The organism is Colwellia sp. C1TZA3, assembly GCF_007954265.1.
Taxonomy (GTDB): Bacteria; Pseudomonadota; Gammaproteobacteria; order Enterobacterales; family Alteromonadaceae; genus Cognaticolwellia.
Genome location: NZ_VOLS01000014.1, coordinates 1 through 57,671, shown reverse-complemented (window position 1 = coordinate 57,671; position 57,671 = coordinate 1). Strand labels below are relative to the sequence as shown.

39 protein-coding genes (1 of these 39 running past the window's edge) are annotated in these 57,671 nt (G+C 38.9%); 12 read left to right on the top strand and 27 right to left on the bottom strand.

Translation table 11 applies throughout. The features are described from left to right. The 4 genes from ESZ39_RS06400 to ESZ39_RS06385 all read right to left on the bottom strand — a co-directional run. A protein-coding gene (locus ESZ39_RS06400) for a polysaccharide export protein (RefSeq protein WP_146879081.1) crosses the window boundary here: on the bottom strand, positions 1 to 28 show its 5' portion. Its footprint begins 1,100 nt before the window's first position; the window shows 28 of its 1,128 coding nt (coding positions 1-28); its start codon is at positions 26 to 28; the stop codon falls past the left edge of the window. A 773-nt stretch (positions 29 to 801) separates the two neighbouring features. Beyond that, positions 802 to 1,233 carry a low molecular weight protein-tyrosine-phosphatase gene (locus tag ESZ39_RS06395; protein ID WP_146879080.1) on the bottom strand — a complete coding sequence of 144 codons (432 nt, stop codon included), beginning with the start codon at positions 1,231 to 1,233 and terminating at the stop codon, positions 802 to 804. A gap of 649 nt (positions 1,234 to 1,882) precedes the next feature. After that, complete coding sequence (gene rfaH / locus ESZ39_RS06390; RefSeq protein WP_146879079.1) at positions 1,883 to 2,401, bottom strand: transcription/translation regulatory transformer protein RfaH; 519 nt, start codon at positions 2,399 to 2,401, stop codon at positions 1,883 to 1,885. Between the two features lie 209 nt (positions 2,402 to 2,610). Next, a complete protein-coding gene (locus ESZ39_RS06385) occupies positions 2,611 to 4,524 on the bottom strand; it encodes a polysaccharide biosynthesis protein (RefSeq protein WP_146879078.1) in 1,914 nt (637 codons plus the stop codon). A gap of 1,413 nt (positions 4,525 to 5,937) precedes the next feature. Here ESZ39_RS06385 and moaC point away from each other — a divergent pair. The 4 genes from moaC to ESZ39_RS06365 are packed head-to-tail and all read left to right on the top strand — an operon-like array spanning position 5,938 to position 7,373. Continuing rightward, the gene (gene moaC, locus ESZ39_RS06380; protein WP_146879077.1) at positions 5,938 to 6,429 is read left to right on the top strand and encodes a cyclic pyranopterin monophosphate synthase MoaC; all 492 of its coding nucleotides are present in this window, start codon (positions 5,938 to 5,940) and stop codon (positions 6,427 to 6,429) included. Positions 6,430 to 6,440: 11 nt separating this feature from the next. Further along, positions 6,441 to 6,689 carry a molybdopterin converting factor subunit 1 gene (moaD, locus tag ESZ39_RS06375; RefSeq protein ID WP_146879076.1) on the top strand — a complete coding sequence of 83 codons (249 nt, stop codon included), beginning with the start codon at positions 6,441 to 6,443 and terminating at the stop codon, positions 6,687 to 6,689. A gap of 1 nt (position 6,690) precedes the next feature. After that, the gene (gene moaE / locus ESZ39_RS06370) at positions 6,691 to 7,149 is read left to right on the top strand and encodes a molybdopterin synthase catalytic subunit MoaE (RefSeq protein ID WP_146879075.1); all 459 of its coding nucleotides are present in this window, start codon (positions 6,691 to 6,693) and stop codon (positions 7,147 to 7,149) included. Between the two features lie 17 nt (positions 7,150 to 7,166). After that, the gene (locus tag ESZ39_RS06365; protein WP_146879074.1) at positions 7,167 to 7,373 is read left to right on the top strand and encodes a DUF1653 domain-containing protein; all 207 of its coding nucleotides are present in this window, start codon (positions 7,167 to 7,169) and stop codon (positions 7,371 to 7,373) included. Positions 7,374 to 8,059: 686 nt separating this feature from the next. Here ESZ39_RS06365 and ESZ39_RS06360 read toward each other — a convergent pair. Beyond that, on the bottom strand, positions 8,060 to 9,028 hold the full coding sequence (locus ESZ39_RS06360) for an NAD(P)H-quinone oxidoreductase (protein WP_191321715.1): 969 nt from the start codon (positions 9,026 to 9,028) through the stop codon (positions 8,060 to 8,062). Positions 9,029 to 9,172: 144 nt separating this feature from the next. Beyond that, positions 9,173 to 9,442 carry an acylphosphatase gene (locus tag ESZ39_RS06355; protein WP_146879072.1) on the bottom strand — a complete coding sequence of 90 codons (270 nt, stop codon included), beginning with the start codon at positions 9,440 to 9,442 and terminating at the stop codon, positions 9,173 to 9,175. Positions 9,443 to 9,765: 323 nt separating this feature from the next. Between ESZ39_RS06355 and ESZ39_RS06350 the strand changes: the two genes are divergently transcribed. After that, positions 9,766 to 10,956 carry a class I SAM-dependent methyltransferase gene (locus tag ESZ39_RS06350; protein WP_146879071.1) on the top strand — a complete coding sequence of 397 codons (1,191 nt, stop codon included), beginning with the start codon at positions 9,766 to 9,768 and terminating at the stop codon, positions 10,954 to 10,956. A gap of 196 nt (positions 10,957 to 11,152) precedes the next feature. Here the strand turns inward: ESZ39_RS06350 and ESZ39_RS06345 are convergent, their stop codons facing one another. The 5 genes from ESZ39_RS06345 to ESZ39_RS06325 all read right to left on the bottom strand — a co-directional run bounded on the left by ESZ39_RS06345 (position 11,153) and on the right by ESZ39_RS06325 (position 20,007). After that, a complete protein-coding gene (locus ESZ39_RS06345; protein ID WP_146879070.1) occupies positions 11,153 to 11,452 on the bottom strand; it encodes a PilZ domain-containing protein in 300 nt (99 codons plus the stop codon). A gap of 82 nt (positions 11,453 to 11,534) precedes the next feature. Beyond that, positions 11,535 to 15,521 carry an ATP-dependent RNA helicase HrpA gene (hrpA, locus tag ESZ39_RS06340; protein WP_146879069.1) on the bottom strand — a complete coding sequence of 1,329 codons (3,987 nt, stop codon included), beginning with the start codon at positions 15,519 to 15,521 and terminating at the stop codon, positions 11,535 to 11,537. A 1,891-nt stretch (positions 15,522 to 17,412) separates the two neighbouring features. After that, positions 17,413 to 18,198: a hypothetical protein gene (locus ESZ39_RS06335; RefSeq protein WP_146879068.1), complete on the bottom strand. Its 786-nt coding sequence runs from the start codon at positions 18,196 to 18,198 to the stop codon at positions 17,413 to 17,415. Between the two features lie 134 nt (positions 18,199 to 18,332). Further along, complete coding sequence (locus ESZ39_RS06330; RefSeq protein ID WP_146879067.1) at positions 18,333 to 18,782, bottom strand: CreA family protein; 450 nt, start codon at positions 18,780 to 18,782, stop codon at positions 18,333 to 18,335. A gap of 178 nt (positions 18,783 to 18,960) precedes the next feature. Further along, entirely contained in the window at positions 18,961 to 20,007 is a 1,047-nt protein-coding gene (locus ESZ39_RS06325; RefSeq protein ID WP_146879066.1) for an isoaspartyl peptidase/L-asparaginase family protein, read from the bottom strand. A gap of 248 nt (positions 20,008 to 20,255) precedes the next feature. On the opposite strand from ESZ39_RS06325, the gene ESZ39_RS06320 reads away from it, so the two are divergent. Further along, positions 20,256 to 21,065 (top strand): crotonase/enoyl-CoA hydratase family protein, encoded by an 810-nt coding sequence (locus tag ESZ39_RS06320; protein WP_146879065.1) that lies wholly within the window; start codon positions 20,256 to 20,258, stop codon positions 21,063 to 21,065. An 891-nt stretch (positions 21,066 to 21,956) separates the two neighbouring features. Here the strand turns inward: ESZ39_RS06320 and ESZ39_RS06315 are convergent. From ESZ39_RS06315 to ESZ39_RS06265, 11 genes are all read right to left on the bottom strand, one after another. Next, entirely contained in the window at positions 21,957 to 22,172 is a 216-nt protein-coding gene (locus ESZ39_RS06315; RefSeq protein WP_146879064.1) for a DUF2986 domain-containing protein, read from the bottom strand. 343 nt (positions 22,173 to 22,515) lie between these two features. Further along, positions 22,516 to 22,776: a DUF5062 family protein gene (locus tag ESZ39_RS06310; protein WP_146879063.1), complete on the bottom strand. Its 261-nt coding sequence runs from the start codon at positions 22,774 to 22,776 to the stop codon at positions 22,516 to 22,518. Between the two features lie 400 nt (positions 22,777 to 23,176). Further along, positions 23,177 to 23,746, bottom strand: coding sequence for a DUF3087 family protein (locus tag ESZ39_RS06305; RefSeq protein WP_146879062.1), 570 nt, complete (start codon positions 23,744 to 23,746; stop codon positions 23,177 to 23,179). Positions 23,747 to 23,800: 54 nt separating this feature from the next. Continuing rightward, positions 23,801 to 26,059: an exodeoxyribonuclease V subunit alpha gene (gene recD, locus ESZ39_RS06300; protein ID WP_223270269.1), complete on the bottom strand. Its 2,259-nt coding sequence runs from the start codon at positions 26,057 to 26,059 to the stop codon at positions 23,801 to 23,803. Further along, positions 26,052 to 29,813, bottom strand: a complete 3,762-nt coding sequence (gene recB, locus ESZ39_RS06295) for an exodeoxyribonuclease V subunit beta (RefSeq protein WP_146879061.1) — start codon at positions 29,811 to 29,813, stop codon at positions 26,052 to 26,054. The genes recD and recB overlap by 8 nt, the downstream gene beginning before the upstream one ends. After that, entirely contained in the window at positions 29,810 to 33,655 is a 3,846-nt protein-coding gene (locus ESZ39_RS06290; RefSeq protein WP_146879060.1) for an exodeoxyribonuclease V subunit gamma, read from the bottom strand. The genes recB and ESZ39_RS06290 overlap by 4 nt, the downstream gene beginning before the upstream one ends. 2,182 nt (positions 33,656 to 35,837) lie before the next feature. Continuing rightward, positions 35,838 to 36,176, bottom strand: coding sequence for a hypothetical protein (locus ESZ39_RS06285; RefSeq protein WP_146879059.1), 339 nt, complete (start codon positions 36,174 to 36,176; stop codon positions 35,838 to 35,840). A gap of 74 nt (positions 36,177 to 36,250) precedes the next feature. Next, a complete protein-coding gene (locus ESZ39_RS06280) occupies positions 36,251 to 37,312 on the bottom strand; it encodes an oxidoreductase (protein ID WP_146879058.1) in 1,062 nt (353 codons plus the stop codon). 414 nt (positions 37,313 to 37,726) lie between these two features. Then, on the bottom strand, positions 37,727 to 38,674 hold the full coding sequence (locus tag ESZ39_RS06275; protein WP_146879057.1) for a class I SAM-dependent methyltransferase: 948 nt from the start codon (positions 38,672 to 38,674) through the stop codon (positions 37,727 to 37,729). A gap of 2,124 nt (positions 38,675 to 40,798) precedes the next feature. Then, a complete protein-coding gene (locus ESZ39_RS06270; RefSeq protein WP_146879056.1) occupies positions 40,799 to 41,962 on the bottom strand; it encodes a murein transglycosylase domain-containing protein in 1,164 nt (387 codons plus the stop codon). 481 nt (positions 41,963 to 42,443) lie between these two features. Then, positions 42,444 to 42,749, bottom strand: coding sequence for a DUF2007 domain-containing protein (locus tag ESZ39_RS06265; protein WP_146879055.1), 306 nt, complete (start codon positions 42,747 to 42,749; stop codon positions 42,444 to 42,446). A 682-nt stretch (positions 42,750 to 43,431) separates the two neighbouring features. Here ESZ39_RS06265 and ESZ39_RS06260 point away from each other — a divergent pair. Genes ESZ39_RS06260 through ESZ39_RS06250 form a run of 3 tightly spaced genes read left to right on the top strand, consistent with a single transcriptional unit; the run spans position 43,432 to position 46,718 of the window. After that, positions 43,432 to 44,274, top strand: coding sequence for an ABC transporter ATP-binding protein (locus ESZ39_RS06260; RefSeq protein WP_223270268.1), 843 nt, complete (start codon positions 43,432 to 43,434; stop codon positions 44,272 to 44,274). Then, entirely contained in the window at positions 44,274 to 44,984 is a 711-nt protein-coding gene (locus ESZ39_RS06255; RefSeq protein WP_146879054.1) for an ABC transporter permease, read from the top strand. The genes ESZ39_RS06260 and ESZ39_RS06255 overlap by 1 nt, the downstream gene beginning before the upstream one ends. Beyond that, positions 44,985 to 46,718 carry a GldG family protein gene (locus tag ESZ39_RS06250; protein WP_146879053.1) on the top strand — a complete coding sequence of 578 codons (1,734 nt, stop codon included), beginning with the start codon at positions 44,985 to 44,987 and terminating at the stop codon, positions 46,716 to 46,718. A gap of 62 nt (positions 46,719 to 46,780) precedes the next feature. Here the strand turns inward: ESZ39_RS06250 and ESZ39_RS06245 are convergent, their stop codons facing one another. From ESZ39_RS06245 to ESZ39_RS06235, 3 genes are all read right to left on the bottom strand, one after another. Beyond that, positions 46,781 to 49,012 carry a transglutaminaseTgpA domain-containing protein gene (locus ESZ39_RS06245; protein ID WP_146879052.1) on the bottom strand — a complete coding sequence of 744 codons (2,232 nt, stop codon included), beginning with the start codon at positions 49,010 to 49,012 and terminating at the stop codon, positions 46,781 to 46,783. 4 nt (positions 49,013 to 49,016) lie between these two features. Continuing rightward, on the bottom strand, positions 49,017 to 50,105 hold the full coding sequence (locus tag ESZ39_RS06240; protein ID WP_146879051.1) for a DUF58 domain-containing protein: 1,089 nt from the start codon (positions 50,103 to 50,105) through the stop codon (positions 49,017 to 49,019). Between the two features lie 124 nt (positions 50,106 to 50,229). Beyond that, positions 50,230 to 51,159, bottom strand: coding sequence for an AAA family ATPase (locus ESZ39_RS06235; RefSeq protein ID WP_146879050.1), 930 nt, complete (start codon positions 51,157 to 51,159; stop codon positions 50,230 to 50,232). Positions 51,160 to 51,343: 184 nt separating this feature from the next. Here ESZ39_RS06235 and ESZ39_RS06230 point away from each other — a divergent pair, with 184 nt between their 5' ends. Continuing rightward, positions 51,344 to 51,700, top strand: coding sequence for a hypothetical protein (locus ESZ39_RS06230; RefSeq protein WP_146879049.1), 357 nt, complete (start codon positions 51,344 to 51,346; stop codon positions 51,698 to 51,700). 331 nt (positions 51,701 to 52,031) lie between these two features. Here ESZ39_RS06230 and ESZ39_RS06225 read toward each other — a convergent pair whose 3' ends face one another. Further along, entirely contained in the window at positions 52,032 to 53,300 is a 1,269-nt protein-coding gene (locus ESZ39_RS06225; RefSeq protein WP_146879048.1) for a hypothetical protein, read from the bottom strand. A gap of 169 nt (positions 53,301 to 53,469) precedes the next feature. Beyond that, positions 53,470 to 54,042, bottom strand: coding sequence for a tRNA-(ms[2]io[6]A)-hydroxylase (locus tag ESZ39_RS06220; RefSeq protein ID WP_146879047.1), 573 nt, complete (start codon positions 54,040 to 54,042; stop codon positions 53,470 to 53,472). A 995-nt stretch (positions 54,043 to 55,037) separates the two neighbouring features. On the opposite strand from ESZ39_RS06220, the gene ESZ39_RS06215 reads away from it, so the two are divergent. Both ESZ39_RS06215 and ESZ39_RS06210 read left to right on the top strand, forming a co-directional pair. Then, positions 55,038 to 56,144: an HDOD domain-containing protein gene (locus ESZ39_RS06215; RefSeq protein WP_146879046.1), complete on the top strand. Its 1,107-nt coding sequence runs from the start codon at positions 55,038 to 55,040 to the stop codon at positions 56,142 to 56,144. Between the two features lie 762 nt (positions 56,145 to 56,906). Beyond that, a complete protein-coding gene (locus ESZ39_RS06210) occupies positions 56,907 to 57,419 on the top strand; it encodes a YgjV family protein (protein ID WP_146879045.1) in 513 nt (170 codons plus the stop codon). The last annotated feature ends 252 nt before the right edge of the window (positions 57,420 to 57,671 follow it).

Sequence of the window (57,671 nt, the reverse complement as noted above, 5' to 3'; positions counted from 1 at the left end):
TAAGTAATTTAGTATTGATTTTATTCATAATTTTTTATTTATAGTTTTATTTTATTGCTGTGGGGATTATAAGTTAGAAACTTGATCACTGTGTAGGTGAGAGTTACTTGGTTTATATATGACGATTCTGATTATACTGTTTTTTGTGGTTTGTTACAGCTAGTTGTTTGTTTTGTGTTGGTTCTGTGTTGGTTCTGTGTATGTTTTGTGTTGGTTTTGTGTATGTTCGATGTAGGTTGGACTTTAGTCCATCAGGTTAAATGTAATTTAACTGTTTTTGTTATAAATCATGTTCTACAAAAATAATACTTACTACAGGTGTTTGTTAACCTATTGCGTAATAGCTCGCTGAGCGGTTGACGGACTGAAGTCCGACCTACAAAAAATGCCCTGCTGCAGGTGTTTTTTCACCTATTGCGTAATAGTTCGCTGGGCGGTTGACGGACTGAAGTCCGACCTACAAAAAATGCCCATCGCGTTGGTAGCTCGCTGGGTGGTTGATGGACTAAAGTCCGACCTACAAAAGAATGCCCTGCTGCAGGTGTTTTTCACCTATTGCGTAATAGTTCGCTGGGCGGTTGACGGACTAAAGTCCGACCTACAAAAGAATGCCCATTGCGTTTGGGCGGTTGACGTATGCCCGATGTAAGTTGGACTTTAGTCCATCAGGTTAAATGTAATTTAACTGTTTTTGTTTGTTGCCCATTGCTTTGGTAGCTTGCTGGGCGGTTGACGGACTGAAGTCCGACCTACAAAGGGCCTGCAACCGGCCTGCAAAAACCTGCGTGGTTTGCTGAGACGTTACTTTAATTTTTTGGTCCAGGCTTGGCAGTTTTTTTCTATTTGGGTAAATGCGTGTTCAAAGGCTGTTAGGCTTTTGCGGTATGGGTCTGGTATTTCTTCATCACCATGCCATTTACCTAACAGCATAACTTTGCCCGATGCTGATGGGTATTGTTGCATTAGCACTTGTTGGTGTTTTTTTTCCATCACTAAAATCAGTTCAGCTTGGTTGATTATGTCGGTGCTTACTTGCCTAGCTTTGTGATTATCGCTGTTGTAGTTATGGCTGGCTAACAGCTGTGCAGCATTTTTTTCAATTTCGTGATCAACTAATGCGCCTATACCTGCAGAGGTTATGTCTTTGTCTGGCATCAGTTGTTGTAATATTCTTTCAGCGCTGGGGCTGCGGCATATATTGCCGATGCACACTATCAGTATTTTATCGAACATATTTTAAGTACTTTGTTAGGGGTTACGTTTGTATTGTTTGTACTATTGCTTGTGTTAACGGTTGCACTGCCGACTATTGTGTCATTTTTTTCGCTACTTAGCTTGAAGCTTAAGTTTAACCAGAAAAAAGTCAGTGTCCGTAATTTTATCAGGCTTGTTTAGGCACGCTTCCGCCCTTTGGTTTGGCTCCAATAGGCATTTTAAATCAGTTTTTAGTTGTCGTTATTGTTATTGTTATTGGAATAAATAATTGATCATTGTTAGGTGATCTATACATCCAATATCTGTGATACTTTCAATCACAAAGGCTAGCTATTGCTCGACGCCTTGTTGCGCAACACTTTATTGCGCAACACTTGATTCGGCAACACTTTATTCCGCAAAATATGACACATGCATTACTTTACTGGCTTACATCGACGTACACAGATTTATTTATGCTGTGACAATCAAGTGCCTTTTCTACATCAATCTAGCTACTTACTTTTGCTCTGGAGCAATAAAAACCTGTTCTTGACGCTTTATGTACACTTACTTAATCAAAGTGCTATTAGCTCTATACAGTGCTTTAATAAATAAGCGCTGGCGCTTGAGCCCTTATCTGTGGCCCTTAACTGCGGCTAACGCCTTACTAAATTAGTTAAGCCTGTTAAGCTATTTTTTCTATCGCTTGGTTTTCTATTATCACTTCGTTTTCTTGGCCGAGCATTTTAATTAATAGAATACATCGCTCTAGGCCATCTTTTGTTTTATATATTGCTTCTAGGCCTTTAAATGGCCCTTGGGTTACTTGTACGGTTTCACCCTGCTGGTAACTTAGTAAGTCGTCTAATGATTTATTGTCGTTACCGGCTATATTCTGTTTTATTTGCTGTATTAAACTCTCACTGAGTGTCGCAAGGTTTAAACCAAAGCGCACAAAGTGTCCAACACCCCGAGTAGAGCGAATAGCATTAAAATTTGCTTCGCTTTGATCAAGGTAGATAAATAAGTAATTAGGAAATAAGGGCTCTAACGCTAATGACTTAACTCCTTGTCTTTTTTTTATCTTTGCTACTTTAGGTAAAAAAACATCAAGTCCTTGGTTTGTTAAGTTGTCAAAAGCGCGCTGTTCTTCGCGTGATTTACTGGTTAATAAAAACCAATGACATTTGTTGTTATTTGACATACTTCATCCTTGCCATTACTCACTAAACCCGCGGTGCTGTTAATTATATTTTTAATACCTTAGGTCAAAAAACGCTATGGGTATTAGTTTACTTGTTTTGCATTTAACTGTTTTTTTGTGGCCCATTGCGTTAATCTTGCGCTTAACGGTTAACGGATTGAAATCCGACCTACAAAAAATGTCTATTACATTAATGGGTTGCTTAGCTTTTAACTTACTTGTTTTAGCCTGGCTTTACTCTGTTGCGTTTGATGATAAAGATAATCGCAAATGCCATCACTGGGCGCAAAACCTGTTGGCGCATTTAATAAAATATCTCTGATGCTGTGTTGGTCGAAATTAATACAAGCCAGTTGTAGTTTTTCAAGTACAACATTTAACTCAGACCAAGGTAAAAACACTTCATGCGCGCTCATAATGCGTTCATGCTCAGTTTTACCTACGTCGTCACCAATAAGTAATTCTTCATACAATTTTTCTCCTGGACGGAGCCCCGTTTCTATAATCGCTATATCACCATAAGGGTTCTTTTTGTTGATTAACTGCAGGCCTGATAAGTTGATCAACTTTGTTGCTAGGTCATAAATTTTAACTGACTTACCCATGTCTAAAACAAATACGTCACCGCCTTTACCCATTGCCCCGGCTTGTATAACAAGTTGCGCGGCTTCAGGTATGGTCATAAAATAACGTGTAATGTCTTTATGGGTTAGTGTGATAGGACCACCTTGTTTGATTTGACTTTTAAACAAAGGAATAACTGAACCAGAACTACCCAGTACATTACCAAAGCGCACCATACAAAAACGTGTGTGATGATTGTTATTAGCTAAGGCTTGTAAACATAACTCAGCCATGCGCTTTGTTGCCCCCATAACATTGGTTGGCCGCACGGCTTTGTCAGTAGATATTAAAACAAAAGTGTCAACGTCTGCAGCTATTGCTGCTTGTGCTAAATGCAGGGTGCCAAAAACATTATTGTTAACCCCTTCAACAACGTTACCTTCAACCATAGGCACATGTTTATGCGCGGCTGCATGATAAACGGTTTGCACTTTAAAATTTTTCAAGACTTTTTCGCTGACAAGCTTGTTCTGAACCCTACCTAAAATAGGAAATAGCTCAACGGTCAGGTTATTATTAAAGATGTAATTTTCAAGCTCTTTGTGAATCAAGTATAAATTAGCTTCACTGGCTTCAAACAATATTAATTTGGTCGGTGCTTGCAGTATTATTTGTCGGCATAACTCAGCACCAATAGAGCCACCGGCACCGGTTACCATAACCACTTTGTTTTTAATGTTGGCATTGAGTAAACTGGCCTTTGCCGGCACAGTGTCGCGGCCGAGCAAGTCTTCAATATTCACCTCAACAAAGTCGTCAATCTTAATTTTACCTGACACTAGGTCAGACATAACAGGCATTGCTAATATTTCAACTTTGATGTGGGCAAGTGAATTTAATATCCGAGCACGATTACTTCTGCTGTTACTGGGTAGCGCTAGCAAAATACGCTTAATGTCATATTTAACAATTAAACGCTCAATATCGCTAGGCTGATATACCCGCATATTATTGATAATAAGCCCTTTTAGTTTTTTATTGTCGTCAATAAAAAATTTTGGCAAATACTGAGAGCACTTTATTAACGAATTGACTAATTGAATGCCCTCGGTACCAGCACCGTAAACTAAGACATTGATTTTGTTGTTCTTCGAAAGTCTACTAGCCCAGCTGCGGACCATCAGGCGGCTACCACCAATTAAAATAAGTAAAAAAGAGCCGAAAATAATAGGCGTGGAACGCGGAATGTTGGCTTCAAAAAACAAGGCAGAAAGTGCGAGTACAATAGTTGATGTTACTACGCTTAGGCATACGGCAGTAATGGCCGTTGAGCTTAAATACCGAATAACTGCTCGGTACAAGCCTAAAGAAATGTTTATCATTATTGCAAAAGGTATAACCCAAGCAATTACTGTCCAGTAGCTAGCATTGTATATATCAATGCCGTTTTCAAAACGTAAAAATAATGCAAACCAAAATGACGACACAATAAAAAACGAGTCAATGAAGACACTTATTAAGCGTTTTATTGGTCTAGGCAATTTAAATATCATATTCATTAAAAAATCCGTTTAACAACAACAACAACAACAACAATCGATAAACATTGAAAGAGTCAGTTAAAAAAACAAAAAAATACGCGGATTTGACAAGGAACACATATCGAAACGGATTGTACACAAACCAACATTAACAGCCAAGTAAATCATTAATTTTATTCAATGTATTTTACAACACTTAGACACGAATTGTTACACATATAAACATTCTGTTCTATTTATTAACAATATCCTCAATTTATTAAAATCCAACTTTTAAAAAATTAAACATAAAATCAGTCCTTTAGCCAAAGTAACTTTAATTTTTTTGTAAGCAAAACGCCAGCCCGTCACCAAGCAGCAAACAATTATCACTATAATCCTGTGTAGGTCAAAATTCAGCCCGTCACCAAGCACCAAGCAAATATCACTATAATCTTTTGTAGGTCGGACTTCAGTCCGTCAACCGCTAAACAAACAACAAAAGTAATGATTAAACAAACACCCACAGCAAATACCACTATAATCTTGTGTAGGTCGGACTTCAGTCCGTCAACCACCAAACACGAAAAAACATAATGAGTAAACAAACACCCACAGCAAATATCACTATAATCTTGTGTAGGTCAAACTTCAGCCCGTCAACCACCAAACAAGCAAAAAACATAATGAGCAAACAAACACTGACAGCAAATACCACTATAATCTTGTGTAGGTCAAACCTCAGTCCGTCAACCACCAAGCAAGCAACAAACAAAAAACATAATGAGCAAACAAACACCCACAGCAAATACCACTATAATCTTGTGTAGGCCGGACTTCAGTCCGTCAACCACCAAGCAAGCAACAAACATTATGAGTAAACAAACACCCACAGCAAATACCACTATAATCTTTTGTAGGTCGGACTTCAGTCCGTCAACCACCAAGCAAGCAACAAACATAATGAGCAAACAAACACCCACAGCAAATATCACTATAATCTTGTGTAGGTCGGACTTCAGTCCGTCAACCACCAAGCAAAAACATTATGAGCAAACAAACACCGACAGCAAATATCACTATAATCTTGTGTAGGTCGGACTTCAGTCCGTCAAGCAGCAAGCAACAAAAATAATGAGCAAACAAACACCCACAGCAAATATCACTATAATCTTGTGTAGGTCGGACTTCAGTCCGTCAACCACCAAGCAAGCAACAAACATTATGAGTAAACAAACATCTACAACAAGTATTAAATGGAAAAATGTTGAGCATATACAACCTACTCTTCTGTTAAAGCCTAATATTTCATTGATTGCCACATAATAAAACCCACAGTAACCTTCTCAATAAAAATCATTAAATAATCACTAAAAAAACCTTCAAATAAGGTACTATAAACGGTAAATTTACATAAAGCTGAATAGCTAATAATTAAGAGAATATTTTTTGATGAGCGACGAATTTACTCATATTAATGCTAATGGCGATGCCCATATGGTTGATGTAACTGAAAAAGTTGTTACTGAACGCACGGCCATTGCTCAAGCCTATATTGAAATGTCTGCGCAAACCCTTGCGATGATTGTTGAAGGAAAACATCATAAAGGTGATGTATTTGCGACCGCCAGAATTGCTGGCATTATGGCAGCAAAAAAAACCAGTGAACTTATTCCGCTTTGTCACCCACTTATGCTGACAAAAATAGAAGTCGACATAATCGCTGAGCCAAAGCAAAACCGGGTAAAAATTACTGCACTTTGTAAGCTTTCAGGTAAAACAGGGGTAGAAATGGAAGCATTAACCGCCGCTTCAACCGCCGCTCTAACGATTTACGATATGTGTAAAGCGGTACAAAAAGACATGATTATTACCAATATCCATTTGTGTGAAAAACAAGGTGGGAAATCAGGTAGCTATCTTCATAATCCTGCGACTAAATAAAGGAGCTAATCATGATAAAAGTTTTGTTTTTTGCTCGCCTACGCGAACAATTATCCACCAATAGCTTGCAAATACCAGCAAGCGAGCATATGACAACAGAGTTGATTCGACAACAACTCGCTAGCACCGATGAATTATGGGCTAAGGTTATGTCGGCTGATAGCTTACTTGTTGCCGTTAATCAGCAGATCACCGATTGGTCACATAAGGTCAATACTGGTGATGAAGTCGCTTTTTTCCCTCCTGTGACTGGTGGCTAATATGATTAATGTACAACAAGATGATTTTGTGGTTGCTGATGAGTACCAAAAACTCGCAGATGACAACCAAGACGGCGCTGTAGTTACTTTTGTTGGTAAGGTTAGAGACTTTAACGAAGGGCTTGGAGTGCAAGGCTTATCGTTAGAGCATTACCCTGGCATGACAGAAAAAGTATTGGATCAAATAGAGGCCGAAGCGCGCGAACACTGGCCGCTTAATAAGGTTACAATTATTCATCGCGTTGGCGACTTAGCCCTTGGTGAACAAATTGTTTTTATTGGTGTCACAAGTCCACATAGAAAAGCGGCCTTTGCTGCCTGCGAGTTTCTCATCGATTTTTTAAAAACCAAAGCACCGTTTTGGAAGAAAGAACTCACCAGTGAAGGCAGTAAATGGTTAGAAGCCAAAGCCAGTGACAGTGAAACTTCACAGCAATGGTCGACAAAACTAACAAACTAGAAATAATGAGATTATTCATGCTAAAAATCGGACGTTATCAACATTTTAAAGGTAATTTTTACCAAGTACTACACCTAGCAACACACAGTGAAACAGAAGAAACCATGGTGGTTTATCAACCTGAATACGGTGAAAGAGCGATTTGGGTTAGGCCACTGGCTATGTTTGATGAAACCATAGAAAGAGATGGCAAACAGCTTAAGCGCTTTCAGTATATTGATTAAAGTAGTTAATTAAAACATGTAGGTTAAGGCGGTTAACTAAAAATGTAGGTTGGACTTTAGTCCATCAGGTTAAATGAAATTTAACTGGTTTTGTTATAAATGCGAGTTAAAAACAATACCTGCTGCAGGTGTTTTTTGGCCAATCACTTTAATTACCCGCTGCAGGGTTGACGGACTGAAGTCCGACCTACATAAAACCGCCTAACGCTGCTCCATCCGCCTACAGGCCATATGTGGGTGCAATGTAGGTTGGACTTTAGTCCATCAAGTTAAATGAAATTTAACTTGTTTTGTTATAAATGCGAGTTAAAAACAATACCTGCTGCAGGTGTTGTTTGGCCAATCGCCTTAATTACCCGCTGAACGGTTGACGGACTAAAGTCCGACCTACAAAAACCTACAAAAAACCTAAAAAAACCTAAAAAAACCGCCTAACACTGCGCCATCCACCTACAGACCATGTGTCGGTGTAATGTAGGTTGGACTTTAGTCCATCAGGTTAAATGAAATTTAACTGGTTTTGTTATAAATGCGAGTTAAAAACAATACCTGCTGCGGGTGTTTTTTGGCCAATCACTTTAATTACCCGCTGCAGGGTTGACGGACTGAAGTCCGACCTACATAAAACCTACATAAAACCTACATAAAACCTACATAAAACCTACATAAAAATAATGCTAATGACGCTAATCTATGATTAATATTAGTTTGCCTATGTTTTCATTATTCAACATCACCTGATGGGCATTTTCTGCCTCATGCCAGCTGTATTGCTGATAAATAACTGGGCTGATTGAGCCTACTTTAAGGCATTGATAAAAGTCTTGTGTAAATGCTTTAATTAACTTGGTTTTATATTCATTGCTTCGGCTACGTAACGTGGTGGCATGAATATTTACTCGCTTAGCAAGCATTTTAGCAATATCAATATTTTCCGCAAAACGGCCACCTAGCATTGACAACATAACAATATGACCATCTAGCGCACATACGCTAATGTTTTTATTAACGTACTCGCCGGCAACCACATCAATAATAACGTCATAACTATACTGTTGCTGTTTTGCCCAACTCACAAAATCAGTTTGGTGGTAATTTATCGTTTCATCTGCGCCTAGCGCTTTACAGGCTGCTACTTTATCTTCATTACCTACGGTAACGGTTACCGAGCAGTTAAGCTGTTTAGCTAGTTGAATAGCAGCCGTGCCTACACCACTAGCACCGGCATGAATAAGTACCTTAGCTTTGGGCTGTAAGTTAGCGATAGAAAATAAACATTGATAAGCGGTTAAATAAACTTCAGCTATTGCCGCGCCTTGGGCATAGCTTAAATTTTCAGGCAGCTTTATTAAGTGCTCGGTTTTAACTTTAACGTATTCTGAGTAGGCGCCGCCGGGCACGATAGCAAAAACCTTATCGCCAACATTCCAACTGGCTTGTTGCCCGCCAATAGCAGCAAGTTCACCACAAGCTTCAAGGCCCAGTATGCTTGATTCACCAGGCGGCGGTGGGTACTGGCCTTTTTTTTGCAAAATGTCGGCGCGATTAACACCAATAGCCCTAACTTTAATCAAGCATTCATCGTCAGCTATTGTTGGCTTGTCAATTTCATCAAGACTTAACTGCTGTTGTTCATTAATGGCTATATAACGCAATTTATTTCCTTTTATCTAGTGTTATTTATAATAGCCAGTCTGCCTTATTTAGCCTTAAATACCAACGTGATAAAGTTTATCTTAGAGTAAAATACTCATTTTGCTTTAAAACACAAATTTGCGCACGATGATAAAAATAGCAACTTAACTCACTGCAAAAAAATTATGTTCTTGAAATGCTACTTGCTTAACCTCAACATTCGTCACTTCTGCTTCTGGCGGGCCTTGTGCTAACCACTTGAGCATTTTATCAATATTTTGCTCTTTACCGCACATCAGCACTTCTACATTGCCATTAGTTAAATTGCGCGCGTAACCACTTAAACCATGCTCAATCGCAACTTGTTGACTAGAAACTCGAAAGTAAACGCCTTGAACTTTGCCACTGACATGTGCCATGTAACTTACATCCATTATTTTTCACCTTAAAATAAGCTTATTGCCATTGTTATACCAATCCCATTAAGTTATTACTCACTTGTACTAGTTAAAATAGCTCAAGGCTGTGTTGCTCTCAATCCCAATAGCCAGCTATTGCTCAATCGAGCGCCTTACCTTGAGTTATTTTTCCTGCGCACAACAAGATCACAAACTTAATGGAACTGGTATTATTGTTATTTCTGACTTTCATTCCCATCAAATTTTTGAAATGAAAAATAGTTAAAATAGACCATTGCACCCTTGCCATGCATTGACTACACTCGCGCCATTATTATTGTAATTACAAGTATAGGCCTATGTCAGCAAGAATTTATTTAAAAGTTGCTCGTGAGAAATCATTACGCCGAAAACATCCTTGGATTTTTTCTCAGGCAATTAACAAAATCAAAGGTAACCCTTTACTTGGTGACACGGTTGATGTCTTTGACAACAAAGGCAACTGGCTAGCTAAAGGCGCATATTCTCCAGAATCTCAAATTAGAATTCGAGTTTGGAGTTTTGATATTGATGAAGAAATTGACAGCAGTTTTTTTCGTAATAAATTGTTAAGCGCACAAAAAAGACGTGACTGGTTTATCGAAAGAGACGGTTTAACTGGTTATCGACTTATTGCTGGCGAGTCTGACGGCCTACCCGGTATCACTATAGATAAATACGACAACTTAATTGTTTGCCAACTACTTAGCGCCGGAGCAGACTTGCACCGCTATACCTTAGTTGAATGCCTTAAAGAGCTTTATCCGGGTTGTCATATTTATGAGCGTTCAGATGTTGATGTCCGCAAAAAAGAAGGTTTAGAACCGGTAACGGGTTGGTTAACTGAACCACAAGCGTCAACAGAGTGTATTATTGAAGAGTACGGTATTAAAATTCACGTTGATGTAGCTAAAGGCCATAAAACTGGTTTTTATTTAGATCAACGTGAATCTCGTCTTGCCGCAGGTAAGTATGCCCGTGACAAGAGTGTATTAAACTGTTTTTCTTATACCGGCACCTTTGCCCTGCATTGTGCCGCCGGCGGCGCTAAAGAAGTTATTAATGTTGATGTTTCTGAGTCAGCCTTAGACTTAGCCAAGAAAAACGTTGAGTTGAATGAATTAAGTGATAAAAATATCTCATTTGTTAAAGCGGATGTTTTTAAATTATTGCGTCAATACCGTGAAGAAAAACGTACCTTTGATATGATTATTCTTGACCCACCTAAGTTTGTTGAATCAAAGGCTCAACTGACCGGTGCTTGTCGTGGCTACAAGGATATCAACATGTTGGCTATGCAATTACTTAACCCTAATGGTATTTTATTAACTTTTTCTTGCTCGGGTTTAATGGAATCAAGCTTATTTCAAAAAGTGGTTGCTGATGGCGCATTAGACGCGAAAAGAAATGCTTACTTTGTTGATAGGTTACACCAAGCAGCAGATCACCCAGTGTCGTCAAATTACCCTGAGGGTTACTACCTTAAAGGTTTAGTCTGCCAAGTTGAGTAATGCGAAGTTGAATAATACCAAGGTGAATAATGCGAAGGTGAATAATACGAAGTTGAATAATACCAAGTGAGTTAATTGCCTGTGCAATTTTACTGGGTAGGATAAAACTACGGCGTTATAAAAGCCCTCTTTAACCACTGGGTATTAGTGGTTAAAGAGGGTCGCTAAAATTTTTCTAGCGACCCTCTTCACTCACTTAATCAATCTCAGTAATATTAACGCCAATCAGATAACAGTTTGCACTCTCTTCCGTTACTCTCACTACTTTGCCGGTAGCATTTAAAGGTTGTACCGCATTGTTGACCGACTGAACACTTATACGCACCGCTGTATTCATTGCTAATGGGTGCTCCATCTCAATCGCTATACCTGTTGCACTTAAATCACGACACGTAACTAAAATTTTGCTATTAGCCTCATCGTCAATAATGGTCAAGGTTACTTCACTGTTTAACATCATGCGATAAAAGTTCCGTTTATCATCGTAATTAGCCATCACTACTCCATTGCGTTTTTATCGTTAGTACACTTTTATTTATACTCATGGTAACGATAACTGTCAAATTATTGTACTAAAATTATGCATGTTCTTTGAGGTAGTTTACTATTCTTTTCGCTGAAATTGGAAAAGGTGTTTTTAAATTTTGGGCAAAAAGTGATACCCGCAACTCTTCTATCATCCAATAACCTTGCACTAATTCTTTACTTAAAGGTTGACCTTTAGGCTGTTGAGCAATAACTGTATCTAATGCGTTTTGCACTTTTTCAAGCTCTAACATTTTCAATCGGTCTTGATTAGGATCTATTTGCAACTTTTCTAATCGTCGTAACATTGCGCTTAAATAACGGGCTATATCATCTAAACGTTGATATCCCGCTTTAGTGATAAAGCCTTTAAACACTAAGGTCTCTAATTGGCTTTTAATATCACCATGAGATTGCACAACATTTAACGACATTTTACCTTTCATTTTTTTGCGTACATCATGTGCCAAACTTAATACTCGCTCAACTTTAATCGCCGCACTTAAAACACAATCGGCAATTTCTGCACGCACATGTTCTTTGCAAGCTTCAAACTCTGCTTGTGCACGAGGCAAGTCGCCGTATTCATTAACTAAAAATTGACAGCCGGCAACGATGCAATCATCCAGTAAGTCATTTATCGAGCCAAAGGGATTAAAATACAGTCCTAATTTAGCTTTATTGGGTAACTTTTCCTGCAAATATTTTATTGGCGACGGAATGCTCAGTAAAATAAGTCGACTGACTCCGTCAAGCATCGCTTGTTCAGCTAAACTTTCATGTTCAAATAACTCGATAGCAACCGACTTATTTTTATCCACCAAAGCTGGAAAGGCTTTGATGGTGATATTAGCGACTTTCTTTTCATAGCTTTTTGGCAAGCTTTTAAAGTCCCACTGGTCGATATTACTGCGTTCAATACCTTTGTCGGCGACCTTTTTAATCGACGCTTGCACCTTACCTTGTAAGCCTTCTTTTAATTCGTCAAGCTTGCGCCCTTGTTGGATCAATTTGCCATGTTCATTAACAATTTTAAAATTCATCGATAAATGTGGCACTAGCTCTAAGCCTTGCCAAGCACCATCAGGTAAACGGGCACCGGTCATTCTTAATAGCTGTTTTTCAATGGCGGTAGTTAATGCTTCATCAGCATTAGTTATTGCCGCTAAACAAGCTTCGGCGTAATTAGGCGCAGGCACAAAGTTGCGCCTTAATGCTTTAGGTAGCGCTCGAATCAATGCCGTAATAAGTTCAAGCCGTAACGCGGGGATCAACCAATCAAAACCGGTGTTTTCCACTTGATTTAATATCCCTAGCGGTATCAACACACTAATGCCGTCGTCGATATCACCTGGGTTAAAGTGGTAACTCAGCGGTAAAGTTAAACTACCTTGTTGCCAGGTTTCAGGGTATTCAGTGGCGGATAACTTAACCGCACTTTCTTTTAACAAGAAGGCTTTAGTAAAGTTTAATAGCTTAGCATCCACTTTTTTTTGCTGTTGCCACCAAGCTAAAAAGCTGCGTTGACAAATAGCACTTTCTGGTAATTTCTCAGTATAAAAATCAACTAACTGCTGCTCTTCAATCAAGAAATCTCTGCGTCGAGCTTTTTGCTCTAATGCTTCAATTTCATTAACTAATTGACGATTATCTTTTAAAAATGCCTCTTTAATCGTACTTTCACCGTTAACTAAAGCCTCACGAATAAAAATTTCACGACAGGTATCCGGTTCAATTTGATTAAAGTGCACACTACGCTTGGCAACAATAATTAGGCCGTAGAGTGACACTTGCTCAAACCCCATCACAGCGCCCTGCTTTTTCTCCCAATGCGGTTCACTGTAGCTGCGTTTAACTAAATGCTGAGCCAGGGGTTCAATCCACAAAGGGTCAATTTTTGCGGCCATACGGGCAAATAAACGGCTGGTTTCAACTAGCTCTGCCGCCATTAACCATTTGGGCGATTTTTTAGCTAGGGCAGAGCCTGGGAAAATAAAGAAGGTACTACCGCGTGCGCCGTTATATTCTCGGTTTTCATCTTGTTGACCTAAATGACTGAGCAAACCTGACAATATGGCTTGATGCACAATATCTACATTGGGATTGGTGGCGCTTTTTTCAGCTTCTTCCGATAAGTCTACTTCGATGCGGCTCATCGGAATTTTTAACTCACGTAACGAATGCGTTAGCTGACTGTAGATGTCTTGCCACTCTCGAATACGCACATAGGACAAAAACTCTTTTTGACACATGCGACGAAATTGATTATTGGTTAATTGCTTTTGTTGTTCTTCAACATAGCTCCACAATTTTAATAAACCAACAAAATCAGACTGTTTGTTTTTAAAACGGCTATGTTTTTCATCTGCTGCTTGTTGCTTTTCGTGTGGACGTTCACGTGGGTCTTGAATACTTAAGGCACTGACAATAATAAATATTTGTTCAATACAGCCTAAGTCTGCCGCGGTTAAAATCATTTTAGCTAAACGTGGATCAATAGGAAATTTTGATAAAGCGCGCCCTATTGGCGTTAAAGTGACTTTATTCGCCTTTGCGTCTATCGCGGCCAGCTCTTCTAATAATTTTACCCCGTCAGTAATGTTGCGGTTATCCGGTGGTTGAACAAACGGAAAGTCAGCAATCTCGCCGAGATCTAAGGCCAACATTTGCAATATAACAGTAGCTAAGTTGGTGCGAAGTATTTCAGGGTCGGTAAATTCGGTGCGATTTAAAAAGTCTTCTTCTGAATAAAGACGAATACAAACCCCTGATGATACACGGCCACAACGACCAGCACGCTGATTAGCACTGGCTTGAGAAATAGCCTCTATCGGCAAACGTTGCACTTTGGTGCGGTAACTATAGCGAGAAATTCTGGCGGTGCCTGGGTCAATAACATATTTAATGCCGGGCACAGTTAAACTTGTTTCAGCGACGTTGGTGGCTAACACTATATTACGGCCACTATGAGGTTTAAATATTAAATTTTGTTCAGCAACCGTTAAACGAGAATATAGCGGCAACACATTAGTGTGGCGTAAGTTTGCTTTTTCTAATGACCGTGCGGTATCGCGAATTTCTCGTTCACCGTTGAGAAACACTAATATATCACCACTATCATCAGCGCCTAATTCATCAACCGCATGAAGAATGCCTGAAATAATATCGCCATCATCATTGCTGTCATCACTTGCCTTGTTCAGTGGCCGATAACGCATCTCAACTGGAAAAGTTCGACCCGATACTTCAATAATGGGCGCAGGAACGCCGGCAGCACTGGCAAAATGTTGGGCAAACTTTTCAGGGTCAATGGTGGCTGAAGTAATAATAATTTTTAAATCAGGACGTTTAGGCAGAATTTGGCGTAAATAACCCAGAATAAAATCAATGTTTAAACTACGCTCATGCGCCTCATCAATGATTAGTGTGTCGTATTGGCGTAACAGACGATCTTTTTGCATCTCTGCCAACAAAATACCGTCAGTCATTAACTTGATATAACTTTGCTTGCCCACTTGGTCATTAAAGCGAACTTTATAGCCAACGGCGTCACCTAACTTGGTGTTGAGTTCGTCTGCAATACGGTTTGCTACCGTTCTGGCAGCGATACGCCGGGGTTGAGTGTGACCAATAATACCGTCAATACCACGGCCAAGCTGTAAACATATCTTCGGAATTTGAGTAGTTTTACCTGAGCCAGTTTCGCCAGCAATGATAACCACTTGATTTTCATCAATAGCTTTAGCAATAACATCAACATTTTGTGAAACCGGCAAACCTTCCGGGTAACTAAATTTAGGGACATTAGCGAGACGAAGTTGTTTATTTTCTATCGATTGTTCAATCAATAGCGCTATTTGCTGTAAGCTTTTTTCTTGCTTAACCGGGTCGGTAATATTTTTAACAGCCAATAAGCGTTTTTTAATACGCGCTTTATCAGATAATTTAACCTGCTCTAAAAGGTTGAAAAGTGATTTTACGGTGACGTTTTTATTAACTTTTTTAGTAGCAGTGGAATTTGCGGGGGTTGCAGTAGACAAGACAGACTCAAAACAGATAACAAAAAAGCTATATTAACAGGTAAACAAGGGCAAATGAATAAGTATATAACCACGCTAGTTGAAAATCGCCCGCTTAAACGTTAACAGACTATAGTTGGACCAAAAAAACAATGGCCAACGCTACATAATTGCTCGCTAAACGATTGACGGACTAAAGTCCGACCTACAAAGGATCAAAAAAAATTCAACGCTACGTAATCACTCGCTAAACAATTGACGGACTAAAGTCCGACCTACAAAACAATCGCCCACATGACGTAATCACCCGTAGGCCCGATGTAGGTTGGACTTTAGTCCATCAAGTTAAATGAAATTTAACCGTCTTTGGCGTAAATACTGACCGATAAAGATAAGAGCCGCTGCAAATATCTTTTACCCCATCGCCTTAATTGCTCGCTAAACGATTGACGGACTAAAGTCCGACCTACAAAACAATCACCAAACATGAAATTATCACCCATAGGCCCTATGTAGGTTGGACTTTAGTCCATCAAGTTAAATGAAATTTAACCGTCTTTAGCATAAATGCTGACCGATAAAGATAAGAGCCGCTGCAAATATCTTTTACCCCAGCGCCTTAATTACTCGCTAAACAGTTGACGGACTGAAGTCCGACCTACAAAACAATCACCAAACATGACATTATCACCCGTAGGCCCGATGTAGGTTGGACTTTAGTCCATCAAGTTAAATGAAATTTAACCGTCTTTGGCGTAAAGTCCGATTTACAAAGAACCGACAGATATCTTTTGCCCCATCGCATTAATCACTCGCTAAACGGTTGACGGACTGAAGTCCGATCTACAAAAAAAGCGCCCACATGACATTATCACCCGTAGGCCTTATGTAGGTTGGACTTTAGTCCATCAAGTTAAATGAAATTTAACCGTCTTTGGCGTAAATGCTGACCGATAAAGATAAGAGCCGCTGCAAATCTCTTTTGCCCCATCGCCTTAATCACTCACTAAGCAGTTGACGGACTGAAGTCCGACCTACAAAAAAATCACCCACATTAAATTATCACCCACATGACGTAATCACCCATAAGCCCGATGTAGGTTGGACTTTAGTCCATCAAGTTAAATGAAATTTAACCGCCTTTGGCATAAATGCTAAATGACAAAAATCAGACCTCGCTACAAATGTCTTTTACCCCATCGCCTTAATCACTCGCTAAACAGTTGACAGACTAAAGTCCGACCTACAAAACAATTGCCTAACATGACATTATCACCCGTAGGCCCGATGTAGGTTGGACTTTAGTCCATCAAGTTAAATGAAATTTAACCGTCTTTAGCATAAATGCTGACCGATAAAGATAAAAACTGCTACAAATGTCTTTTGCCCCATCGCCTTAATCACTCGCTAAACAATTGACGGACTAAAGTCCGACCTACAAAACAATCGCCCAACGTTAAATTATCACCAAACATGAAATAATCACCCGTAGGCCCGATGTAGGTTGGACTTTAGTCCATCAAGTTAAATGAAATTTAACCGTCTTTTGCATAAATGCTGACCGATAAAGATAAGAGCCGCTGCAAATCTCTTTTGCCCCATCGCGTTAATTGCTCGCTAAACAGTTGACGGACTGAAGTCCGATTTACAAAGAACCGACGGATCTCTTTTGCCCCATCGCCTTAATCACTCGCTAAACGGTTGACGGACTGAAGTCCGACCTACAAAAAATCACCTAACGCTACATAATCACTCGCTAAACGGTTGACGGACTAAAGTCCGATCTACAAAACAATCGCCTAACGCTACGTAATCACTCGCTAAACGATTGACGGACTAAAGTCCGACCTACAAAACAGTTGCGGTGTGGAGCAAAAACATTACACTTTTTTAGTTTTTTATTTGTGGTGAACTATTCACTTACCAAGGCTAATAATGCTGGCTGTGTCGTGCTTGAAAGCGATTGCTCGATGCTTTTATAAGCGTTAACGAAATCTTTTTTCAAATGTGACTTTAAATGGCCTTTAACATTTTTCATTGGCTCTTTTTTTAACACGCAAAAAAGTGCTAGGGCATATAAAGTTTCAGGTTCGGTTAATGCCGCTTGACGATTTAAACTGGCATTATTACAAGCACCGCAACCGCCTTTAAATTGATAGGCTGTATTGGCAAAAATAACACCAAAGCCCATAAAGCAAGCTACAAGGTCTATCGCTTGTGGTAAATATTCTTCACCGCCTGGCGGCATAACCTTGTTTGAAGTCACTAAAATAGTAGCTAAGGCTTGGCTGATACCGGCAATTAAGTCTTGTGGTTGATTCACTTGGTTTGGCGTATAGCCCAATACTAAGGCTTTATTACCGGTGCTTATAGCAACCTCAGCATGTTCACCACGCACAATCGGCCCTAAATTTAGCTCTTCAATGGCAGTATTTGATGCCGGTGTTGAAGATGAAATTTCTACTGGCCACTTTTGCATACCTGCATAGTTTTTGGTATTGATAAACATCGCTTGAGCCATTTCATCAATACTGTTAACACTACCAGGATAAAACTCATTGGTAGGTAGTATTAAACGGGCTTCATTTTTAAGGACATTAATTTCAAAATTTTCAATGGCCCATGCAAAGGTATCAAATATCCAATTCTGGGTGTTTTGGTCAATAATTTCTTTTGGACTAAACAGTTTTGCTAACATAATTCCTACTACTTTTTAAATCTTTGATTTTATAAGTTATAAAGTTAATAACGCCACAAATAAAACCAAAAGCTAATATCGGTTATAACCCACAGGTTAATGCTTAACTTTCATCAGTTAAATGCTTTAAACACCTAGCTTTTCACATCTTGAGCCAATGCCCATTGCCAAGCTTTGGTCTTGTATAAAGGCACTGTTGATAATGAATGGTGATGACTACCAGACGATTCCTTTGTTGAATAAGACAGGTAAATGAGGGTTTTATTTTCAGCATCATAAATGCGTCTGACTTTTAAGCTTTTAAATAAAATGCTTTTTGACTCTTTAAAGACTACTTCACCATTTTTTGAGCGATCAATTTTTGCTAAAGCTTGCGCAGATATTTCACCGGTTTGTCGACAAGCAATACTCATATCTGATGGATCAGAGAAGTCTAAATCTGCTTCAACATGGCTAATATGACATGTTACCCCGGTTACAATCGGGTCTTGCTTAGCATTAATGACCACATCTTTTGTGGTAAATAGCCCTAGGCTAACTTTACCTACGTCATCTGAACAGCCCACAAGTATCATGGTGAACATTAATCCTAGACAGGTTTTGACATGACCTGTAAGAAGTTGTTTAATAAAAAACTTTGAAGCGACTGAGTCTTTCGAAGTGACTCTATTTTTAAAAGTCACTCTGTTTTTAAAAGTAGCCCTGCTTTTAAAATTAACTTTGCTTTGCAACATGATGCGAGTATTCAAAGTCATCAATTTTTTAATCATCTTTAAATATGCCAATAAATTCTGCACCATTTGACGATTTACTCGCGCGGTACATACCCGTGCTGTTAAATGGCATGGTAATATTACCCGCGGTATCAATCGCGATAATACCGCCTGAGCCACCGGCTTTAACTAAAACATCATTTATCACTACGTCAGCAGCTTTCTCAAGACTAATGCCCTGATACTGCATACGCGCACAGATATCTGCGGCGACATGATAGCGAATAAAGTACTCACCGTGACCAGTCGCTGAAACTGCACAGCTGTCATTATTCGCGTATGTACCGGCACCAATAATGGGTGCGTCACCAATACGGCCAAAACGTTTCGCAGTCATACCGCCGGTGCTAGTGCCTGCGGTTAATGTACCTGACTTATCAAGTGCCACTGCGCCAACGGTGCCAAATTTATATTCATTGCTTAGTGTTTGATGAGCGGCTTGAAAATATTTCAGCGCTTTTTCTTGCTCTGCTAACTGCTTTTTAGCTCTTAATAATGACTGGTATCTTGCATCAGTATCAAAGTAACTATTTTCAACACTTTCTAAGCCTTGTTGTTTCGCAAAAACTTCCGCACCTTCACCACTGAGCATGACATGAACCGACTTTTCCATCACGGCTTCTGCTAACGCTATTGGGCTTTTGATGGTTTTCACTCCTGATATGGCGCCGGCATTTAAGGTTTTACCGTTCATTATCGACGCATCAAGTTCATGCTCGCCATCAAAAGTGTAAACTGCGCCTTTGCCGGCATTGAACAATGGCGAATCTTCTAATATTTGAATAGCGGCAATAACCGCCGCTTGGCTCGATTGTCCATCTGCTAATAGGGCATAACCGGCATCACGCGCTTGTTTTAACTTAGTTTCATAGGTATTACGCTTTTCTGTGGCCATTTTACTTTTATTTATTGTGCCTGCACCGCCGTGTATAGCGATAGCAAAAACGGGCTCTTGATAAGCTTGCGCAGCACCATGCATAAATAGCGGCACGCTTGCCAAGGTTAAAACAGTTGATAACAGTAATTTGTTTTTCATGTGATTTCGCCGTAAGGTTTAATGTAATGCTTTGTATAATATTGCCACAATAATTAGCTGCTAAAAATATATGCTAACAATACCTGCTAACAATGTGCGATAAATTCTCTACTTTTACAAGTTTTCAGCCTAGACAAAGCTAACTCAATGTAGACATTGATAAACGCTTTCGCTATGGTACTGGTCATACCATTAAGTAACTTTAGCATAATATTTATAGCCTAATAGGCTATTGAGCTAGGACAGCCATGACTGAGCAACGCGTAAGTGTAGAGATCACCAATAATATCGCCCACGTTAAACTTAATCGTGTTGATAAGCTTAATGCCTTAGATATGCCAATGTTTATTGCCATTCGTCAGACTATAAAAACACTGCGTAAAAACCGTGACATTCGTGCTGTTATTTTATCAGGTAATGGCGACGACTTTTGTTCTGGCTTAGATGTTAAAGCTATTATGAAATCGCCAATGAGTATGATCAAACTGCTATTTAAGGTCTTACCTTGGCAGGCTAACTTAGCGCAAGTGGTCTCTACCGGTTGGCAAGATATTCCTGTTCCTGTTATTTGCGCTATTCATGGCCGATGTTGGGGCGGCGGTTTACAAATCGCCCTAGGAGCAGATTTTAGGTTTGCTACACCAGACAGCTCATTATCTATCCTAGAAGGTAAATGGGGCTTAATACCGGACATGGGTGGCACAATAGCGCTGCGCGGCCTCTTAGCAATTGATCAAGCGAAAAAACTAGCTATGACAGCAGAAGAGTTTACCGGCCAACAGGCGCTAGGCTTAAATTTAGTGACTGAAATCACAGCAACCCCTCTAGCCGATGCACAAGCCTTCGCCCTTACTTTAATGCAACAATCACCTGACGCTATCGCCGCCAATAAAAAGCTCTATAACAAGAGTTGGCAAGGTAGCAAAAGTTGGGTGTTATTTCGTGAGTCTTATTATCAAATTAGAATTTTAATGGGTAAAAATGTTCATCGAAAAATTTATAATCAAAGCCATAAAGCTGAGCAGCACAAGCCATTTTTAGCACGTAAAAAGTGGTAAAATGAAGGTTTTTGTAGGTCGGACTTCAGTCCGTCAACTGTTAAGCGAGCGATTAATCTGATGAGCCAGCAAAAACCTGTCGCGATGTATTGTTTTATCGCTCTCTAGGTATAAGAACACGGTTAAATTTCATTTAACTTGATGGACTAAAGTCCAACCTACATCGGGCCTACGGGTGATAATGTCATGTTTGATGATAATTTAACGTGGGCGATTTTTTGTAGGTCGGACTTCAGTCCGTCAACTGTTAAGCGAGTGATTAATCTGATGAGCCAGCAAAAATTTGTCGCAATGTATTGTTTTCTCGCTCAGCATCTAAACAAAAATGGTTAAATTTCATTTAACTTGATGGACTAAAGTCCAAACTACATCGGGCCTATGGGTGATTACGCCATGTTTGGTGATAATTTAATGTGGGTGATTTTTTGTAGGTCGGACTTCAGTCCGTCAACTGTTAAGCGAGTGATTAATCTGATGGACCTGCAAAAACCTGCCGCGATGTATTGTTTTATCGCTCTCTAGGTATAAGAACACGGTTAAATTTCATTTAACTTGATGGACTAAAGTCCAACCTACATAAAGCCTATGGGTGATTACGCCATGTTTGGTGATAATTTAACGTGGGTGATTTTTTGTAGGTCGGACTTCAGTCCGTCAACTGTTAAGCCAGCGATTAATGCGATGAGCCAGCAAAAACCTGCCGCGATGTGTTTTTTATCGCTCTGTAGGTATAAGAACACGGTTAAATTTCATTTAACTTGATGGACTAAAGTCCAACCTACATAAGGCCTATGGGCGATAATGCCTAGATAAGGCCTACGTAGAACCTACATAGGGCCTGAATAACTTTTAATTTTGCTGATCGCATGCTGCATGTTAATAATATATAGCTTATTTTAAGCCACTATCAGCACTAGTATTAGCAGCACTATCACTTTCAGTTGAGCTTGCTGTGCTAGCAGCTAAATCAATTTCAGCTGCTTTTTCTGCAACCGTCACACGGTCAGCTTTAGAGACATACTTAGGCTTGCTTGAGTTTTGCAGCTTAGCATTCATTTTTTTAATTTTTGATTTTAAAGTTTGGTTGATTTTCTTTTTACGATTCATATAACTGGTTTGCTTCTCTATGACTATCAAGGATGTACTAAAAAAAAGTACTGTAAAAAAATATACTATAAAAAGTACTGTAAAAATTCTTCGATGAACAAATGCACGAATTTCGAAGCCACCAACACACCGCTAATGTAACTTAAACATTATGTTATATTAGCGCTATAAGCAGGTATGGTCTTATACCAATCCCATTAAGTTATTGCTCACTTGTACTAGTTAAAATAGCTCAAGACTGTGTTGCTCTCAATCCCAATAGCCAGCTATTGCTCAATCGAGCGCCTTACCTTGAGTTATTTTTCCTGCGCACAACAAGATCACAAACTTAATGGAACTGGTATTATTTCAATAACGGATGATCAGCGGGTAACTGTTTGGCAATCCATAACGATAACTTATGTTTCATGCTCGCTAGGTCTTCACCATCTTTTGGTAAAGGCTGAATAAGTTTATCATTGACTAATAAGCGATATAAGCTTTCAATTTTATCCTTGGCAGCGTTAGTGCTTGAAAAGCCTTTATAACCACGATTTTTCGCGTAATTTTCACCAATAACAATGGCTTTTTTCAATAATTCAGCTTCATTTTTTAACTTCTTCATTCGCGGTATATTTTCCTGTGTTTTATTTGATAACAAGTTCAGGTGTTAATTATATGCTCAAAGCTGAGCGTGGTCATATTAAGTAATAATTTAATCAGTGCGAAAATTACCCTACTGATATCATACCAATCCCATTAAGTTATTGCTCACTTGTACTAGTTAAAATAGCTCAAGGCTGTGTTGCTCTCACTCCCAATAGCCAGCTATTGCTTAATCGAGCGCCTTACCTTGAGTTATTTTTCCTGCGCACAACAAGATCACAAGCTTAATGGAACTGGTATTAATACCCTTGCTATAAGTTTTGCTGCGAGCATATCAAGATAAAAGGCTACGGCTTGGTCTAGGTTGTTACTAGCTAAAGTAACCTAACCTCTCGTGGCATATCCTTTACATGGATATTTCAGTAATCCGCCAACAGTGCTTTATCAAATTGATCGGTGGATAATGTTAAATTTTTATTTTCTATCTGCACATTCAATGCACTAATATCTGCATCGAGTTTGGACATAGTTAAGGTGTTGTCATCTAATAAATAAATTTGCTTTAAACTGGCGTAATAAAAATTCAAAATAACCAGTGCATTAACATTGTCATTGGCAGCAGCGGCTTTTATTTTTTTCAGTTTACGATATATCGCATTTTGTTGCTGCTTAACTTGCCAAACATAATAAACTTCACTAAAAAATGCGCTGGCTCGTAGGCGATGTAAAGCAAAAACACAGGTTAATAGTGCAAATAATACACCCAGAAAATTATACCTAAAATTACTTTCTGATGCTGCTCCTTCTTGAGTTAATTCTTCTGCCGCTTTGGATAATGGCTCTAGGGTTATGTTAGTGATATCAGCGAACAGCATGATCATACCTTGCCCAAAAGCTAAGGCTAATACCAGTAAGCTAACAATAAAACTGACAATAATAATATTGAGATGTTTACGGTAAATGGGTTTTTCAATGTCTTTTAATTTCATTTCTTAACTTACTTCTATAATTTCAATAAATAGGAACAATTACGGTGATAAAGGCTAGTTTATTGCCAAGCCAGAATGGCGTTTAACTTGCTGGCTTACGCCACGTTGCCAAACGCTTTGACTACTGGCAATACTTAACTGCTGCTTCGCTCGAGTAATGCCAGTATATAATAATTCACGCGATAATAATCTATTGTCTTTTTGCTCGGGTAACACCATAGCGACATGTTCAAACTCACTGCCTTGGGTTTTATGGATGGTCATCGCATAAACTGTTTCAAATTTAGGCAAGCGTGAGGGCATTATCCAGTCATAACCGCCTTGGGAATTTTCAAATACTGCCATTAAATGCCCTTGGCTATTACGCCACAACAAGCCAATATCGCCATTGTATACACCTAAGCGATAGTCATTTTCATTGATCATTATCGGCTGGCTAGCGTATAAGGTGTTATTTGATTCAAAGCGATTAAAAGGAATGACACCTTTATTACGCAATATATCAATAACTAAGGCATTTAGGCTTTCCACCCCTTGTGGGCCTTTGCGGGTTGAGGATAAAACTCTAAATTTTGCTAATAAAGCAAAGGCATCTTCAACCTTGTCGCATTGACAAAGGCCTTGGTAATATTGTTCAACTAGCGGTGTAAGCCAAGTTTCAATAGGTCCTGATAATAGTGTTAGTTGCTTGTCGTTACTAGGTAGATCGCTTTGCTGCAATAACTGCCAACTCTCTTGATATTGGCCTTTAATAACATGATTGGCGATTCTCCCTATGCCACCTTCGCCATCAAAGCGATGACTTTTTATTAAAAAGGTCACACAATCTCCGGCGCTATATTGCTCATCTGCCACTAGTGCGCTGCTAGCTTTTGTCAGCGTTTGATAACCGGTTACTTGGGCTAAATATTGATGATTTAAAGCGCTGTAGCCTAAGTGAGGGCGCGGTGCAAAATCAGCTAAAACACTGCCAACCGCAACTGAGGGTAATTGATCAGCATCACCCAATAAAATAACTTTAGTGGTTGTTGGTAAAGCGCGAAAAACACGTGTCATCATCGGTAAATCAACCATAGAGACTTCATCAATCAATAAAATATCTATCGCAAGCTTATTGTCTTGGTGATAACGAAAGTTAACTTGGCCGGGAATAACGCCTAATAATCTATGTAGGGTTTGTGCTTGCTCTGGAATAAGGTCTAGTACTTGGTCATCAATAATCCCGCGAAAACCTTTAACCGCATTGGTGATTGATTCTGATAAACGTTGCGCGGCTTTACCTGTTGGCGCTACTAAGGCAATTCGTGGTGCCGTAAAACTTGCCCTATTTACGCTTATTTCGCTTGAGCTTTTATCAGTTAAGCTTTCATCAGTTAAATTTTGGCTACCTTGATTTGAGTTTTCACTATTCGCTATCGCTAGCATTACCAAGGCAGCAAGCAGCTTAGTCACGGTATAAGTTTTGCCGGTACCCGGGCCACCGGCAATAATGGCAAAGTCTTTATTAATCGCATTGGCTACGGCAACGGCTTGCCAATCAATAGCGCTATTTTGTAACTCACTCTGTGCTGCTAAGTCAGGAAACAAGCGGGTGATAATGCTGGTAATTGCATTAACATCACTTGTTGTTTTATCAGTATTAATCGCTGATTCAACTTGCCTCTCGCTGCTGTTACGTCGCTCGCGCACTAGCTGTTTTAGCTCTTGCTCAAATTGATAATAACGCCGTAAATAAAGCCGTTCATGGCTAAGTACTATGGGTTGCTGCTCACTGGCTATTTTTTGCTCCAAATCTGCTAAAGGTAATTCTTCCATTAGCGCCGTTAGGGTTTTAAGGTCTGCAAATGTAAACCCCTTAGTACCTGTTGTAATAGCGACGTTGTTTATAGGCTTTTCGTTGACATTAGCACTTTGGCTCACCGCCCCACTTTCGCTGGTGCTATCGCTAAATAGTTGTTTACCTGCGACTTGCGCCAGGGGTAAACAACTATGACCGTCTCGCAGGCTTGCACTTAAAGCGATTAACAAATGAAACCATTGTTGTTGATTTGATAATGATTGTTCATCATTTGGCAAATTATTCGACATATTATTCGACAAGTCACTCGACTCATCGCTCTGCACGTCATTAGACGTGTCAGTAGTCTGTTTATTCGCTAAGCTATTCGCAATGGAAAAACCCAAACATTGGCTGATTTCTTTGGCAAAAAAATAGTCCACGGCAACCAAACCATCAAGACGATTTGTTGCATGCTGAAACGAGGTATAAATATTTTCGTTTTGTGCTTTGTTATTAATAATGATTTCAGGCATTAGTGGTTTCTCCAGCAAAAATATCATCAAGTTGGTCTAATTCTGCGAGGGTAATTTTACGATAATAAACACCACAATCTTGATGCTGAGTTTGGTTGCTCATACCACGTAAATACAAATAATAAATACCGCCAAAGTGCTGCTTAGGATCGTAGTCAGCCAAGGCATATTTTAGATGACGATGTAATGCCAGGGCGTAAATAAGGTACTGTAAGTCGTAATGATTTTTCTCGATGTTATGGCGCATAGCCGCGTCGTTATAGTCACTATATTGATCGCCTAAATGGCTAGATTTATAATCACAAACGTAATATTTACCCTCTGCTTGAAAAATCAAATCGATAAAACCATGCATCATGCCTTTAAGTTGATGATAAGAAGGCAAATGCACTCGGTGTTTTTTAGCTATTTTACGACTGGTGTTATTATTTCTATGTTCGGTCAGCAATTTTGTTAATTGGCTACTACTTGCCGAGCGCATGGGATAATAAAATTCGGTTTCTCGTAAGGTATCTTGCAACTCAAGCTGGGCTAGCGACAAACTATTATTAGCGCTTAGTGGCGTTTGCAATACCTCTTCTAACCACTTTATTAGCCGTGTTTGGCCATGGTTTTGCTGTGTGCTTTCGCTGCTCGCTGTTGAACTCTTTACTTCGCTCTCTACTTCACTCTTTACTCCACTCTCTACTCCACTCTCTGGAGCATTTTCTATTACGCCATCTATGGCGCCATATTTTACCAGTGGCCAATGACAGCTTTTTTGCCAATCAGGGGCTGAAAAGTCCGTTTGCTCTAAGATGTCATGCAGTAAATTGCCGGTTTGTGCGCCTTTTGTTAAGGTAAAACGTAACTCGTTAATATTATTTGATAAAGTGCTGTAGTTATTATCTTGTTGATCAGTAGGTTCTGTTTCTTGATTATCTCGATCAGGCGACGAAACACCATTATGACGTAGGTTTTTGCTCAAGGCGGAGAATGAACTTAACCACCAATCACGCTCAATTTTGCCGTTAAAACGCGCTACTTCAGCTTGGCTTTCAGCATTAACATTGATTTCATCAGTAGTACTTTGGATATTGGCAGTAACTGAAGTTGGCTTGGCTAACCCTGCTGCTGATAGTGTTTCTTCGGTTAAATAGTTCTCTAACACGTCAAGCGCTATTTCATCAGGATTGTCTTGCGCTAATTGCTGCAAGCTTGTCGCGATATCGGTATCTGCCGACCATTTCAAGGTTTTGCCTAATGGAGAATTTTCATAATGGTCAAATGCCGTACTGAGAATATAACAACGTTTTTCTGCGCGCGTAACTGCTACGTATAACAGTCGAATAGCTTCAGCATAAGCTTCTGCCGCCATGCCGGCTCTCGCCTCGTTGTTACCGTCTAGGCTCTGTTGCAGAACACCGTTTTCATCATGAAATTCAATAAAGCTGACATGACGATTACCGAACTTAAGTGGGTCTTTATGGCGTGTGGCAAACGGCACAAACACCACCGGATATTCCATGCCTTTAGAGCCATGTTGAGTAATAATACGAATGAGATTTTCGTCACTTTCTAAACGCAGCTCAGCTTCAACTTCGGGGTTGTCTATCTGACTTTGTTGTTCAAACCAAAATAGCAGTTCTTGCGGCTGGCGATGTCGTTGGCTTGCCCCTTGTAACAATTCAAACAAATGCAATAAGTTGGTTAATATTCTGTCGGCATTATGCTTATCGTCTAAGCTGTTATCTGCATTGCTAACATCAATTTGAAAATGTTGATGCATTAACTGCAATGCCATACTGATAAAACCTTTAAACTGCCATTCATTACGCAGTTTTTCAAAGCTAATTTTTAATGCTTGCCATTGTTGTTCGTCGTGCTGTAGTTGCAATAATTTTTCACGATTAAAGCCCATTAATGGGCTGGCTAATGCGGCGGTATATAAACGGTCATTCTCTAAAAACAAAATACCTTTTAATAATTGCAGTAAATGTTTGGTTTCGTCACTTTGCAATAAGTTGGCGCGATTACTCATAAACACGCTGCTTAAACCACATTGGTTTAAGGCAAACTTAATATCCGCCGCCTCAGTACCATCACGCACTAATAAGGCAATATCACCACTGGCCATATTGAGTTTTGGGCAAGCTAATAGTCTGACAATTTCATTGGCACACCAAGCCGACATTTGCGCACGATAGCTTTGTTTAACGGCTTTTTCTTTACCATCTTTACTTTTAGCGTCAGCTTCAACATTAAAGTGAATAAACTGTAGCGCGTTAAACTCGCTATCTAAAAACACCTTTTCGTGCGCTTTAGCTGAGGCTTTAACTGGTAAATAAGGAATTTGATAGCCAAAAACATCAACCGCCTCACCAGATAATTTATTGCCATAAAATAGACGGTTATAGCCGGTGATCATGGAGGCACTTGAGCGCCAATTGGTATCCATTAACCATTGATAGTCGCAGTCGTTTCGCGCTGACAGGTAGGCAAAAATGTCGCCACCACGAAAACCATAAATAGCTTGTTTTGGATCGCCTATCATGTAGAGCGCAGCACTGGGCTGATGATAATAAATCGCTTTTAATATTGAGAACTGTTGCGGGTCGGTATCTTGAAACTCGTCAACAAGCGCAACAGGGAATTGTGTAAATATACTATTGGCTAATACCTGATCAGGCTCTTGCCCTGACTGATGGGTAAGGCAGTCGTTTAATGTGCTAATTAAGTCGTCAAAGCCCATAACATTGGCTTGCAGCTTTTTACGAGTGATTTCTGCGCGAATATGATAAATGCCCTTTCTCACCACCAACAAGGCTTGTGCGCGATTAATCTGTTTTGCTAAATCAGGATGTTGCTTTTTAACGCTATTGACTGCAGTAAAAATTTCAATTAATTCGTTTTTCACTTTCGAGCGGGCATAGCGTCGACCATCAATAAAAGCATCGGGTATTTTGCCGTGCTTACCTGCAACATCGGCCGACAGCTCTGCTAACCAGTTGAGTAATAGAGTTAACTCTTGATGGCGTTTTTCTTGTTCAACGCCCTTTTTAACCTCAATTAGTGCGGTGGTTAACATCGCTATATTGGTCTCTAGACTCGCAATGGCTTGTTCAACTAAGCCTTTAAATTCAACACTAATATTTTCTGGGTCTTGCACGTTCAAGACGTTTTGTGTCGCTAACGCTTTGGAAAATTGATTAATAAAACTGCCCGGCTCTGGCCAGAATTCGGTGACTAACTTAAAGGCTTGGCTGTTATTTTCTGACCCTAATGCCAACACCCGATACCAGTCTTGGCAGGCTTCTAAGGTAATATCTTGGGTGTTGGTTTCCATTTGGGCATTAAAGCTAATACCGCTGGCAAAGGCATATTGGTTTAGTACGCGCTTACAAAAACCATGTATGGTAAAAATAGCCGCTTCGTCGATATACAATAAGGCTTGGCTTAAGCGCGCTTTTACCTCACGACTACTGATATTTTTATTAACCAGATTTTGGTTTAAGGCTTTAAAATAATTATCGTGAATAATTAAATTGTCCCAGCTGTGTAAGCTTTCTCGAATAAAATCATCAATACGACCACGAATTTCTTCTGTCGCGTCTTTGGTGAAAGTCATCACTAGGATTTGTTCAATCGGTAATTCTCGCTCTAACAATAAGCGTAAAAATATTCGGGTGATATTATGAGTTTTACCAGTACCGGCACTGGCTTCAATTAAATGTTTACCTTGGAGCTCAATGGTATTGGCATTTAAATTTTTCATTTTTTAGCTCCCTGCGCTTTTCCTGTTACCTTTACTGACTGCAGGGCATCAAACATCGGTTGATACAAAGCAAGTAACTTGGGTGATATTTCTTGATAATCAGGACATTGTGGCCAAAAATATTGTACATAAGCCTCATCACCAAAGACTTGAAAGCTATTGCTGTCAGACCAAAACTGTTCAAATTGTGTTTGTTCAAAGACTTTGCTTTTGCGAATTTTCTCTGCAATATCACCGTTAAGTAATAATGGCTGCTGCTGGCCTAAATAAAACGTCGCAATTAAGCGTAATAATTGCTCTTTAGCATCATCAATATCACTAAAGTAGAATTGGCTTGGCTTCTGGCTTTTGGTGTCAAAATAGTAACCATGTGTAGCGGTTACATTGGCAAATAACAGGGCTTGTGCTGAGTTGCTTTGTAAGGCCTGAACTTGTGCTACTTGAACAATAAGTTGATGTAGATACAAGGTAAATAAGTCTTTGGCTTTCGCACTACTGCTGCGATAAAACACCACTTTGTTATCGACAATCGTCAATTTACTATCAAGGGTTAAGCTTTCAGGTAACACCGTTTTTAAGCTTGCCAGTTCATTGCTTGAATATAAGCTGTTATTAAAAAGTGCTTGATTATTTAAAGCACTCGCTAAATTAAGTGTGACGCTACAATCGATGGGATCAATGCTTAACGCCTCATTTTGTGCTAATTCAGTGCTGATGAATTGGCTAAAATCTTCGCTGTCTTTTTGCCAACCTTGTATGAGCTCGTCAGTACTGGGTAAGTCCGGCAAGTTTCCTGACAGCTTAGCGCTGAGTAATATCTCATCACAGCTTTGTTTGCTTTGCGCCGGTGCTAGGTAATAGTTCAGCAAGTCTTGTCTAAGTAGGTAGCTATCGAGTCGATTAGGCACAAAAGGCTCTACGTCGTTAATTAGTGTGTTGGTGTTGTCTAAATACAAGTAAAGTGCTCGCTGGCCATAATAACGCCCAGGATGCTGATAAAAGCGAATAACATCATTAGCTGATAATGTTTCAGGGTTGTTGGCTGAGCGGGTATCCACGGCTGTTGTGTTGCTGTTTTCTGCACTATTTGTCGATACATTAGCAACGCTGTGTTCTGCGGTGTTGGTCGCAGCACTGCCAAGTTCAGCTTTTGCTTGGCGCAAGTGTAACCAGTTGGCATCAAAGCTGGCAAATTCACCGAGGTAATTTTTCTCGCTAAAGGCCTGCATGGGTAATTGCCTAACTTGGCCCTGGGCATTAGTTATCGCTTCGGCGTTTAAACCCAGTAACTGCCAACCGTAACCGCGGGCAAGGTATTCCATTAGCTCTTTTAATACCAAGGACGGTTGACGGTCTTTATTGTTCTTAATATTTTTACCTTGATAACTTAAATACAAAGCTTGGCGGGCAGAAATTATTGCCTCTAAAAATAAATATCGGTCGTCGCCTCGACGCGATCTGTCACCGAGTTGCGCCGGTGTGGTGGTCATTAAATCAAAACTCAGCGGTTGGCGTTGACGTGGAAACTCGCCATCATTTAGGCCTAATACAGCAATAATTTTAAAGGGAATACTGCGCATAGGCAGCATAGAACAAAAGGTGACTTGCCCAATCATAAACTGTCGACCGGGATCTGGCTGACTAAAGTGATTATTTAAAAAGTCACGAATAACCGCCAAACTAATCGCGCTGTCGTAAGCGCCGTGCTGACAATATTCGACTAACGACTCAATGGCGGTGCGAATAATATTTAGGCCATTATCGCTGTCGTCGTCAAAAAGCTGTTGTAATAACTCAAACAAAAATTGCTGCCATTGTACCGCTGTCCGGGCTTTTGACATGTTAATAGCGGTTAATTGTAACTGCTCGATAATTAACATAAGTTTGCCTAGTAACTCACTGTCGCTACCTTCAATGGTGGGCAATAACAGCTGGTTTTGGTAAATAACACTATGATCTGCAAAAGCAAAACCGCGCATTAAACGGCTTAAACCTTGTTGCCAGGTAAAACTGTTACTGGTACTGTTTAGGTCTGAAGTCGCTTGTTGATCACGTTCTTGCTCGTTTTCCTGTTCTCTCATGTCAGCCGTTTGACTTTGTGCTAACACTTGTTGTTTGTGGGCTTTATTTAAGCCCCAATGCACACAGGAAAGTTCTAGCCAGTGAGTGATTTTTTCGATGTCGTCAAGGTTAATGCCAAAGCGAGATTGCATGGCCGGCAAGCGTAACAAAGCAATTAAACTTGACACTTGAAAGCGGCTATCGGGCAAGGTTAGCAATTGGGCAAACGCTGCTACTAACGGCTCAGCGTCTTTACTAATGCGATCAGCAATCGAACAAGGTAGCGGCGGCACTTCGTCAGCAACATCTTGCCAGCCTCGGGTAAAAACGGCATTAACATAAGGCGCGTATTGCTCAACTTGTGGACACATCACTAATACGTCTTTTGGCGTTAAGCTTTTGTCTTGATTAAATTGATGTAATAACCAGTCGTGCAAACCCTGCACTTCACGCAAGGCGCTGTGGGCACTGGTGATTAAAATTGAACCATCGACTTTAGGTACTTGTTCCGGGCTTTGCTGATCTTGATGGCGAGCATCTGACAAAGATAAAATGTCTTGCTGAACACTCGCTAAAACCTTGGCTTGCGACATAGCTTGCGTGATGGTTTCAGGGCTAGGGCTAGCTTGCTCAGCGCTATTTAAATCTTCAACAGCGGATTCAAAGACCTCAATATTGATGGTGCTGTATTGATATAATAATGCCATAAATTCTCGGCCTTGCTGGCCCAGATTGGCTAATAGTGGATTACCTACTTGCTGGTTTATATCGGCTAAATCGGCATCTATACTTTGCTTATCGACACTTTCATCACTCACCTCACTCACTTGTTCCGCCGAAAAATCGGTGCCTTTAAGCCAAGCTTCAATCGCATTTTTTTCTGTAACCACATCCCCCCAATAAGCATAGCAAGGGTTTAAATGGAAAAAATGCACATCAATTTGCTCACTTAAGGCATTAATAAACTCAAGCCAAAGTGGCGCCATGGCATTAATGCCAAAAAATGATAAGCGATGCGGTAACGCTTGTGCGGTTAATCGTTCAACATTATTTAAGTTTTTTATCGCCCGTGCCACCAGTTCACGCGGATTATAAGGTTGTTCGCGCACCAATAAATGCCAAAGCTTGCCTTGCCAAATAGCATTGCTTTGTTCATCTTGTTCGCTGTTATCAGCTGTAGTATCACTTGAGTTAGCTTGTTGATCAAAAGCGCTAAACTCACCTTGGTGCCATGCGTGGATCCATTCAGGACGAAAGATTAAATATTGCTCATATAAATCAGCTAACTGACAAGCCAACTGATAACGTTTTAACTGCTCCGCGTCGCTGTAACTTTGACCAGCGGCGTTTTTATTAGCCGTACTTTTATTAGAAATAGAGCGATTAACAGTATTGTTAACATTTTCAGGGTTATTAGGTTTAGCCTGCCAATAATCACTGGCTACTTGAAACGAAATGTCATCAATAACTTCATTTGATGCCAATAAAGTATCAATACGCCAAGCCAGTACTTCTCGTGAATAAGGCGATTGCTCAGGCACGTCTTCATCGCTGGCTAAATTTCGAATTAAATTCCACAAAAATTGTGATGGTAAGGCGTAACGCATATTCATGCTAATGCCTCGCTGCTCAGCCAATGACATATTCAGCCAATGTTGCATACCAGCATTTTGCACAATAACGGTGTCTTGAGCGAAGACAGGAAGAGGGGAAAGTTGCTGAATTTTATCAAGCAGCACTAACAAATTCTCCATTTTATTAGCGGGATAAAGATAGAACAAGTGCGCGCCTTTTTAACCATGGTTTTTATAGCTAAATTTAACCACATCAAGCACGATAACACTAGCGGTTGTTGCAACATAGCTGTTGAAAATCATTGGATAAAAAGCGTATTAGGATTAACACGAGAGGTAATTATTTTGTCGGTAGAACTTTAGTCCGTCAACCGTTTAGCAGCCAATTAACCTGACGGATCAGCCAACATTTACAGCGGTGTATTTTGGGTTATTAGCATTTGTTCCAATAACTGTTAAATTTCATTTAACCTGATGGACTAAAGTCCAACCTACATCGGGCCTGCATTGAATCTACACGGGCTAACCGCTAAACAAGCTTTCAACACGATAAGCAATTACTTTGTAGGTCGGACTTCAGTCCGTCAACCGTTTAGCGGCCAATTAACCTGATGGATCAGCCAACATTTACAGCCACGTATTTTTTATCAGTATTTATGTCGATAACTGTTAAATTTCATTTAACCTGATGGACTAAAGTCCAACCTTGGGCCTGCATTGAATCTACACGGGCTAACCGCTAAACAAGTGTTCAACACGATAGGCAATTATTTTGTAGGTCGGACTTTAGTCCGTCAACCGTTTAGCGGCCAATTAACCTGATGGATCAGCCAACATTTACAGTCACGTATTTTTTTATCAGTATTTATGTCGATAACAGTTAAATTTCATTTAACCTGATGGACTAAAGTCCAACCTACATCGGGCCTACGGGTGATTATATAGCGTTGGGCAATTATTTTGTAGGTCGGACTTTAGTCCGACAACCGTTTAACAGGTAATTAACCTGACGGATCAGCCAACATTTACAGCGGTGTATTTTTGGTTATTAGCATTTGTTCCAATAAAAGTTAAATTTCATTTAACCTGATGGACTAAAGTCCAACCTACATCGGGCCTACATTGAATCTACACGGGCTAACCGCTAAACAAGTGTTCAACACGATAGGCAATTACTTTGTAGGTCGGACTTTAGTCCGTCAACCGTTTAGCGGCCAATTAACCTGATGGATCAGCCAACATTTACAGCCACGTATTTTTTTATCAGCATTTATGCCAATAAAAGTTAAATTTCATTTAACCTGATGGACTAAAGTCCAACCTACATCGGGCCTACGGGTTATTATATAGCGATAAGCAATTATTTTGTAGGTCGGACTTTAGTCCGTCAACCGTTTAACGGGTAATTAACCTGACGGATCAGCCAACATTTACAGCCACGTATTTTTTATCAGTATTTATGTCGATAACTGTTAAATTTCATTTAACCTGATGGACTAAAGTCCAACCTACATCTAGCCTGCATTGAATCTACACGGGCTAACCGCTAAACAAGCGTTCAACACGATAAGCAATTGTTTTGTAGGTCGGACTTTAGTCCGTCAACCGTTTAGCGGCCAATTAACCTGACGGATCAGCCAACATTTACAGCCACTTATTTTTTTATCAGCATTTATGCCGATAACTGTTAAATTTCATTTAACCTGATGGACTAAAGTCCAACTTACATCTAGCCTGCATTGAATCTACACGGGCTAACCGCTAAACAAGTGTTCAACACGATAGGCAATTATTTTGTAGGTCAGACTTTAGTCCGTCAACCGTTTAGCGGCCAATTAACCTGATGGATCAGCCAACATTTACAGCCACGTATTTTTTTATCAGTATTTATGTCGATAAAAGTTAAATTTCATTTAACCTGATGGACTAAAGTCCAACATCGGGCCTACGGGTTATTATATAGCGTTAGGCAATTATTTTGTAGGTCGGACTTTAGTCTGTCAACCGTTTAGCGGCCAATCAACGACAACCTAATTAGACAGTAGAATAACGTCTTTATTATAGATCACCTGATAATTAACCTGATAAATTCATTGGCTCTATCGGGTTAATTATCTTTAATGTGACATAGGTTCACAAAGTGTTAGTGGTTTTTTATTAAATAACTAATACCAATTTGATTAATTAAGTGATCTACTTTTTCATGAGGAAAAATGGATAAATACAAGGCATAAAATTTAGTCAGTAGTTATTCACCTTATAAATTTTATAACGCTGTAGTTATTCATTTTAACCCTTAAAAATGAGCAGGTAATTAATCAACTTGGTATAACACCGTAGTGGCTTATTTTAACCAGGTAAAATGATGATGAAGTTAGTGGGATTGGAATTACTCAGTGCCAGTTTTTAACTCTACAGAGATAACTTTTGGCCAAATATAAGAAAACAGCCAATTTACAAAGAAATAAACCACAAGCAATACAATAATGCGAGCGTCTGAGTCATAACCACTCATTTCTACCAGTTGCTTACCCGCCAACATTAATAATATTAATGTTGTTAGAAATACAGCAAACCAAATGCTTTTCGATTTTTGTGATGAAACACAAAGGCTCCCGCAGTTTTTACACTTTACCTCAGAGAGTCCAAACCGTTTAAGTGGCAATAACTTGTTTACGTCACTTGTTGAAATAAGTGCATTTTGACATTTTGGACAAAGAATATTCATTTTAAACCTTACGGCTACTTAAGCAGGAAAATATAGCGGGCTAAAGTAAGCGACGCAGCAGCAAAAAACAATTTTTATTTGTCTTGTTTTAGTGGCTTATAATTTTCAGATGTAGAGATCATCATTTTTTTACCACTCTCACTACTTATTTCCGCCAATTCAAGTATGCTTAAAACCTCTACTACATCAGCTGGGTTAACTGGATTAGCACCTGCTAACTTTATAGCTTGAACAATTTCTAAATAGTATTGGTTGTAACAACCCTGCTGAGTTGCTATCGCTGTACTCGCAAATTCAGTGTATAGACGACCATATTCTTCCTCATTTTCGACACCATACAACGCATTTTTTGGGCTTATACCTTTTTTTAATTGCGCTTCTTGCGGGTCAAAACCATATTTAATGAAACTTCCTTTTGTGCCTTCAATACGAAAGCGCATATTGGGAGCTGCTAAAAATGAACTTGCATGAAGAACAACCTCAAGATTTTCATAATGAAGTAATACGTGAAAATAGTCAGTCGTTTCAGAGCCTATTCTTAATGGCAAGCATCTTGCCGTTAATGCTTCAGGCAAACCAAAAAGATTGATTGCCTGATCAACTAAGTGAGAGCCTAGATCAAACCATATGCCAGAGCCCTTTCCTGCTTGTTCTCTCCACCTTTGCCTAACGGTAGGGCGAAAACGATCATAATGAGATTCAAAGTATCGAACATCGCCAAGTTGATTGTTTTGCAAAAGCTTTTTAACCGTTAAAAAATCACCATCCCAACGCCTATTGTGAAAAACAGACAGCAATAAAGCGTGCTCTTTAGCTAGGTCTACTAGCTCTTGCGCTTCTACACTGGTGGTAACCATAGGTTTTTCGATAACGACATTAATGCCATGTTCTAAACAAAATTTTGCCAATGAATAATGCACGCCATTTGGTGCTGTGATGACAATTAATTCAAGGTTTGCATTAGTGATTAATGCTTGTGCCGTATCAAAAATAAAAATATTAGGATATTGCTCTCTTACTAATTCTTTTTGAGAACTATTTATCGCTACTAACTCCATATATTCTGACGTTTCTATCAGGGGAATATGAAATGTTTTAGCTGAGTATCCATATCCTATTACACCAACTTTTATCATGTATCAACAACCTATTTTATGACCAGATGAATTTGTTGAGAACTAAAACTTTATTAAACAACAATAAAATAAGCGGAAAACCCATCAGACTAATTTTCCTTGTTATATACCCGTTCCACTTCAAGGTGCAGTTATCGATTTAAGCTAAGAAATCAGAGCAAGGCGCGCTACGAAGATAATGATTATTCTCGGCTCTGGTGTCCTGCTTCGCTCTACCTTCACCATCCATGGTGTTGTCTTCAATCCATGCCTGGTACCTAACCCTTTCTCGACTTGCACAAATCTGTACTTTGAAGTGGAGCGGGTATACACATAACTCTATCGACGGTTTTGCTATTTATTTTGGCAGTACGGCAAAAAATCAAAGCGTTTATTTGCCCCTAGTTATTAGGTTTATGCCCAAGTGATGATGTCTTAAATCTTTTCAAATACCGTCACTCTGAGCTTTCGATCGACATTATCGTCAGGAAAGTCACACTCACTGGTAAAGCGATCAACCATTTTTAAGGTATGAGTGGATGCTTCGATAATCTCAGCATCTGATTGGTCCCATGTGGCGTCAAAGCGATGAAACATACAAATTAACCACCCTCCTGGGTTTAAAAGCTTGGAGCATAGACTGACCAATCTCGAAAAGTCTTGCCCTTTAGGTTGATGCTCTGAATGAGGTGACTTATACACTTTTGGCGGCGGATCTAAAATAATACCGTCGAAGGTCTGGCCACGCTTTATTGCTTTAGGTAAATGCTTATAGATATCACCCTGTATAAAGCTACGAGTGCCAAAGTCAAGGCCATTTCTTTCATAGCTTTTTTCGATACGGGGTAGCAAATCTTTCGATTTATCCAAATGAATTGCTGCTTTTGCACCCCCTTTTAAAGCAGCTATACCCAGACTACCCGTGAATGAAAACAAGTTCAGAACACGACGGCCCTCACTATTGTTAGCTAACCATTTACGTACCGGGCGCGCGTCGAGATACAAACCACAATTATGCATCGCATCTGGTAGTAAACTGTAATAAATACCATATTCTTTAACAAATTCTGGAGCGTCGGAAAAATCGCCATGCAGCGCAAACATTCTATGTTTTAACCGTAACCCGAGCGATTGGTCACCTTTGGCTATAATTAACGTGAAGGGAAAAAGCTGTAACAATGCATCTTTGATCGCATCAAGATCCTCACGAATATCATCTTTATATTCAACTAAGGCCATTGTGCCAAACTTCTCAATAACAACACCTTTTGCACCTTCAGCGTAACCATGAAAAACACGCCAACAATCAAATTCATCAGACTCATGTAATACTTTTCGATCATGCCATGCTTTTTCGATTAGATCGTGCCATTTTATTGTCAATTCTGTGCCCTGCCCGTAAGTATTTTTTAGTGTTGGTTCCCAAGAAACATCTTATAACATTATCGAAATAACAGGATGCGGGAACTCGAACTTATTGTACTGGCATTATAGCGAACCATCGCTTGCGTTAACACTGATATCCATCCAGAAATAAAGTTCCCGGTAAAATTTATTCAGTAGTATTGCTTAGATTAATTTGTTGCTTAGCAGGGTAGACAGACAGCACGATGTGTTGACTGATTCGATAAAAAAGCGGAAATTTATCAGTAAAATGTTAACTTTATCATTACTGCGTTAACTAAATTAATGCCACCTAAAACAGATCGTGATAAATATTACCTTACAGAAGTTTCAAACTCACTTTAGGTATTACTTCCAGTGGCACTAAATAATTTTCTATGGCTAAAAAATTAAAGATAAAGCTGAATTAGCTAGGCATATGTAATTTTAGCTAGGGCTGAATTGTGCTTAATATTTTGATGCTGTTAAGGTTTTACTTATTTTAAGCGATTAGCTTTTCACGTTTTATTAAACACTATTACTCATTTATAAGGTTCTGCTGTAGTTAACTGTTGTTGTCTCTGGTGAAATTGACCTGGCTATTCATATTAGGCTAGTCACATTAATCGATCGCTTAACAGTTGACGGACTAATGTTTTTGGCCCATTACCTTAATTGTCTGCTTAATGATTGACGGACTGAAGTCCGACCTACAAAACAATTGCCCAGCGCTATATAATCATCTGTAGGCCCTATGTAGGTTGGACTTTAGTCCATCAGGTTAAATGAAATTTAACCATTTTTGTTTACATGCTGAGCGATAAACAACACATCGCGACAGGTTTTTGCTGGCTCATCAGATTAATCGCTCGCTTAACAGTTGACGGACTGAAGTCCGACCTACAAAAAAATCACCCAAGTTAAATTATCACCAAACATGACGTAATCACCCGTAGGCCCGATTTAGGTTGGACTTTAGTCCATCAGGTTTTATTTTTTTACAGGGAGGAAATAATGAGAAGGGAATGAGGTAGGGCTTTGAACATTTAAAAGCACTTTATGTTTTTATGTTTTACCTCCTGCTGTTCTCATTCACTTCTTCCTGTGAGATATTTTATTTTTTTACAGGGATTGTAGTGGCATGGTTATTATGTTTTGTGGCTGCCTTGCGGTTGACGGACTGAAGTCCGACCTACAAAATAATTGCCCAACGCTACGTAATCACCCGTAGGCCCTATGTAGGTTGGACTTTAGTCCATCAGGTTAAATGAAATTTAACGGTTATCAACACAAATGCCGGGTGACAAAAATAATACACCGCTGCGAATGTTTTTGGCCCATGGCATTAATCACCCGCTTAACAGTTGACGGACTGAAGTCCGACCTACAAAATAATTGCCCAACGCTACGTAATCACCCGTAGGCCCGATGTAGGTTGGATTTTAGTCCATCAGGTTAAATGAAATTTAACGGTTATTGGAACAAATGCCGGGTGACAAAAATAATACGCCGCTGCATATGTTTTTGGCCCATGGCATTAATCGCTCGCTTAACAGTTGACGGACTGAAGTCCGACCTAAAAAACAATTCCCCAACGCTACGTAATCACCCGTAGGCCCTATGTAGGTTGGACTTTAGTCCATCAGGTTAAATGAAATTTAACGGTTATTGGAACAAATGCCGGATGACAAAAATAATACGCCGCTGCCAATGTTTTTGGCCCATTACCTTAATTGTCTGCTTAGTGGTTGACGGACTGAAGTCCGACCTACAAAACAATTGCCCAACGCTATATAATCACCCGTAGGCCCGATGTAGGTTGGACTTTAGTCCATCAGGTTAAATGAAATTTAACGGTTATTGGAACAAATGCTAATAACCAAAAATACACCGCTGTAAATGTTGGCTAATCCGTCAGGTTAATTGCCTGTTAAACGGTTGACGGACTGAAGTCCGACCTACAAAAACGCTTAACGTTATATTATTATCTGTAAAAGCAATGTTGGCTAACATACTCATTTTCTCTCTAAGCCGCTAATTCTCTAGTCATCTAATTCTCTAGTTATCTAATTCTCTAAACAGTGACCTTCATAACCTAGTAACAGTGTTGTACAGCAGAGTCTTTTACAAATAGGTTTTTTCAGCCTTAGTTACTTTCTCTAAATAACGACGAGATTCTAGCTTTGGATGCTTTTTAGTCAGTAAATAATAAACCACTTTAGGCGATTTTGTATTGAGTACTTTCAGCGCGGTTTTACGATTACCATGAAAAGTTTTTAATACATTGCCGCTACCACCATTGTAAGCAGAAATAATGGCGTAATGACGACTGGTGGCATTGCTAACACCTTGCAAATAATTGTTATTGAGAATATGTAAATAGGCTGAGCCAATATCAATATTAAATCCAGGATCAAAGAGTTGTTGTTTGGTTGGCATACCTTTTTTCTTTTTAATACGTTGAAAAACATCGGCTCCAGCGCTACTAGGCACAACTTGCATCAAACCATAGGCATTAGCTGTACTTACAGCAAATGGGTTAAAACTACTTTCGGTTTCAATGATACCATATATCAGTTCTGGTGATATTTGATAACGATTAGCCGCCGCAAGTACATGCTTACTGTATTTTTGTTCACGTAAGTGTTGATGCTGTTCAACCATTTTAATGCTAACAGCATAAATTTTTTTTCGATTTTTGTTGTATTTCTGTAAATTAAATTCCGTTAGATACTTAGAGAATCGATTAGCACGCCATTGATATTGAATAGGCTTATTGTCGCGATCAACCACCTGTTGGTACAAATAAGGTTTGCCGGAGAGTTGTGGTGCTGCGCTTGAAAATATATCTGTTTTTCGAGGATCTGATGTTGCTAATAAAGTAGTCACAATTGCACGCTGTAAATTGTGCAAGGTTTTAGCCTGAGACTGAGCTGCTAAAGTTTCGATTAAAATGCTGCCGTTTTCAAAATCAACAATGGCACGCGCTTGGTAGTCGTTAGTATATTTAACCAGCTTTTTATTGCTCGGTATTTGAGGCTTAGTTTCGCCCCAGGCATCAGCTATATGCTTACTTAACTCTTTAAGCAACACGTTGATATTATTGACGTCTTGCTGAATAAGTCGATTAGTTTCAACCGCTTGATGAGCAATGGTAATAAGATCAGTATCGTTAGAATTTATTTGTTTAATTAAACTTTCAGCACTGCGAATTGAACTGAGGTTAGGTAGGCTCTTACAACTGGTTAAACTAATGACTATAAATAACAACAACACTTTTTTAAACATTAAACAACGACCTCTAATTTATTTACTTGCCCATAGCAATATATATATTCATCTACTGAAATGTACAAATAGGTTAATAGTATAAAGCTAATGCTTTGCACTGTGCTTTTGTGGCATTTATCAAACGGGTTCGACTAACGGTGCCAAAGGTCAATGCATCACTTATCATAATAAGGTTCATTAAAAGAATGTGTGTTATACCAATCCCATTAAGTTATTGCTCACTTGTACTAGTTAAAATAGCTCAAGGCTGTGTTGCTCTCAATCCCAATAGCCAGCTATTGCTCAATCGAGCGCCTTACCTTGAGTTATTTTTCCTGCGCACAACAAGATCACAAACTTAATGGAACTGGTATTAGTTCGTGGTAATTGACCTTATTCAGAAAATAATTTGCCGCGATTAAACGCAGTGGCTCGCCATTATTAACCTTTGCGGTGAAAATTTAACATGTAGAAATATGCTCGACCTGATAGCGTGTTGTTACGAGTTTTCAGATGCACAATTCCAACATATTTCAAAAGACTGGGCATTTTCCTCTGAGCAGTTTTTACAAGTCCAGTCCTCACCATCAATATTACTCTGTGATGAGTCTACTATTTCTGTTGCACGTTCTAAGTCTGCATCATCTGTAAGCCACACTTCAGGCCACGAGTCGAAAACAGAGATTTCTCCCATAGCGCCCTGAGAAAATTCATTTTTGATAAATGTACTTATTCCTTGTGCTTCAATAAGATTTTTAACATTGCTAACCAGAAAAAGACTTTCGTTGGAATACACTATCTTCATAATTAAATTCACCTCACCATTTAATCAGAGGGAACTCTCCTCTGACTTATTTTATATATTAATAACAAAACTTTGCCGCTATTACCACTACTCACTTATAGATAAAACTAGCTACTTCCCTTATTTTGTACCTTAGAAGGAGGTGATATTAACTCTATATAACAACGATGACTAAAATTAGATAATGTGCTATCAACATTATGCAAAAAATATCTTGATACTTATATCTAAAAAATAGCAGCAAGGTGTTGTTTATAAAACACTAAAGCAGTTTGTTCGTGCTACACTGTTTTATGATTTTTTATTTGTTAATGGCGTTTTTTGACAACCCTTTATTAATGCTATTTTACTAGCGGCTAAGTCCAACTATGCGTATTTTGCCTATTTTTGCTGTTTTATATCGCTGTAATTTTGTAAAACACCCTTAGTTAGATAATAGTTTCAAACTAGTGGCTACAGCTAGCTTATATTGACATCAGCATAAAAACTAGCGGACATGAGAAATGTCATAGATAATTGGTGTTAACAATAATATTTAAGTAACTATTCATTAAGTGTCTATTTATTAAGTGTTTATTTATTAAGTAAATATTTATCAAGTATTTACTTATTAAATTTATGAAATTTATGAAAAATAATAATGCAGTTACCTTTATTAAGAGTAATTTTAAAAGGCTATTAAGTGAGTATTTTAACGGTTGAGCATGTCAGTAAAAATTTTGGCGCACTGCAGGCGGTAGATAATGTCAGTTTTGAACTTAACCAAGGCGATATTGTGGGCTTTTTAGGAAAAAACGGCGCAGGTAAAACGACGTTAATGCGGATGATAACCGCTTTTATTGCCCCCTGTTCTGGCAGAATTTTCATTGATGGTGACGATATTACTAAACACTCGTTAACCATCCGGCAAAAAATTGGTTACCTACCCGAAACCCCGCCTTTGTATAGCAACATGACCGTGTTGCAGTATTTAAAGTTTGCGGCTGAAATAAAGGGCGTGTCAGCAAAAAAACAAACCGTTCAGCTTGCTAAAGTTTTAGAAGAATGCCAATTAGCGCAGGTTAAACATAAAACCATTTCAACCTTATCTAAAGGCTACAAACAAAGAGTGGGTATTGCGCAAGCGATTATTCACGAGCCTAAATTACTTATTTTAGATGAACCAACCAGTGGCCTTGACCCCATGCAAGTTCAGCAAGTGTTAGCACTTATTAACAACCAAAAAGAACAAAGAACGGTATTACTCAGCACACATACTTTGCCTGAAATTGAAAAAATAGCCCAACGTATTTTAATGATTAAATCTGGGCAACTGATCATTGATCAGTCATTACAAAGCTTACTCAAAGGCACAAATCAGCAAGCTAGCATGAATACTGTTCATGAAAACAGTGCCAAAGATGAAAATAACCAAGCTAAAAAATTAAGCTTAGAGCAAATATTTTTTAACCATCACCAAGAGCCAGCGCCTACATCATCACAAACACCCATACAAACGCCAAGCCAATATGTAAGTAATTACTGATGAATAAAATTATCGCACTGACCAAAAAAGAACTACATAGCTATTTTAGTAGCCCGGTGGCCTACATTATTCTTATTGCTTGTTTGTTGTTATTTAATGTGCTTTTTTTTATGCTGATAGAGCAAAATAGAGAAGTGTCATTACGCGATATTTTCCAAGTGATGGAGTTTATGTTTATTTTCATTATCCCCTTATTAACCATGAAGTTATTTGCCGAAGAAAAAGCGAACGGCACCATGGAATTTTTGCTTACCGCCCCCTTAACACCGAGTATGATCGTGTTAGGTAAATACTTCAGCATGCTCATTTTTTACTCGCTGTTAATTAGCATAACGGGCATTTATTATTTTATTGTCGAGTATTATGGCAACCCCGACCCCTATAGCATTTTATCAGGGTATGTGGGTATTTGGTTAGAAGGCGCACTTTTCATCGCGATAGGTTTGCTGACTTCGTCATGGACACGAAATCAAATTATTGCCGCGATGACTTCGTACCTGATCCTATTTTCACTGTACTTTTCAATTAGCTTTACAAAATATTTTACCGGCTTTTCGGAAGAATTTCTGATTCAACTTAGCACCCGTAGCCATCTTGAAAATTTCGCTATGGGTATTATCACGGCCAGCGATGTTATCTATTACTTAGCCGGTATTGTGCTCTGCTTGGTATTAACTGGCTTGAGTATCAACCATAGGTTGTGGCAATAAATGATCATTAAAAACAACAAAAGTTTACTGCTTAAAAAATTATTGCCTACTTTGATTGGCACAGCACTCTTGCTATTTATATTAGGTTTAGCGTTATTTTATATCGATGCTCAATTTTCTTTACTGTCCTTTAGCCTTGCTAGTTGCCTAACATTAAGTGGTGGCATAGCATTTTTTGTTTTACTCAAGCTAAACAGTCAGCTTAATCATGCTGATGCTCAGGCGATAAAAGCTGCATTCAATACCACTCATCCAGCGGCCACTAATCAAGGCAAAACTAATCAAGGTAAAGCTAAGGCCAGTTTTATTAGCACGCGATGGAAAAAAGTCTTCATTATTTTTACTATGATTATCGCCAGCTTAGGTTTTCTGGCTATCAGTCATTATGCGGCCAATAGCATAACCACGCGCTGGGATGTTACGGCAAGTAAACAACACACCTTAACTAAAAACACGATCGAGTTTATTAGCACACTTAAAGCAGAAGTTGAATTAACGGCGTTTTATGTTGGTTTGCCACCCAAATATTTACAAGATTTATTTAAGGAATATGAAAGGCTTTCTGCTGGCCTGATTAGCACGCAAATAATTGACCCGATAGAGAACATTTCATTCGCCGCTAAGTTTGGTAATGTGGTCAGTGCTGCCGAACGTAAGGTTATTGTGCAGTCAAGCAATGGCCGCAAAGATATTGATTTTAGTGATGCCGCGCTCACAGAAGAAAAACTCACTAATGCCATTGCCCGCGCTAGTAGCCCGCCAAGACAGATTTACTTTCTTACTGGCCACGGTGAATATGCACTAGCAAACACTGACAATGTCGGTTTATCGACCTTTAAACAATTATTGGCCGATAACAATATTAAAACTAAAGCACTGATGTTAGGTATAACTCAGTCAATTCCTGCTGATTGCGATGTGCTGGTTATTGCCGGTGCTCGCACTGCACTTACAGCACCAGAAGATAAGTTAATCATTGATTATTTAAGCGCGGGTGGTGATGCCTTATTTTTGATTGAACATAGCACAGTCACTACGCCTGACCAGCTACTAACTGCAGAACAGCTAGAGCAAAATCCGTCATTAAATAGCATTATTAACCAGTGGGGACTTAACGTTAAGTCTGACATTGTGGTTGATTTAACCAATCATGTCGGTGACGATGTTGGCAGCCCTGCCACCAAAAACTACCAAAAGCATAAAGCCATTACCGAAGGTTTAGATTATACCTTTTACGTTAGGCCGCGCTCCATTGAGATGTTAGCCCAACGTCGGCCAAGCATTAAGTTAGCGGTTATTGCCGCGACGGCGTCAACAGAAAAAAGTTGGGCAGAAACTAACAGAAATTTAGCGATTGAATATAATAAAGGCATAGACACCCCCGGCCCCGTACCCATTTCTTATGTGGTGCTAGAAGAGCACAAAGAGGTGACGATTAGCCCAAATAAAGTGCAAACGCCTCGTTCTGATACTAGAATCATTGTTTTTACCGATGCAGACTTTTTAACCAATGTTTACATTAATCAATACAGTAATGCCCAAATGGGGCTAAATATTGTCAACTGGTTAGCTGAAACAGACTATCAGACTTTTTTAAGTGCTAAGGCCATAAAGGTTGAACGCTTAGATTTAACCAGTAAACAAAAGCGTCAGGTCATGGTGATATTATTTTTCAGCATATTTTTCTTTGTTATTGTTGGCATAGTGGTTTGGTTAAAGTCAAAACAGCATTAATATTGCCCATTAATACCTGCTTTCCCCATTGATATTAGCCCATTGATATCAGCCTATTAATACTAACCAATGCCCAACTTGGCTAGCCATAATTGCCAACGTAGTTGCCGATAAATAAGTTGTAGTTTTATTAACTGCTTATCGCGCTCTTGTTGGCTAATATCATCAGCAAAATTTTGATAACTGAGTTCTGCAAAGCTATTAGATATAGCACAAAAGTTCGCTGACAACTCAGGTCGAGTTATGGCAACAAAATCAGCAAACTGTTGCGCGGTCATCGACCTTGTTTTTACCAGCTGATGCTGCGCCATTAAGCTCAGGGTTTTTAAATAAAGCGCTTTAATTTTATCCTCAGCTTGCCCTTTCACCTTCGCCTTAAACACTTTATAGCCATAAACCAGCAAGGCTGTGCCCGCTAATATCAGCAAGAAATATAAAACATTTTCACCTTGCTTTAAACTCGCTAACAGCTGCGCCATAACACGCGATTGCTTTTGGCCGGTATAACCAATAACCCAACGTGTCCATTGGTAGTCAATAGCGTCAATTTGCATTTTAAGCTGCTGATACCACCACATTGTGTGTAAGGCTTGCGTCGAAAAAAGTCCAGAAGATAAATCAGTATACTCCTGCATTAAGCTAGTCGAAAATCCCCGTTCAACACGTTCCGGATCAACCGCTGCCGTTGGGTCAATGCGCTGCCAACCGCTACTTGGTAACCAGACCTCAGACCAAGCATGGGCATTGCGCTGATAAACACTTAAATAATTACCACTAAGATTGAACTCACCACCTAAGTAACCCACTACCATACGCGCAGGAATACCGGCAGCACGCATTAAATAAGTAAAGCTACTGGCATAATGCTCACAAAACCCCGCCCGAGTGTCGAAATAAAACTGGTCTAAACTATGATTATTCAGCCGAGGTGGCTGCAAGGTGTAATAATAGTTTTTTGCATTAAAGTCAGCTAAAACATGATCAATTAACTGGCGGTCATCACGATACTGCTGACGCAATTGTTGGCCTTTAGCCAGTAGCTTAGGATTATTGTCCGTGCTTAATAGCAAATTTAAAGCACGGGTAGCATCAGACAATGTCGCTGACATTATGGCTTCTGGATAACTTGTGACTTGATAACTTAATGTTTGACTAATAATACCGCGATAAAACAAGGCAAAGTCATTACGCTGGCCAATATTGCTTTGCTCACTGGTAGCGAAATCGAGCGCAAATAACCAAGATTGAAAACTAGGCTCTGCAATTACTTGATACGCTAATCCTGTGCCACGCAATTCAATATCGGCTGAACTTTTTGCATGCCCCAACGTAGCTGAACCATAACTACTTTGAGCACTTTGAGCACTTTGAGCACTTTGAGTTGGCTCTCGACTGCTTTGTCGCCAAGTGACTCCATCAAAATCATCTAATACCATCGCCCGCCAATACAACTGTGCATGTTTAGGTTTATTGCTTTGAAAACTTACCCGAAACGCTAGTTCATCCGACAAAGCTAATTGCGCTATATCGCCAATTTTTACACTATCAGACAGACCAACTTTTGCTGATTCAACACTTGGCACTTGCCAAAAGGGACTTAGCTTGGGAAATCCGACAAATAAAGCTACCGCTAAAGGCACTGAATATAAGCTAAGTTTAGCTACTAATTTAGCTTGTGCCGATACCGCCATTGTCGGTGCAAATAAGTTAAGTAGAATGATGAAATTGCCAAAAACTAAAACAATGACCGCCAATGAAAAATAAATAGATTGCATAAAAATCAATGACGAGGTGGCGACAAAAATGCCTAATACCACCAGTTGATATAAGTCTTTTCGACTAGGTATTTCAAACATCTTTAAACTATAAGCGAAGCATAATAAATGCATCATGCTCAGCAAAAGCCCTAATGTTTGCCCTGCAACAGCAATAGCCACACTTCCTGAAATAGCCAATAATAGAATCAACCAAGACGGTAATATTTTAGGTATTACATAGCTTTTTGTCGATTGGTTTGGCATTAAGTCCAGAGATGACGCCAGAGCGCTTTTGCGCAAAATATTAAAATGCACAGTAAACTGCAGCGCCAAGACAAAAGTGGCAAACAACAAATATAGCAGGTGCAACTGTATAACTAAGGTTGAAAGGTTAAGCAGCTGAAAAATTAATAAACAAAAATACATTTTGCTATTTAGCTGTAAAACGCTATTTTCGCTAGAATTTTTACTTTTTCTGGACTTAAACTTTTGTTTAAGGTTTTGCTTAACACTGGGTTTAATTTTTTTTATCATCATGTATTCAATAACGTGCTAATGCGGTTAAGCATTTTAAAGTATGTTGTCGGCTATGGTCATACTCAACCACTTGGTTGGGTAATTTTAATGAAAAGGCAATCTGCTTAGCGCTACAGTCTTTAATTGCATAACTTAACCAACTTAAACGCTGTTCAAGTGTGCCGGTTGGTAAACGCTCAAAGTCTAACTGCAATTCACCTGATAAGGCTTGTTGATATTGTTTTGTTAACCAACCTTGCCCGCGTGCCACATGCTTCCATGCTACACGACTCAGGGGTTCACCAAACTGATAATGTTGCAATTGGTGAAATTCATCTTGGCCCAGTTGAAAACTATCTTGGTAACTTTCAAGGTTATTTTCTGCCACTTCAATTGCTAAGCTTTGTTGCTTGTCGCTCCAAACATTGGCGATAGGCTTTGGATAAGCGGTAACTTGCTGAGCAAAATCTAATCGGGTCCAAGCTTTAAATAAGCCAAAGCCAAATTCGCTGATGATTAACACTCGCCCTAGTGGATATTGGCCTCGTTGACAAACCCGATAAGGGATCCGTATCTTGTTTTCACCTATCTCGAGTTGTGCGAGTGTTGTTTTGCTAAGCTTACTGTTGCTTGGTTTATTTTTGTCCGCGCTGTGGTCAAGTGCTTGTTCGGCCTTCACAGTTGCTTGATCAAAAGAAAAGCTAATAGTAAAGCGCACTTTTTTACTGCTAACAACTAGCGGAAAATACAACGGTGAGTCAACAAAGCCTTGCAATGAATTTGTTGCTTGAAACTGTAAGCCAGAAAGATTAAAAAAACTATGGTGCAACACCACAATGAAAAAACTGACCAGTAAATAGCTGATCAATATAATGACATTATTTTGATAATTAGTGCCCAGCAAAAATAGCAGTAGCATAAATATTAACAAACCCGCACCAAAACGTGTGGGGATGATAAAAATATTGCGATGATTGATTTGTTGTTGGCTGGCTTGCGGAATTCGACGAGTTAGCCAAGCATTAAAGTGCTTATGCAGTGTGTTTTTTAAGCTAGCAATTATCGACCTTGCGCTTATCGAAGAGAACACGGTGTTTTTTCCTTTGCTTAACAACTAACGCCCCTTTTCACTCGATGGCAATCACTTGACTTGAATAATTTGATTAGCATAACTTAATGCCATAGCGTAACGTCAGGACTTAATTTCATGACTTAACTTCATGACCTAAAATAAAGTATTAAAGTAACGGGTTAGTTGGGTCAACCTGCGACAATATTTGCTGAGAAATTTCATCCGCTTGCTCAAGCATATGATGTTGTTGTGGCGCGAGTCTATGTTCACATACTGGGGAGAATACCGCTTGAATATCTTCGGGTATAACATAATCACGATTTTGAATAAAAGCCCATGACTTGGCAGCGGCCAGCAATGATTTTCCTGCACGCGGCGATAACGCTTTAGCTTGCGACTCACTTTGTCGGCTTACTCTGCATAGTGCAATAACATAATCTACAATAGCAGGCGCAACACAAATAGTAGCGATATGCTGTTGTATTTCTCGTAATTGCTCAACATCAAGAAAAGGCTTAATACCGATAGCATCGCGGTGTGATGTTACTGATTGTAAAATTTTACGTTCAGCATCTATGCTCGGAAATCCTAAAGAAATTCGCATCATAAAACGGTCTAATTGCGACTCTGGCAACGGATAAGTGCCTGCATGTGACATCGGGTTTTGTGTCGCTATAACAAAAAATGGCTCAGGTAATAAGTGGGTTACCCCATCAACACTCACTCGCCCTTCCTCCATAGCCTCTAACAAAGCGCTTTGGGTTTTAGGACTGGCGCGGTTTACTTCGTCAGCTAACACCACTTGATTAAATATCGCACCCGGATGCAATTGAAATAATTTTGTCGCTTCATCAAAAATAGCAATACCAATAACATCCGCTGGCATCAAATCTGAAGTAAATTGAATGCGTTGATAGGACAAACCCAAGGTTAAGGCTAAAGTGTTGGCTAAGGTTGTTTTACCCATACCCGGTAAGTCTTCAATTAAAATGTGGCCTTTAGCAAACAAGCACGCCAAGGCTAATTTCACTTGATGAGGTTTGCCAATAACGACAGATTCAATTTGAGCCAAAACATTGGCAACCAAGGTTTGCATACTTGTTGTTCCTTTTTATTAAAACATTAGCATAATTAATTATTTAACGCATACCAAGCAAAATAAACCATCATTAGATTATGTGCAGACTAAATACAGCAGTAGATTCAGTAGTAAGTGCAGTAATGGTACCAAAAAATTTACCCTTTGCGATGGCTATTGTACTTTACCACAAGATAAGGCCGTGCAAATTCTTTATAAACCTTTGCGCTTAATCATTAAAGCAGAGCGAAAACTATCCTTTAGCAAAGGTGACGAAGGCTATAGTGGCGTAACCTTGCGACAAAACATTGAACAATTTAACTACGGTGGCTGTTGTGAGGGGCTGCTATTAGGCTGGCTTGATGATCAGGGTTTAGAAAACCTTGAAATGTTAAACGACCAAGGCGTAAACGTGCTCGAACAGCACTTTACAATGGTTGATAATAAATTGCTCTGTGCAACTAACTTCAGAATGTTCATGGCGTCAAATCAAAGTAATATTGTCCGTTCTGATTGCCTATTTTATGTCATTAATAGCGTCAATAACTACCTTTCGTAGCTAGCTTTAAAAAAAATAAGTCAATAATCACGGCCAAATAACGATAAGTTTGCTTAAGGTGATAAAAAGTCAGCTTGCGCTGGCTCCATGCATCGCTCTTTAAACATAGCTATGAAACAGTTAATATTTGGCTTTATATTTTTGATAACCTTATTTTTTTTGGCGATCACACTGTTTTCATTTAATTAAAGAAAATAAACCTTAGCTTACAACTACTTGTTGCTTTAGGTTCAACATATCAACGACTCTGACCCAATTGATTTTCCATTGATTTTCTGACCCCATTGATTTTTGATAGCTCACACTATTTATAGTAAAAAAGCTGATGTGGCTAGCTAATAGCAAATGGTGCATCAGCTATCGCTTGTTCTAGGGCTATATTCTCTAAACCTAAGTCGCGCAGGGCGTGAATAAACTTCAAGGTTTTAAAGCTATCAAACCATACGGTCAGTTGTTTGTTAAATTGTGCTTGCTTGTTCACTTGTTGCTTAGTAATAAAAGTCAGTAAACCTATGTTGATTAAAGCCTGCTGGCTATTTTTAGGTAAGAAAGCCAGCCATAGTTCAGGTTGTTGTCGATATTGCCATAAGTGTTCAAATGCCTGCAAACAGGCTTTTAATTGCACAAAAACGGCTGGGTTATAGTATTGATAATCTAGCCCTTGTTCAACAAGTTGCATGATGTTTTGCACTGCTGGTCCAGTACCAAAAGGCACACGTTGTGAAGGTCTAGCTTCTAATTTAATCGTTACCTCGGCTAAATAAACCACCTCACCCAATTTAGCAAGCTTGTTTAACAGGTAAAAGTCTTCACCCGCATTGCGTTTAGGAAAACCTCGCGCCTGACAGTAGGCCAGCATATCAAAAGATAAAATACTGCCAATAGTAAAATAAGCATAAGCTGATTGCGCATACTGCAAACCCGCAACGTAATAGCGTAAAGCATTTTCGTAGCGTAAATTGGCTTGATGAATAGCTTGGTGTTCACTGTAATGATAAAAATTACAACAAGTAGCAACTGCATGCTTGAGCGCTACGTTATTAACAGCATGAGCGCTAAAGTAATTATCGGGCAGATAAGCATCAGCGTCTGTTGAATGCACCCATGAAGAATTAATATGACCTTGAGTAAATAATGTTATCGCTAAGTCTGCACCAATTTTTCTTGCTAAACCTACCCCTTGATCGGCGGGAATGGGTTCATTGTAACGATTAACCATTAAAATTGACGCATTAACCTTTTTATGGCGACTCGATGGATAAAGGTTAATTAAGCTTAAGTTAGCTTGCTGCCAAACAAGTTCACCCCGCTCGGTAATACGCTGCGCTAATTCCCGTTGCGCTTGTTGGTGCTGGCGGCCAAAATCGCTGTCGGGCTGATTAATCACGACTATTAATAAACACTGTTGCTCAACCAGTGTCGAGTTAATAAAGCGCTCAATAAATTGTGTTGACTCTTCAAACGCTGGAATAACAAGCACATGCTGATAGTTGCTCTGTTCTGGAAACAAGGCCAGCGATTGTACTTCTGGCTCAGCGTAATGGGCTAAATATTTAGCACATGTTTTTTGATGTTGTTGCGCAACGCTATTGTTGGTCATGGTGCTTATTACCTAAAACTTAAAACTTAAACCTAAGACTTAAACCTAAGACTTAAACCTAAGACTTAAACCTAAGACTTAGGGCTTTAACCTACAAACATAAGCCTACAAACTTAAGCCTTAATTTAATAAAGCCGTAAAGCTGAATGCCTTAAAGCTCTGTGTCACATTAATGCAAAGCTGCTCGAAAGGGTAGCGCCGCACAGATGTCTGCTTCAATGTCTAAAACTTCGGCTAAACGCTGATCAACATCTGCTTTAGGAAAATATTCGTAAGCTAATTCAATAAATAAATTTTTATGTTTTTCTTCTGACTTAGCGATAGTTTGATAAAATTCTTTGTCTTTCCCTTCGGGTAGCGCTTGTGCAATCAAAAAAAATCGCTCATGACCACGGGCTTCAATTACGCCTCCCACTATTAATCGGTCCATAAAAAATACATCGCTACCATTACGAAAAACCTTTCTAATTTGGTTAATGTAAGGGTCTTTTTCATCCGCACCTAATTGTCCACCACGGGCATAAATTAACTTTAACACTTGTTTGAAATGAATAAGTTCTTCAATGGCTAAGTCTGCCATCGCTTTCACTACTGATTTTCGATCCGGATAATGAGAGATCATCGACATCGCCATACCTGAGGCTTTTTTTTCTGCTGCGGCATGATCGGTTAAAAAGGTATCGAAGTCATTCAGCACTACATCGGCCCAAGCTTTAGGTGTTTGATATTTTAATTCGAACATAGATAAGTTTTACTAATTGCACAAGAAAGGAATAATGGCGTTATTTTACACGGGTAAAAAAAAGCGACAAGAAAAATACCCAGATAATACCCAAGATAGTAGTAATACCAATCAAACTAACTAAGTGATCTTTTTAAATGGTCTAAATATCCAATAACATCGTTGCTTTCAATCCCAATAGCCAGCTATTGCTCAATCAAGCGCCTTGTTCTTGAAAATTTACCCTCATTAAAATTTGCACCATTAATTAATTTGATTGGTATAATAATTTTGTGACGACTTGCTCAGAGTAATTAAAGTAATGTTGTGGCACTAACCTTGAGGTAAAGTTAATCTTTGCTTGTGTTAACTACAATGCTAAAAATAACACTGATGACGTTAGTAATAATGGCACTAGTAATAATACCAGTTCCATTAAGTTTGTGATCTTGTTGTGCGCAGGAAAAATAACTCAAGGTAAGGCGCTCGATTGAGCAATAGCTGGCTATTGGGAGTGAGAGCAACACAGCCTTAAGCTATTTTAACTAGTACAAGTGAGCAATAACTTAATGGGATTGGTATAACTAGCATATGCTGCCACTAAACAATAGTTTCAACTTAATATCTTTGTCAAAATCAATATTAAGCACTAACGCAATAATGTCTGGATTAAGCACATTTTTGTTATTAATGATGATGTAATTAAAGCAAACTTTCGCTAGATATTTCAATCACTATAGTGGTTAACTTTTAAGCTCTTAATTCAGCGATTAATTCAACGATTAACTCAGCGATTAATTACTGCATTAATTCAGGCTAAGTTTTATATTTATCTAACTCAAACATTTGTTTATTAAAGCGTAAATAAAAGCTAATTTTGTCTAAAGAATTAAGTTATTATCAAACAAAAATAAATTACAATAATAAGAAAAAAGCTCGGTAAAACTTGGATGTTAACTTAGTGGCCTTTTTCAATACTGACATCCTTTTTAACCCTTTAAGTGTTTTTTATAGCCATGTTAAACAAACTATTAAGTCAATTATTTCAAAAACCTGAAAGTGGCACCCCTAATGTATATTTTTTTGAAGAAAGCAGGCAAGGTATTGGTTCAGAAAAAAAAGTTGAAGAAAGTAAACAGAACATAAACCACAATAAAAACCACGATGGACTCATGTTTCACTCCTTTGAAGATGAATACCAACAAAGTTTTTATGACTATCTATTAGGAGAGTCTAACCGAGTAGAGTCGCCAAATGACCATGAACTATCGCTACTTATATCATCGAAAATACAAGTTTTATTAAAAAATCCAAAATTGATTTTAGATGTATTACCTATATTACCATTGTCTTTAACGAAAATTATTGAGCAGATAAATAACCAAGACTTTGATGCTGAGGCGTTAATCCAATTAATTCAGCAAGAGCCAGCCATTGCCGCAAAGGTTATCGAGCTCGCTAATTCGGTTTATTATAATCGTAATAATAAAGAGATCACTGATCTTAAATCTGCTTTTATGCTGTTAGGCACCAACGGTTTATCAGAAGGTGTTATTAACGGATTTATTCATAAGCTGGTACCAAAATCAACTATCTACTTTAGACAATATGGTCAAAAAATTTGGCAACATAGCTTATCTACTGGCATCACAGCAAAAGCACTAGTTGCTAAATCGTGTATAAAAGATAGTGCGGCTCAAGCCTACTTTATTGGTTTAATTTGTAATCTAGGCGATCTTATCATTTATCAGTTATTGACCGAGGCGTTTGCTATTGTTCATCCAGATTGTCAGCCAAACTCCAGCTTATTTAAAAGCGTGATGGCTAAAGAATCAGCAAAGCTGACCTATTTTATTGCCAAGCATTGGAATTTCCCTGATTCGATATTAGAAGTATTAGCCTTACAAGCGAAAGTTAAACGCGCAGCATTATTACCAACATTACACAATAAAATACCTCTAGCCTGTTATGTTTATGAAGCAAAAATTATCAGCCAACTTGAACTGAGACTGGCGCATACTGACATTGATGATGAATATATTAAAGAAGTGTCAACCTCACTGCTTTTCACTGAAGAAGCCAATAATCAGTTACAACAAGTATTAGCTAATAGGCTATTATAGAAAATCAACCCAGCTAACAAGCCATTTTATAGCCTTAACTTCCAATAACTACCTCTGTGTCGGCTAGTGTGCTAATCCTGAGAGGGCTTAAGTATTATTTGATTAACTATAGCTGTCGTTAACTTTAATAACTATAACCTTTGTTATAAAAGTTATAAAAGTTATAGTTATTAAGACACCTTACAGCATTTACCTGTTAACATGACGCGAATGAAAAGCGCTAGTGCTGACTTTATGAATACCAAAAATATTAATAAGTGTTTAGTGTTTAACGCAATAAACATAAATGGCATTGATGAATTAACCTGTGTTCGCTTTTATGATTTATAGCTGACTGATGATGGCTAAGTTTTGATGCCAATGAACGACGGTAGCTCATTTATTTACCGGTTTAAAGAATATTAAAGCCGTTACCTACAACTAATACCAGTTCCATTAAGTTTGTGATCTTGTTGTGCGCAGGAAAAATAATTCAAGGTAAGGCGCTCGATTGAGCAATAGCTGGCTATTGGGAGTGAGAGCAACACAGCATTGAGCTATTTTAACTAGTACAAGTGAGCAATAACTTAATGTAATTGGTATAATACCAAGTTGATTAATTACCTGCTCATTTTTAATGGTTAAAATGAATAACTACAGCGTTATAAAATTTATAAGGTGAATAACTACTAACTAAATTTTATGCCTTGTATTTATCCCTTTTTTCTTATGAAAAAGGTGATCACTTAATTAATCAAATTGGTATAATACTGATCGATTATTATGCCAGACTTTCTCCTTTCACAATTACTCGTTAGCGTGACACTTATTATTGAGTGTTGGGCTATGCAACTCAAAAACAAAAATACACTTTTAGCCGCACTGTCTGTTAGTTGCTTTTTTAATGGTTTTCATTACTTGTTGCTTAACCAGCCTACAGCAGGTTATATATTTTTGTTTTCTAGTCTGCGGTTTTTAATCTCTATTAAATTTAAGTTTCAGTGGCTAGCGATAGCCTCGCTTAGCGTTAGTTTATTGATCACGGTAAGTACTTATTCAGGTCTTTTGAGTATTATTGGCTTTGTCGCCACCATTTTTATTACTGTCGGCTCTTTTAGCCATAACGATAAATTTTTACGTTCGATGATGATAACAGGTGGTTCATTATGGTTTGTTCACAACCTTATTTTATGGACACCTGTAGGTATACTCGTTGAAACTATTTTTGTTGGTAGTAGTTGCGTTGGTTACTACCGTTATTATATTGCGAAAAAAGCAACAAAGCCTTTGCCGTAAATGATACTGGCTCAGAATAACATACCGTCGTCATTGGTTATCTTATACCAATTACATTAAATTTGTGATCTAATGGTAGTTATGAAATATATTACTAAAAAACAATTATCTGAGAAATTGGAGCTTATTAATTTAAAGGCACTTATTGCTCAAGAAACCAATGGCAGAATGAGAATTCGCCTATTAGCTTTATTGCACATTAAGGATGGAGCTGACAGAACTCAAGCTGCCAAACATGTAAAAGTAAGCAGG

What these genes read in the sequence shown, in the direction of transcription:
- ESZ39_RS06395 (WP_146879080.1), bottom strand. Translation starts at nt 1,233, where the DNA reads ATGTTCGATAAAATACTGATAGTGTGCATCGGCAATATATGCCGCAGC.
- rfaH (WP_146879079.1), bottom strand. Translation starts at nt 2,401, where the DNA reads ATGTCAAATAACAACAAATGTCATTGGTTTTTATTAACCAGTAAATCA.
- ESZ39_RS06385 (WP_146879078.1), bottom strand. Translation starts at nt 4,524, where the DNA reads ATGAATATGATATTTAAATTGCCTAGACCAATAAAACGCTTAATAAGT.
- moaC (WP_146879077.1), top strand. Translation starts at nt 5,938, where the DNA reads ATGAGCGACGAATTTACTCATATTAATGCTAATGGCGATGCCCATATG.
- moaD (WP_146879076.1), top strand. Translation starts at nt 6,441, where the DNA reads ATGATAAAAGTTTTGTTTTTTGCTCGCCTACGCGAACAATTATCCACC.
- moaE (WP_146879075.1), top strand. Translation starts at nt 6,691, where the DNA reads ATGATTAATGTACAACAAGATGATTTTGTGGTTGCTGATGAGTACCAA.
- ESZ39_RS06365 (WP_146879074.1), top strand. Translation starts at nt 7,167, where the DNA reads ATGCTAAAAATCGGACGTTATCAACATTTTAAAGGTAATTTTTACCAA.
- ESZ39_RS06355 (WP_146879072.1), bottom strand. Translation starts at nt 9,442, where the DNA reads ATGGATGTAAGTTACATGGCACATGTCAGTGGCAAAGTTCAAGGCGTT.
- ESZ39_RS06350 (WP_146879071.1), top strand. Translation starts at nt 9,766, where the DNA reads ATGTCAGCAAGAATTTATTTAAAAGTTGCTCGTGAGAAATCATTACGC.
- ESZ39_RS06345 (WP_146879070.1), bottom strand. Translation starts at nt 11,452, where the DNA reads ATGGCTAATTACGATGATAAACGGAACTTTTATCGCATGATGTTAAAC.
- ESZ39_RS06335 (WP_146879068.1), bottom strand. Translation starts at nt 18,198, where the DNA reads ATGTTAGCAAAACTGTTTAGTCCAAAAGAAATTATTGACCAAAACACC.
- ESZ39_RS06330 (WP_146879067.1), bottom strand. Translation starts at nt 18,782, where the DNA reads ATGTTCACCATGATACTTGTGGGCTGTTCAGATGACGTAGGTAAAGTT.
- ESZ39_RS06325 (WP_146879066.1), bottom strand. Translation starts at nt 20,007, where the DNA reads ATGAAAAACAAATTACTGTTATCAACTGTTTTAACCTTGGCAAGCGTG.
- ESZ39_RS06320 (WP_146879065.1), top strand. Translation starts at nt 20,256, where the DNA reads ATGACTGAGCAACGCGTAAGTGTAGAGATCACCAATAATATCGCCCAC.
- ESZ39_RS06315 (WP_146879064.1), bottom strand. Translation starts at nt 22,172, where the DNA reads ATGAATCGTAAAAAGAAAATCAACCAAACTTTAAAATCAAAAATTAAA.
- ESZ39_RS06310 (WP_146879063.1), bottom strand. Translation starts at nt 22,776, where the DNA reads ATGAAGAAGTTAAAAAATGAAGCTGAATTATTGAAAAAAGCCATTGTT.
- ESZ39_RS06305 (WP_146879062.1), bottom strand. Translation starts at nt 23,746, where the DNA reads ATGAAATTAAAAGACATTGAAAAACCCATTTACCGTAAACATCTCAAT.
- recD (WP_223270269.1), bottom strand. Translation starts at nt 26,059, where the DNA reads ATGCCTGAAATCATTATTAATAACAAAGCACAAAACGAAAATATTTAT.
- recB (WP_146879061.1), bottom strand. Translation starts at nt 29,813, where the DNA reads ATGAAAAATTTAAATGCCAATACCATTGAGCTCCAAGGTAAACATTTA.
- ESZ39_RS06285 (WP_146879059.1), bottom strand. Translation starts at nt 36,176, where the DNA reads ATGAATATTCTTTGTCCAAAATGTCAAAATGCACTTATTTCAACAAGT.
- ESZ39_RS06280 (WP_146879058.1), bottom strand. Translation starts at nt 37,312, where the DNA reads ATGATAAAAGTTGGTGTAATAGGATATGGATACTCAGCTAAAACATTT.
- ESZ39_RS06270 (WP_146879056.1), bottom strand. Translation starts at nt 41,962, where the DNA reads ATGTTTAAAAAAGTGTTGTTGTTATTTATAGTCATTAGTTTAACCAGT.
- ESZ39_RS06265 (WP_146879055.1), bottom strand. Translation starts at nt 42,749, where the DNA reads ATGAAGATAGTGTATTCCAACGAAAGTCTTTTTCTGGTTAGCAATGTT.
- ESZ39_RS06255 (WP_146879054.1), top strand. Translation starts at nt 44,274, where the DNA reads ATGAATAAAATTATCGCACTGACCAAAAAAGAACTACATAGCTATTTT.
- ESZ39_RS06250 (WP_146879053.1), top strand. Translation starts at nt 44,985, where the DNA reads ATGATCATTAAAAACAACAAAAGTTTACTGCTTAAAAAATTATTGCCT.
- ESZ39_RS06245 (WP_146879052.1), bottom strand. Translation starts at nt 49,012, where the DNA reads ATGATGATAAAAAAAATTAAACCCAGTGTTAAGCAAAACCTTAAACAA.
- ESZ39_RS06235 (WP_146879050.1), bottom strand. Translation starts at nt 51,159, where the DNA reads ATGCAAACCTTGGTTGCCAATGTTTTGGCTCAAATTGAATCTGTCGTT.
- ESZ39_RS06225 (WP_146879048.1), bottom strand. Translation starts at nt 53,300, where the DNA reads ATGACCAACAATAGCGTTGCGCAACAACATCAAAAAACATGTGCTAAA.
- ESZ39_RS06220 (WP_146879047.1), bottom strand. Translation starts at nt 54,042, where the DNA reads ATGTTCGAATTAAAATATCAAACACCTAAAGCTTGGGCCGATGTAGTG.
- ESZ39_RS06215 (WP_146879046.1), top strand. Translation starts at nt 55,038, where the DNA reads ATGTTAAACAAACTATTAAGTCAATTATTTCAAAAACCTGAAAGTGGC.
- ESZ39_RS06210 (WP_146879045.1), top strand. Translation starts at nt 56,907, where the DNA reads ATGCCAGACTTTCTCCTTTCACAATTACTCGTTAGCGTGACACTTATT.